General features: G+C 73.5%; 40 protein-coding genes and 1 tRNA gene (2 of these 41 only partly in view). 19 read left to right on the forward strand and 22 right to left on the reverse strand.

Annotated features, from left to right (window positions below):
* Nucleotides 1–784: the 5' portion of a serine/threonine-protein kinase gene (locus tag IAG44_RS05590; protein WP_223006783.1), read on the reverse strand. The gene continues 38 nt to the left of window position 1, outside the view; the window shows 784 of its 822 coding nt (coding positions 1–784); the start codon lies at nucleotides 782–784; its stop codon lies off the left edge, out of view.
* A 448-nt stretch (nucleotides 785–1,232) separates the two neighbouring features.
* Here IAG44_RS05590 and IAG44_RS05595 point away from each other — a divergent pair, with 448 nt between their 5' ends.
* Nucleotides 1,233–1,622, forward strand: a complete 390-nt coding sequence (locus IAG44_RS05595; protein WP_187746012.1) for a cold-shock protein — start codon at nucleotides 1,233–1,235, stop codon at nucleotides 1,620–1,622.
* Between the two features lie 22 nt (nucleotides 1,623–1,644).
* Nucleotides 1,645–2,649: an AraC family transcriptional regulator gene (locus tag IAG44_RS05600; protein WP_187746013.1), complete on the forward strand. Its 1,005-nt coding sequence runs from the start codon at nucleotides 1,645–1,647 to the stop codon at nucleotides 2,647–2,649.
* Nucleotides 2,650–4,077: 1,428 nt separating this feature from the next.
* Here IAG44_RS05600 and IAG44_RS05605 read toward each other — a convergent pair.
* Nucleotides 4,078–5,427 (reverse strand): alpha/beta fold hydrolase, encoded by a 1,350-nt coding sequence (locus IAG44_RS05605; protein ID WP_187746014.1) that lies wholly within the window; start codon nucleotides 5,425–5,427, stop codon nucleotides 4,078–4,080.
* Nucleotides 5,428–5,608: 181 nt separating this feature from the next.
* Here IAG44_RS05605 and IAG44_RS05610 point away from each other — a divergent pair, with 181 nt between their 5' ends.
* Entirely contained in the window at nucleotides 5,609–6,172 is a 564-nt protein-coding gene (locus tag IAG44_RS05610) for an MBL fold metallo-hydrolase (RefSeq protein WP_187746015.1), read from the forward strand.
* Nucleotides 6,173–6,185: 13 nt separating this feature from the next.
* Here IAG44_RS05610 and IAG44_RS05615 read toward each other — a convergent pair whose 3' ends face one another.
* Nucleotides 6,186–8,618 (reverse strand): hypothetical protein, encoded by a 2,433-nt coding sequence (locus tag IAG44_RS05615; protein WP_187746016.1) that lies wholly within the window; start codon nucleotides 8,616–8,618, stop codon nucleotides 6,186–6,188.
* 299 nt (nucleotides 8,619–8,917) lie between these two features.
* Here IAG44_RS05615 and IAG44_RS05620 point away from each other — a divergent pair, with 299 nt between their 5' ends.
* Nucleotides 8,918–9,799, forward strand: a complete 882-nt coding sequence (locus IAG44_RS05620; RefSeq protein WP_187746017.1) for an MBL fold metallo-hydrolase — start codon at nucleotides 8,918–8,920, stop codon at nucleotides 9,797–9,799.
* 20 nt (nucleotides 9,800–9,819) lie between these two features.
* Here IAG44_RS05620 and IAG44_RS05625 read toward each other — a convergent pair whose 3' ends face one another.
* The 3 genes from IAG44_RS05625 to IAG44_RS05635 all read right to left on the reverse strand — a co-directional run bounded on the left by IAG44_RS05625 (nucleotide 9,820) and on the right by IAG44_RS05635 (nucleotide 14,095).
* A complete protein-coding gene (locus IAG44_RS05625) occupies nucleotides 9,820–10,500 on the reverse strand; it encodes a response regulator transcription factor (protein ID WP_187746018.1) in 681 nt (226 codons plus the stop codon).
* A complete protein-coding gene (locus IAG44_RS05630) occupies nucleotides 10,497–11,669 on the reverse strand; it encodes a sensor histidine kinase (RefSeq protein WP_246561518.1) in 1,173 nt (390 codons plus the stop codon). The genes IAG44_RS05625 and IAG44_RS05630 overlap by 4 nt, the downstream gene beginning before the upstream one ends.
* Nucleotides 11,670–11,899: 230 nt before the next feature.
* Complete coding sequence (locus tag IAG44_RS05635; RefSeq protein WP_187746019.1) at nucleotides 11,900–14,095, reverse strand: MMPL family transporter; 2,196 nt, start codon at nucleotides 14,093–14,095, stop codon at nucleotides 11,900–11,902.
* 333 nt (nucleotides 14,096–14,428) lie between these two features.
* Between IAG44_RS05635 and IAG44_RS05640 the strand changes: the two genes are divergently transcribed.
* A complete protein-coding gene (locus IAG44_RS05640; RefSeq protein WP_187746020.1) occupies nucleotides 14,429–14,695 on the forward strand; it encodes a GlsB/YeaQ/YmgE family stress response membrane protein in 267 nt (88 codons plus the stop codon).
* Between the two features lie 21 nt (nucleotides 14,696–14,716).
* Here IAG44_RS05640 and IAG44_RS05645 read toward each other — a convergent pair whose 3' ends face one another.
* The 4 genes from IAG44_RS05645 to IAG44_RS05660 all read right to left on the reverse strand — a co-directional run bounded on the left by IAG44_RS05645 (nucleotide 14,717) and on the right by IAG44_RS05660 (nucleotide 18,080).
* Nucleotides 14,717–15,301 carry a TerD family protein gene (locus tag IAG44_RS05645; RefSeq protein WP_187746021.1) on the reverse strand — a complete coding sequence of 195 codons (585 nt, stop codon included), beginning with the start codon at nucleotides 15,299–15,301 and terminating at the stop codon, nucleotides 14,717–14,719.
* 106 nt (nucleotides 15,302–15,407) lie between these two features.
* Nucleotides 15,408–16,415, reverse strand: a complete 1,008-nt coding sequence (locus IAG44_RS05650; protein ID WP_187746022.1) for a zinc-dependent alcohol dehydrogenase — start codon at nucleotides 16,413–16,415, stop codon at nucleotides 15,408–15,410.
* Nucleotides 16,415–17,275 (reverse strand): fumarylacetoacetate hydrolase family protein, encoded by an 861-nt coding sequence (locus IAG44_RS05655; RefSeq protein ID WP_187746023.1) that lies wholly within the window; start codon nucleotides 17,273–17,275, stop codon nucleotides 16,415–16,417. Before IAG44_RS05655 ends, IAG44_RS05650 begins: the two co-directional genes overlap by 1 nt.
* Before the next feature lie 22 nt (nucleotides 17,276–17,297).
* Nucleotides 17,298–18,080, reverse strand: coding sequence for an IclR family transcriptional regulator (locus IAG44_RS05660; protein ID WP_187746024.1), 783 nt, complete (start codon nucleotides 18,078–18,080; stop codon nucleotides 17,298–17,300).
* 50 nt (nucleotides 18,081–18,130) lie between these two features.
* On the opposite strand from IAG44_RS05660, the gene IAG44_RS05665 reads away from it, so the two are divergent.
* Together IAG44_RS05665 and IAG44_RS05670 are read left to right on the forward strand one after the other, a co-directional pair.
* Nucleotides 18,131–19,843: an IlvD/Edd family dehydratase gene (locus tag IAG44_RS05665; RefSeq protein ID WP_187746025.1), complete on the forward strand. Its 1,713-nt coding sequence runs from the start codon at nucleotides 18,131–18,133 to the stop codon at nucleotides 19,841–19,843.
* A 124-nt stretch (nucleotides 19,844–19,967) separates the two neighbouring features.
* Nucleotides 19,968–20,675, forward strand: coding sequence for a TetR/AcrR family transcriptional regulator (locus tag IAG44_RS05670; protein ID WP_187746026.1), 708 nt, complete (start codon nucleotides 19,968–19,970; stop codon nucleotides 20,673–20,675).
* Between the two features lie 38 nt (nucleotides 20,676–20,713).
* On the opposite strand, the gene IAG44_RS05675 is transcribed toward IAG44_RS05670, so the two are convergent.
* Nucleotides 20,714–21,292 carry a TetR/AcrR family transcriptional regulator gene (locus tag IAG44_RS05675; RefSeq protein ID WP_187746027.1) on the reverse strand — a complete coding sequence of 193 codons (579 nt, stop codon included), beginning with the start codon at nucleotides 21,290–21,292 and terminating at the stop codon, nucleotides 20,714–20,716.
* Between the two features lie 131 nt (nucleotides 21,293–21,423).
* On the opposite strand from IAG44_RS05675, the gene IAG44_RS05680 reads away from it, so the two are divergent.
* On the forward strand, nucleotides 21,424–23,667 hold the full coding sequence (locus IAG44_RS05680; RefSeq protein WP_187746028.1) for an MMPL family transporter: 2,244 nt from the start codon (nucleotides 21,424–21,426) through the stop codon (nucleotides 23,665–23,667).
* Between the two features lie 57 nt (nucleotides 23,668–23,724).
* Here the strand turns inward: IAG44_RS05680 and IAG44_RS05685 are convergent, their stop codons facing one another.
* A complete protein-coding gene (locus IAG44_RS05685) occupies nucleotides 23,725–24,069 on the reverse strand; it encodes a hypothetical protein (protein ID WP_187746029.1) in 345 nt (114 codons plus the stop codon).
* 283 nt (nucleotides 24,070–24,352) lie between these two features.
* Here IAG44_RS05685 and IAG44_RS05690 point away from each other — a divergent pair, with 283 nt between their 5' ends.
* Entirely contained in the window at nucleotides 24,353–25,351 is a 999-nt protein-coding gene (locus IAG44_RS05690; protein WP_187746030.1) for an ArsR/SmtB family transcription factor, read from the forward strand.
* 9 nt (nucleotides 25,352–25,360) lie between these two features.
* Here IAG44_RS05690 and IAG44_RS05695 read toward each other — a convergent pair whose 3' ends face one another.
* Nucleotides 25,361–25,696, reverse strand: coding sequence for a hypothetical protein (locus tag IAG44_RS05695; RefSeq protein WP_187746031.1), 336 nt, complete (start codon nucleotides 25,694–25,696; stop codon nucleotides 25,361–25,363).
* A gap of 216 nt (nucleotides 25,697–25,912) precedes the next feature.
* Between IAG44_RS05695 and IAG44_RS05700 the strand changes: the two genes are divergently transcribed.
* Complete coding sequence (locus IAG44_RS05700; protein ID WP_187746032.1) at nucleotides 25,913–26,845, forward strand: SMI1/KNR4 family protein; 933 nt, start codon at nucleotides 25,913–25,915, stop codon at nucleotides 26,843–26,845.
* 195 nt (nucleotides 26,846–27,040) lie between these two features.
* On the opposite strand, the gene IAG44_RS05705 is transcribed toward IAG44_RS05700, so the two are convergent.
* From IAG44_RS05705 to IAG44_RS43295, 4 genes are all read right to left on the reverse strand, one after another.
* A complete protein-coding gene (locus tag IAG44_RS05705) occupies nucleotides 27,041–27,307 on the reverse strand; it encodes a hypothetical protein (RefSeq protein WP_187746033.1) in 267 nt (88 codons plus the stop codon).
* The gene (locus IAG44_RS05710) at nucleotides 27,274–28,152 is read right to left on the reverse strand and encodes a sugar phosphotransferase (RefSeq protein ID WP_187746034.1); all 879 of its coding nucleotides are present in this window, start codon (nucleotides 28,150–28,152) and stop codon (nucleotides 27,274–27,276) included. The genes IAG44_RS05705 and IAG44_RS05710 overlap by 34 nt, the downstream gene beginning before the upstream one ends.
* A gap of 84 nt (nucleotides 28,153–28,236) precedes the next feature.
* Entirely contained in the window at nucleotides 28,237–29,577 is a 1,341-nt protein-coding gene (locus IAG44_RS05715; RefSeq protein ID WP_187746035.1) for a chymotrypsin family serine protease, read from the reverse strand.
* A gap of 238 nt (nucleotides 29,578–29,815) precedes the next feature.
* Entirely contained in the window at nucleotides 29,816–32,308 is a 2,493-nt protein-coding gene (locus IAG44_RS43295) for a LuxR C-terminal-related transcriptional regulator (RefSeq protein WP_246561521.1), read from the reverse strand.
* A 136-nt stretch (nucleotides 32,309–32,444) separates the two neighbouring features.
* Here IAG44_RS43295 and IAG44_RS44210 point away from each other — a divergent pair, with 136 nt between their 5' ends.
* On the forward strand, nucleotides 32,445–35,726 hold the full coding sequence (locus IAG44_RS44210; protein WP_187746036.1) for a S8 family serine peptidase: 3,282 nt from the start codon (nucleotides 32,445–32,447) through the stop codon (nucleotides 35,724–35,726).
* A 268-nt stretch (nucleotides 35,727–35,994) separates the two neighbouring features.
* Here IAG44_RS44210 and IAG44_RS05730 read toward each other — a convergent pair whose 3' ends face one another.
* The 3 genes from IAG44_RS05730 to IAG44_RS05740 all read right to left on the reverse strand — a co-directional run bounded on the left by IAG44_RS05730 (nucleotide 35,995) and on the right by IAG44_RS05740 (nucleotide 38,538).
* A complete protein-coding gene (locus IAG44_RS05730; protein ID WP_187746037.1) occupies nucleotides 35,995–36,741 on the reverse strand; it encodes a peptidoglycan recognition protein family protein in 747 nt (248 codons plus the stop codon).
* Nucleotides 36,742–36,998: 257 nt separating this feature from the next.
* Nucleotides 36,999–37,072, reverse strand: a tRNA-Pro gene (locus IAG44_RS05735).
* Between the two features lie 44 nt (nucleotides 37,073–37,116).
* Complete coding sequence (locus tag IAG44_RS05740; RefSeq protein ID WP_187746038.1) at nucleotides 37,117–38,538, reverse strand: MFS transporter; 1,422 nt, start codon at nucleotides 38,536–38,538, stop codon at nucleotides 37,117–37,119.
* 114 nt (nucleotides 38,539–38,652) lie between these two features.
* On the opposite strand from IAG44_RS05740, the gene IAG44_RS05745 reads away from it, so the two are divergent.
* The 7 genes from IAG44_RS05745 to IAG44_RS05780 all read left to right on the forward strand — a co-directional run bounded on the left by IAG44_RS05745 (nucleotide 38,653) and on the right by IAG44_RS05780 (nucleotide 54,392).
* Entirely contained in the window at nucleotides 38,653–39,231 is a 579-nt protein-coding gene (locus IAG44_RS05745) for a TetR/AcrR family transcriptional regulator (protein WP_187746039.1), read from the forward strand.
* 473 nt (nucleotides 39,232–39,704) lie between these two features.
* Nucleotides 39,705–46,376, forward strand: a complete 6,672-nt coding sequence (locus IAG44_RS05750) for a type I polyketide synthase (protein ID WP_187746040.1) — start codon at nucleotides 39,705–39,707, stop codon at nucleotides 46,374–46,376.
* A 109-nt stretch (nucleotides 46,377–46,485) separates the two neighbouring features.
* Nucleotides 46,486–50,913, forward strand: a complete 4,428-nt coding sequence (locus IAG44_RS05755) for a beta-ketoacyl synthase N-terminal-like domain-containing protein (RefSeq protein ID WP_246563755.1) — start codon at nucleotides 46,486–46,488, stop codon at nucleotides 50,911–50,913.
* The gene (locus tag IAG44_RS05760; protein ID WP_187746041.1) at nucleotides 50,910–51,203 is read left to right on the forward strand and encodes an acyl carrier protein; all 294 of its coding nucleotides are present in this window, start codon (nucleotides 50,910–50,912) and stop codon (nucleotides 51,201–51,203) included. The genes IAG44_RS05755 and IAG44_RS05760 overlap by 4 nt, the downstream gene beginning before the upstream one ends.
* Nucleotides 51,204–51,206: 3 nt before the next feature.
* Complete coding sequence (locus IAG44_RS05765) at nucleotides 51,207–52,016, forward strand: alpha/beta fold hydrolase (RefSeq protein WP_187746042.1); 810 nt, start codon at nucleotides 51,207–51,209, stop codon at nucleotides 52,014–52,016.
* On the forward strand, nucleotides 52,013–53,329 hold the full coding sequence (locus IAG44_RS05775; protein ID WP_246561523.1) for a glycosyltransferase: 1,317 nt from the start codon (nucleotides 52,013–52,015) through the stop codon (nucleotides 53,327–53,329). The genes IAG44_RS05765 and IAG44_RS05775 overlap by 4 nt, the downstream gene beginning before the upstream one ends.
* The gene (locus IAG44_RS05780) at nucleotides 53,322–54,392 is read left to right on the forward strand and encodes a class I SAM-dependent methyltransferase (RefSeq protein ID WP_187746043.1); all 1,071 of its coding nucleotides are present in this window, start codon (nucleotides 53,322–53,324) and stop codon (nucleotides 54,390–54,392) included. The genes IAG44_RS05775 and IAG44_RS05780 overlap by 8 nt, the downstream gene beginning before the upstream one ends.
* 192 nt (nucleotides 54,393–54,584) lie before the next feature.
* Here IAG44_RS05780 and IAG44_RS05785 read toward each other — a convergent pair whose 3' ends face one another.
* Entirely contained in the window at nucleotides 54,585–55,592 is a 1,008-nt protein-coding gene (locus IAG44_RS05785; protein WP_187746044.1) for a LacI family DNA-binding transcriptional regulator, read from the reverse strand.
* A 175-nt stretch (nucleotides 55,593–55,767) separates the two neighbouring features.
* Between IAG44_RS05785 and IAG44_RS05790 the strand changes: the two genes are divergently transcribed.
* Nucleotides 55,768–56,898: a Gfo/Idh/MocA family protein gene (locus IAG44_RS05790; RefSeq protein ID WP_246563768.1), complete on the forward strand. Its 1,131-nt coding sequence runs from the start codon at nucleotides 55,768–55,770 to the stop codon at nucleotides 56,896–56,898.
* 99 nt (nucleotides 56,899–56,997) lie between these two features.
* Here IAG44_RS05790 and IAG44_RS05795 read toward each other — a convergent pair whose 3' ends face one another.
* Nucleotides 56,998–57,671, reverse strand: the 3' portion of a protein-coding gene (locus tag IAG44_RS05795) for a LacI family DNA-binding transcriptional regulator (RefSeq protein ID WP_187746046.1). The gene runs 352 nt beyond the window's last position; only the last 674 of its 1,026 coding nucleotides appear in the window; the start codon falls outside the window, past its right edge; it ends in the stop codon at nucleotides 56,998–57,000.

Here is a 57,671-nt window from a genome sequence, read left to right on the forward strand (position 1 = left end):
GCACCCGCTCCCCCGTCAGGTCCAGCGTCACCGTCCGCGCCTCCCCCAGGCGCGCGGACACCCGGCGTACGGCGCCGTCGGCGCCGATCCAGTACGTCACCGGGGAGCGTCCTGCGAGGGGGCTCGCGGTGGCGGCGGGGCGGGGGCGGGGGCCCGCGAGGACGTCGTAGGGGCGGCCGTCGATGGTGTCCTCACGCAGGTGCAACGGGCCTGACTGGGCGAGGAGTTGGGCGTTGTCGGGGCGGTCGGCGGCGAGGGCCAGGGAGAGCTGGAGGGCGACGTCGAGGGGGGCGCGGCCGTAGGGGCGGCGGGTCCAGGCGGCGGTGTTCAGGCGGGCCGCCTCGCGCAGGGCGTCGCGCGCGGGCGTGCGTGGGGCGGGCGGTCCGTAGGTGCCGGGGCGGGCGACGGCGAGTCCGTCGGGGCTCCAGGCGAGGAGGCCGGGTGCGCCGCCCGTGCCGTCTGCGCCGTCCACACCATCCGCGTCGTACCAGCCGACCGCGCGGTGTGCGCGGGGGTCGACCACGGCCCGGACGGCGGTCGTTCCGGTGGGGGTCGCGACGCGCAGGTGCATCGTCGACGTGCCGGCCTGGTACGTCCTGAAGCGCGCCAGGGCCAGCCGCTGGGCCTCGTCGGCGGTCAGGGGTCGCGCGGGGTCGGCCGGGGCGGCGCAGGCCGTCAGGAGGGCGCTCAGGGCGAGCGCGGCGGCTGTCGCGAGGTGCGCGGGGCGGAGGGGGCGAGGACGTCGGGGGAGGTGGAGGAGGCGAGGGAGGGGTTTTGTCCGCATGGCAGGTCTCTATACGGGGCCGCCCGTGCGGTCGGGCGTCAGCCGCGCGGTCCGGTCACCCACCCGGGCCCGGTCGGTGTGCCGGACATCACAGGGCGCGGGGGTGCGGACGGGCGGGACGGTGTGCGCAGCGGCGGATCCGCACCTCATACGGGTGAACTCGGCGCGCTCCGGGCACCGTCCGCGAACTCTCCGTGAGGCGGCGCCGGTTGGCGGCGCCTCGGCTCGTCCGGATTCGTCCGCGGTCCGGTGCGTGCGGGCCGGTCGGGGCCGTACGCTTGACGGGTGGCGGGGCGATCCGTTTCCCGCCGCGCAGAGCGTGACCGAGTCACCTGGCGCGTCGTATCGCCGAGGGTGAACGCCCGGGAGTCGCCCTCGGGGCCCCGCCTTGGTTACGATCTGCGACAAGTTCACCGGAGTGGGTGTTTCGAGGCTGTTGGGGGTCGGGATGGTTGCCGGTCGTGTGGTGCGCTTCGACAGCGCGCGGGGTTATGGATTCATTTCTCCCGACGACGGCGGGGAAGATGTCTTCCTGCACGTCAACGACATGTTGATGCCTGAATCGCAGATCCGCCGCGGCGTTGCCGTGGAGTTCGAGATCGAGGACGGCGAACGCGGTCCGAAGGCTTCCGACGTGCGGCTCGCACGCGGTGCCGACGGCAAGCCGCTGACGCCGGACGACGACGTCCTGTGCGACGTCCTGAACACGGAGGAATTCACCCGGGAGGTCACCGAGACGCTGCTGTCCTCGGCTCCCTCCCTCACGGGCGAGCAGATCCTCCAGGTGCGTCAGGGCCTCGCGCAGTTCGCCAAGCACCACGGCTGGGTCGAGGGCTGACCCGGCCGACCGGGGGCGGGCGATGACCTCGCCCGCGCCCGGTCGCATTGCCGAGGGGCGCCGGTTCTCGTTCCGGACGACGGACGCGGACGAAGCGTGTGAGGCGATCGCGGCGACGTACTACGCCAACTTCATCGACGTGCTCGGTGAGGGCCCGATGCTCGACGCCTCCTTCGAGGTGGTGCGGCTGGGTGCGCTCACGCTCGGCGATCTGCGGTGCGGTGCGCCGGTGGCGATCCGCTTCGGGGACCTCGGCGCCCACCATGTCGACCTGCCGCTGACGGGGCGGATCGCGTGGGGGCAGCGCGGTGGGGACGCGAGGCTGGCGACGGCCGCGCGGGCCGCCGTCTTCGATCCCGTCGGGGACACGCGCCTCGACCACTGGGCCGGGGACTGCCGTGTCATCGCCGTCAAGATCGAACCGTCCGCTCTGCGGGACCACTTGGAGCGGTTGCTGGGGCGTCCCGTGCGGTGTGCTCCGCGGCTCGACCCCGAGTTCGACTCCTCCGCCGGGCCCGGACTCACCTGGGCGCGAACGGCCCGTCTGGTCATCGGTGAGATGGACAATCCCGGTGGGCTGCTCGACCAGCCGATGCTGGCCGCGCGGTTCGAGGAGACGCTGCTGTCCGGGCTGCTGCTGGCCGCCGGGCACCCCTACCGCGAGGAGCTGGCCGCCCAGCCCTCCACGCCGGTCTCCTTGCGTCCTGTACGGCTCGTGCTCGACGCCATCCACGCGCGTCCCGAGCATCCCTTCACCACCACCGGCCTCGCCTCCACCGCGGGCGTCGGCACTCGCTGGCTCCAAGCCGCCTTCCGCCGCCATCTCGGGGTGTCCCCCATGGCCTACCTCCGCGAGGTCCGCCTCGACCGCGCCCACCACGAACTCACCACCGCCGACCCCTCCTTCACCACCGTCGCCGAGGTCGCCTACCGCTGGGGCTTCGGCCACCTGGGCCGCTTCGCCGAGAAGTACCGGGGGCGGTTCGGGGAGTTACCGTCGGAGACGTTGAACTCGGGGCGCGGGTAAGGGAGTTGTGGGGCGGGGACTCGGCTGACGTCGCCGCCGGGCACACCTCGACGTTCAGAAGCGGTGTCCCGGGAGACGCAGGCGGGCTTTCCGGCTCACACGGACGGGGGGGAGCCCGGGGGCGGGATGCCGGGGGCCGGATACCAGGGAGCCGGGGGCCGGGGGCCAGGTACCGGGGCCAGGGGGCCGGGATGCCGGGGAGCCGGGATACCGACGGCCGGGGAGGAATCGGCGAGTGTCGCAGCGGGGCTGTAGGCGTGGGCCCGCAGAGCAGCGCCTCTGATACCGGGCGGTATCTCCGGCTCGGGGCTGCGTCTCCGATGCGGGGCGGTACCGGAAGGCGTGCGCGTCGGCGGCCGGGCTCCCGGGGCCGATCCGCGACTGGCGTCGGCAAAAGGCCGCTCCGGAAGTCTCAGCCGAGCCGCCTCCCGGCACTCCCACTCCTCACCTCGGCTGAAGCCGGGAGGGCCTGGAGACCGCCACGGCACACAGCACCGGGGACGAAGCCGTCGACGCCGTCACGGCGTTGCCCAGGGGACACCTCGGGAAGCCGTCGAAGCTCATCCCGCCGCGTTGCCCTGCGGACGCTCCGGCAAGCGGCGTCCCCCACCCGGGTCCCGTGCGCTAATCGGCCACACCCGGTGGATCGTCCCGCCCGAGGCGCAGCCGTAGCGTCAGGGTGCCGTGTCCCGGCCCCCGACGCGGTGTCCGGCTGCGGGGCGTTCACCCCGGGACCCGTGGCCCGGAAGTGAACGGCCCGCGCCGGGGTTCACCCACCCGAAGTGGTCATGTCCGGCTGAGCGGTGTACCGGCAGGCCGGCCCGCCGGCGCGTCACAACAGGGTGCCGACGCCCGTGCACAGCACATGCCGTGGCCGGGCGCGTAGCCCAACAGCCACCGCTCCGACTCCGAGCGAAGGCCAACGGCCCGCACAACCACCCCACCCGGCGGGCCCTCTGAGCCACCGCACCACCGGGCTCCCTCCCCCGCCGATGCCCCCGCGCGCCAAAGCCATCCACGCCGAAGCAACCCCAACGCCAAAGTCACCCGCCGCACAGCAACCCGCACGCCAGGCCACCCGAGCACAGCCCCCCGGCCGGGGCGAGTCCACGCAGCCACCCGCGTGCCAGGGCCACCTGCGCCGAAGTCACCCCCGCACCAGAGCCACCCGCCCCGAAGCCCCCGCCAGGCACGGTGGTGCCCCGCCGGGTGGTGTAACCGTGCGAGGCCGTCGGCCTCCCTCGGAGCCGAGGCGGCTGCCGCAGGCCCGCCGCCCGGCCGCAATATGTGCCGCTCACAGGCGTCATCATGCCGATGCGATCCGTTGGCGACAGTCCGAGCGGGCCGGCGCTACCGGCTCCGCGCCGGTACAACCACTCAGCGGGACATCGCCCCAGGCACACCCACCCCGAACCACCCCCGCCGGAGTCAGCGCCCGACCGTAAGTGGAGCAGGGTGGTAAGGGATGTACGCGGCGCCGTCGAGGCCGAGAGCCGTGGCGGAGGTCTGGAGGGCCGCGGCGGTGGCGGAGGCGCCCCAGTGGCCGGTGTCGAGGCGGTGTTCGAGGGCGTGGAGGGCGGCGACGGTCTCGGCGGTGGTGAAGGTGCAGTGGCCGGGCCGTGCCACGTATGCCTGGCGCAGGAGGGAGCTGTCGCCCGCGGCGCGGATGCGGGCGGCGAAGCGGCTCTGCTGTTCGACGGGGACGAGGTTGTCGGCGATGGTGTGGACGTTGAGGAGCGGGACGGCGAGTCCTTGGCCGGCGGAGGAGGTGCGCGCGGCGGTGCGGACGGCGGCCGGGTCGGCGGTGACGGCCGCGCCCGCGGTGAGGCTCGCGAGGTCGGCGCGCAGGTCGAGCCCGGCGGCCCGGTAGAGCGCGTGGACCTGGGGCGCGTGGACGGACCCGGCGAGCAGCCGCTCGTAGGAGACGCCCTTGTTCCAGGAGTTGTTGCCGCCGACGGACTGCTCGATGGCGTACCGGCCGCCTTCGACGAACGAGAGGATGCCCTGGGCGAACCAGGCGTACTGCTGCTCCTGCTGCGCCGCCCAGTCGGTGGGGGCGGGCCGCTCCTGGCCGGGAGCCCACGCGGGCAGGTTGAGGAAGGCGGCGGCGAGGGCGATACGCGCACGCCCCTGCGGGGTCGCCTGCGCGGCCGTGACCGCGCCGGTGAGGCGCTGGGCGGTGGCTGCGGCCTCGGCGGCGGAGCCGAAGCGGACGAGCTTGGGATCCTCGCCGGGCAGCAGGAGGCGGGCGATCGTGTACTCGGCGTCGAGCTGGTAGTTGTCGAGGTCGGTGGCGCCGGCGACGAGCCCGCACAGGCCGAGCGCGCCGTCGATGCGCCCGGCGCCGTCGCGGGCCATCTGGGCGTTGACGAGGCCGCCCATGGACTGCCCGACGGACAGCACGCGCGCGGGGACGCCGATCTCGGCGGTGACGGCGTCGATCGTCTGGAACTGGTCGCGCTCGGCGCTCTCCAGCGCCCACATCGAGCCGTTCGGGTCGTAGGAGGATCCGGCGAGCGCGTACCCGCGCGCGAGGAGGTCGAGACGGACGGCCTCGGAGGGGGCGTTGGCGGCGACGGTGGGGCCGAAACCGTGGCTGAAGATCACCAGGGTGCCGTTCCAGGCGGCGGGGACGTCGGCTATCCAGGTCGCGCCGTCGGCGAGGGTGCCGGTGAGGCGGGCCGGCGCCTCGGTCGTCGCCTGGGCGGGCGGGCCCGCGAGGACGGCGGACAGGGTCACGGCGATGGCCGTCAGGGCGGTGCGAGAGCGGGTGCGCATGGGTCGCGGCTCCAGTCGGGGGAAGCTCGGGGGAAGGGGGGAGCGTACGGATGCGCACGGAATCTAGGGCTAGTTTCTTACAGCAGTCAATCTTTTGCACAACATCAGTCGTCCCGAAGAGCTGTTTTCAGCCCGCGCACACCCCTGTGCGCCACCGCACCCGGCGGCTAGGGTTCCGGAAATGAGCGCCACCTTCCGCATCCTGACGTCCGGTTACGTCGGACCGCGCACCGCGAGCACCGTGAGCCTCGTGCGCGACGGCGACACCGTGGTCGTCGTGGACCCGGGGATGGTCGCCGACCGGGGGCTGATCCTCGATCCGCTGGCCGCGGAAGGGCTCGGTCCCTGCCAGGTCACGGACGTCGTGTTCAGCCACCACCACCCCGACCACACGCTGAACGCGGCGCTGTTCCCGGTGGCGAGGTTCCACGACCACTGGGCGACCTACCAGAACGACGTCTGGACCGACCGCCCGGCCGACGGCCACTTCCTGTCGCCGTCGGTGCGGCTCGCCGCGACCCCGGGGCACACGGCGGAGGACATCAGCACACTGGTCGAGACCCGTGAGGGCCTGGTCGTCTTCACGCACCTGTGGTGGAGCGCCGAGGGCCCGGTGGAGGACCCGTTCGCGCACGACCCCGGCCTGCTGCACGAGTCGCGTGCGAAGGTGCTGGCGATGGAGCCGGCGCTCATCGTGCCGGGACACGGCGCCGCGTTCGTGCCGGACGCGGGCACGCCCGTGTGACGCGAGGCGTCCTTCACCGCACCGCCCGCGAGAGGGGCAGCGTCCCCGTGAACGCCGGGACGAACGCCCCGAACCCCCCGTCCCCGGCCCGTCCGCGCTCCACGTCCGCGATGAGCCGCAGCAGCGCCGCCGTCCCCTGGGGCGCGTCCACGCGTGTGTCGACCGTGGCGAGGGCGCGGCGGGCGCGGTGCCAGGTGCGCGACGGGTGGGCGGGGTGGTCGGTGACGGCGAGGGCGTAGCGGGACAGCAGCGTCGACCAGGTGTCGGCGGCGGCGCCGGGCCCGGCGAGGGCGCGGTGGGCCGTGCGGCGCGCCTTGCGGGGCGCGGTGGACGACTGGACGATCGCGAGGGCCGCGAGGCTGACGGCGGGGGCGGGTCCGCCGGGCGCGTCCGGCGGGATCAGGTCGGCGGCCTGGGCGAAGCAGGACTCGGCGGCGGCGAGGGAGTGCTCACGCCAGGCCAGCAGGCCCTCGACGTGGGCGATGCGGCCGACCGTCGCGCCGTCGCCCGCGAGGACCGCGCCGGTCCAGGCCCGCCCCAGCAGCTCACGGGCCGTCTCGGGGTCACCGGTGCCGAGCCAGGCCATGAGCCACAGGGCGCGCGGCAGCAGCGGGCTGTCGGGCTCGGTCAGGGGCAGCAGCCCGCGCAGGTGGGCGTGGCCCTGCGCCGCGTGGCCGTGGACGGCCCACCAGAACCACAGGTGGACGACGGCCTCCAGCGCGGCCTCGACCTGTCCGGGGCGGGAACGCGCCCTGCGGACGAGGGCCGTGAGGTCGTCGTACTCGTCGCGCACGAGCTGGACCGCCTGCCGCTGCTGCCCGCTCGACCACAGGTTCTCGGCGACGGCCGCGACGCGCCGGAAGTGCAGGGCGTGCCGTTCGTGCGCGACCGCCGACTCGCCCGCCGCGCGCAGGCGTTCGGCGCCGAAGTCCCGTGCGGCGCGCGTCATCCGGTAGCGGGACGGGCGCGGTCCGCCGTGCTCGCCCAGTGTCTCCAGCACCCCCGACGCCGCCAACCGCGCGAGCAGGCCCGGGACTTGGTACGGCTCGACGCCCGCGCCCGCGCACAGGAAGACGGCCGTGGCCTCGGTGAAGGAGCCCGCGAAGACGCTGGCCCGCGCCCAGACGACCCTCGACTCCCGTTCGCACAGCCGGTATCCGGCGCCGACCGCGTCCCGCAGCGAACGGTGCCGGCGGGGGCCGGGGTGGGGGCCGGTGAGCCAGCACTGGTCGCGCTCCAGCCGTGCGGCGAGGTCGCGGACAGAGTGGCGGGTGAGCTGGCTCGCGGCGAGTTCGATGGCCAGCGGGACGCCCTCCAGGAGCCGGCAGATCCTCCTCGCCTCCGCCAACTCCTCGCCGTCGCAGTCGAGTTCACGGCCCGTCGCGGTGCGGGCCCGGCTCAGGAACAGGTCCACCGCCGGGCCGTCCGCGCTCAACGCGCCCAGCTTCAGGACGTGTTCGTCCCCCAGCCCGAGCGCCGTGCGCGCCGTGACGAGGATCCTCAGCGCCGGGACGGCCATCAGGAGCCGCTGGACGAGGCCGACGCACTCGGCGTGGACCGGGTCGACGCCGTCGAGGACGAGGAGGGGGTGCGGGGCAGGGAGGGCGGGGAGGGCCCGCAGCGCGGTGCCGGGGTCGGCGTACGGACGCGCCGGGGTCGGATGCTCCGGCGTACGCCGGGCGCGGGGGGCCGTCTCGCCGGGGCGGGGGTGTCCGGCGGGGTCGCCGGCTCCCGTGATCACCTCGCCGAGCCGGGGGCATCCGGCGGGGTCGCCGACTCGCACGGTCGCCTCACCGGAGCGGGGGCTTCCAGCCGGATCACCGACTCGTACGGTCGCCTCACCGGAGCTGAGCTGTCCGGCCGGGTCGCCGGCTCCCGTGATCGCCTCGCCGAGCCGGGGGTATCCGGCGGGGTCGCCGACTCGCACGGTCGCCTCACCGGAGCGGGGGCTTCCAGCCGGATCACCGACTCGTACGGTCGCCTCGCCGGAGCTGAGCTGTCCGGCCGGGTCACCGGCTCCCGTGATCGCCTCACCGGAGCGGGGGCGTCCGGCCGGGTCACCGGCTCCCGTGATCGCCTCACCGGAGCGGGGGCGGGAATGTCCGGCCGGGTCGGCGGCCCGTACGACCGCCTCGCCGAACCCCGCCGCGTCCAGCGCCCGCGCCACCCGTTCCGCCAGCCCGCCCGCGCCCGCGCCCCCGGCGCCGTCGCCGTCCTCCCCCACCCACACCGCGGCTCCCGTGCCCACCGCCGCCCCGGCCAGGCGGCTCTTGCCCATGCCTGCGGCGCCCGTGACCGTGACCAGGCGGTGTCCCGCGAGGGCCGCGCGCAGCCGGGTCAGTTCCGTCTCCCGGCCGAGCAGACCTCCGTCGACCGGTCGGCCGCGCCGGGGGGCGGGCAGCGTCCCGGAGATCTCGGCACATGTCCACACGTCGTAACTCTCCATACCGTGACCTGCGTGTTCGCGAGCGTGACGCCAGGGGACCGGGGTCGGGAGCCGTTCGGCGGCCCGGTTGCAGAACCGTCACTGCACTGGCGTCACGGTCCCCAACGCGTCACCCTCGCGCCGGGTGGCGCCGCCTCCCGCCGGATCACCCGCGCCGACGAACGACCGAACGTCCGGCCGATTCGACGGCGCCCGCCACCGGAGCGCTGTCACGGAACGGGGTGGCGTCCGGTTCATAGGGGCGAGGGGACATCGCGCGGTCGGTGTCCCCGGCCGACGCTCTGCAGAGGGAGAACCCGATGAGTCAGATCGACTTGGTTCCGTCGCGGTACGCGCTGAAGGTGGGGGACATCGATGTGATGGTGATCAGCGACGGGGTGCTGCCGATCACCACGTCGACGCTGGCCACCAACGTGCCCGGCCCCGAACTCGCCGCGTGGCTCGACGAGATGTTCCTGCCGCCGGAGGTGTGCGACTGGCCGCTGAACGTGGCGGTGGTGCGCAGCGGCGACCGGACCGTGCTGGTCGACTCGGGGCTGGGGACGGAGTTCCCGGGGTTCCCCCGCGCCGGACAGCTCGCCGCACGGCTGGACGCCGCCGGGATCGATCCGGCGTCCGTGACCGACGTGGTGCTCACGCACCTGCACATGGACCACGTCGGCGGGCTGCTCGTGGAGGGGCTGCGGGGCCGGCTCCGGCCGGACCTGCGGGTTCATCTGGCGGCCGCCGAGGCGGAGTTCTGGGGCTCGCCCGACTTCTCGCGCACCGTCATGCCGACGCCGGTGCCGGAGGTGCTGCGCACGACGGCGGCGCGGTTCCTGGACGTGTACCGGGGGCAGTTGCGGCCGTTCGAGACGGAACGGGAGGTGGCGCCGGGGGTGTTGGTCCAGCGGACCGGCGGTCACACCCCCGGGCACAGCGTCGTGCGTCTGGAGTCCGGCGGCGACCGGCTGACGTTCGCGGGTGACGCCGTGTTCCAGCCCGGTTCCGCCCATCCCGGGTGGCACAACGGGTTCGACCACGACCCCGAGGGCTCGGCCCGGGTCCGCGTCCGCCTCCTGACGGAGCTGGCGGCACGCGGGGAGCAACTGGTGGCCACCCACCTTCCGTTCCCGTCCGTGTGCCATGTGGCGGCCGACGGCGACGCGTTCCGTTTCGTGCCGGCGGTCTGGGACCACTGACACGCCGGCCCGCCCTCCGGTCAGCGCTCCGGAGGGCGGGCCTCCACCAGCCCCGACTGGTAGGCGATGACGACGAGTTGGGCCCGGTCGCGGGCGTGCAGCTTCGTCATCGCGCGCTGGATGTGGCTGCGGACGGTGAGGTGGCTGAGGACCAGTTGCTCGGCGATCTCCGTGTTCGACCTGCCGAGGGCCGCCAGCGCCATGACCTCGCGTTCGCGGTCGGTCAGGGTCTTCAGGAGGGCCGGCGGGGCCAGGGCCTCGGCCGGGTCGGGGGTGGCGAGGAAGCGGGTGATGAGGGTGCGGGTGGCCGTCGGGGACAGCAGGGACTCGCCCGCCGCGACCGTGCGGATGCCCGCGAGGAGGACGTCCGGGCCGACGTCCTTGCCGAGGAACCCGCCGGCGCCCGCGCGCAGGGCACGGGCCACGTTCTCGTCGTCCTCGAAGGTCGTCAGGATCAGGACGTGGGTCGCGGACAGGGAGTCGTCCGCGCAGATCTCGGCCGTGGCGGCGAGGCCGTCCGTGCCGGGCATGCGGATGTCCATGACGACGACGTCGGGGGCGTGCGCGCGGGTCAGGTCGACGGCTTCGCGGCCGTCGGCGGCCTCGGCGACGACCGTCATGCCGGGGTCGGAGTCGACGAGGATGCGGAAGGTGGCGCGCAGGAGGGCCTGGTCGTCGGCGAGGAGGACGCGCGTGGTCATGGGGCCTTGCCTTCGTCGGGGTCGCGGTGGTGCAGGGGGAGCGTGCAGGCTACTTCGAAGACGCCGCCGGGGCGTCGTCCGGCGTGGAAGGTGCCGCCGACGGCGAGGGCGCGTTCGCGCATGCCGGTGAGGCCGTAGCCGCGTCCGGCGGCGACGGCGGCCGGGCCGAGGGCGTTGCGGACGGTCAGGGTCAGGTACCGGTCGGTGTAGGCGAGGCGTACCTCGGCCTCGGGGCGGGCGGCGTGCTTGGTGACGTTGGTCAGGGCCTCCTGGACGATGCGGTAGGCGGTGACGTCGACGGCGGGCGACAGGTCCCGTGCGTCGCCGTCGGTCTCGACGCCCACCTTCAGGCCGGCCGCGGCGCAGGCGGCGGTGAGGTCGGGGAGGCGGGCCAGGCCGGGTGCGGGGGCCAGGTTCCGCTCGTCGGACTCCTGGCGCAGGACGCTCACGGTCGCCTTCAGCTCGCGCAGCGCCGACGCCGTCGTGCCGGAGAGCTGGTCCAGGATCGCGAACGCCTGCTCGGGGTCGGTGCGCTTGAGGTGGGCGGCGGTGCCGGCCTGGGCGTTGGCGAGGGCGAGGTGGTGGGCGACGACGTCGTGCAGTTCGCGGGCGATGCGCATGCGCTCCTCGATGACGCGCCGGTGCGCCTCCTCCTCCTTGGCGCGTTCGGCCTGTTCGGCGCGGGAGGCGGCCAGGGCGCGGCGCACCTGGACGTAGCTGCCGAAGGCGATCGGCAGCATGGCCCAGGAGACGGGGTTGACGATGCTGAGGAAGAACTCTTTCCGGCTCAGGGTCAGCACGGTGCCGGTGATCAGCATGCCGGTCCCGGCGATCAGGGCGCCGGCCCTGCGGGTCCTGATGTCCTCGCGGACGCCGACGGAGTAGAGGGCGATGGTCATCGGGGCCGTCAGGATCGGGGTGACCAGCATCCCGAGGAGGCCCTGGCCCATGCCGCACGCCGTGGTGAGCGCGACGACGGCCAGGGGGCGCTGGTGGCGCCAGGGCAGGGCGACGCCGGCGACGGTCGCGAGGATCCCGGCGGGCAGCAGCCGCCCCACGCCGAAACTCCACCCGGCGCTCAGCGCGGTGCCGCCGACGCTCGCGGCGATGGCCAGCGCCATCAGCCAGACCTCGGCCGTGGGGGCGTGCAGACGCCGTTGGAGGTTCACGGAAGGGGCTCCGGGGGAGGGATCGTCGGGCGGGGGATCATGGTGTCAGACCTGAGGGGTAGGGGGCCTGTCCTGAGGGGGTAGGGGCCGTCCCGTACGACTTCGGAGGGACGGCCCGGCGGGGGTACGGGCGGCTGAGACCCGTAGTACTTCCGGGGGACGGCCCCGTACGCCGCGCACGGCGGCCGAGCCCCGTACGACTCGCGAGGGACCGCCCTACCCCCTCGGCCTCACACCCGCACAGTCTCCGTCTCCCGCGCCCCCTCGGCCTCCCCGGTCCGCAGGCCCGTTCCCTCGACGTCCACGCGGGGCAGCACGCGGGCCAGCCACCCGGGCAGCCACCACGCGCGGTCGCCGAGGAGCGCGAGCACGGCCGGAACGAGCGCCATGCGGACCACGAACGCGTCGAAGAGGACGGCGATGGCGAGGCCGAAGCCGATCGTCTTGATCATCGACTCGCCGGCCCCGATGAAGCCGGAGAACACGGCGATCATGATGACGGCGGCGGCCACCACGACGCGCGCGCTGTGCCGGAACCCGCTGGTCACGGCGGACATGGCGGGTTCACCGTGCGCGTACGCCTCCCGCATGCGGGCGACGAGGAACACCTCGTAGTCCATCGCGAGCCCGAACACGATGCCGACGAGGAAGATCGGCATGAGGCTCATGATCGGCCCGGTCTGCTCGACGCCGATGAGGGAGGCGCCCCAGCCCCACTGGAAGACGGCGACGACCGCGCCGAGCGAGGCGAGCACCGACAGCAGGAACCCGAACGCGGCCTTGACGGGCACGAGCACCGAACGGAACACCAGCAGCAACAGGACCAGCGCGAGGCCGATGATGACCGCGAGGTAGGGCAGCAGTGCGTTCTGGAGGGCCTGGGCGATGTCGATGTTCATGGCCGTCGACCCGGTCACCTCGAAGGTCGCGCCGGTCTCCTTCTCCAGCGCCGGCCGCTCGCCGCGGATGTGCTGGACGAGGCTCTTGGTCGATTCGTCGTTGGGCCCGGTGGACGGCACGGCGGAGAACAGGGCGGTGTCACCGGCCTGGTTGAAGCGGGGTTCGGAGACGGAGACGACGCCCTTCGTGTCCTTGAGCCGCGCGGCGATCTCACCGGCCGCGCTCTTCGGGTCGGCCACGCCCTTCGCGTCGACGACGACGGTCAGCGGCCCGTTGAAGCCGGGCCCGAACCCCTGCGCGAGGTCGTCGTACGCGCGCCGCTCGGTCGTCGAGGTCGGCTTCGCCTCGTCGCCCGGCATGCCGAGTTCGAGGTGCGCGGCCGGGATCGCGATCACACCGAGCCCGGCGACGCAGGCGAGCAGCACCGGCACCGGCCGCCGCAGCACGAACCGCGCCCACCGCGAACCGCCGTTCTCACCGCCGCCGCGCGGGACCTTGCCGCGGCGCACCGCGCGGGACAGCGTCGCGTTCGGCCACATGCCGAGCAGCGCGGGCACGAGCGTGAGGGCGACGAGGACGCCGACGACGACGGCACCGGCCGCGCACAGCCCCATCTTGGTCAGCATCGGCACGCCGACGACGGACAGCCCGGCCAGCGCGATGATCACCGTGAGCCCGGCGAACACGACCGCGCTGCCGGCGGTGCCGACGGCGACCCCGGCGGCCTCGGCGGGCTGCTTGCCTGCCGCGCGCTCCTCGCGGTAGCGGGAGACGACGAACAGGGCGTAGTCGATGCCGACGGCGAGGCCGAGCATCGTCGCGAGGGTGCCGGTGGTGGCCGTCAGCCCGAAGAGGCTGCCGACGGCCATGATCGCGGCCATGCTGACGCCGACGCCGATCATCGCGGTGAGCAGCGGCAGTCCGGCGGCGGCGAGGGAGCCGAAGGTGATGAGCAGGACGACGGCGGCGATCGCGACGCCGACGATCTCCGAGGCGCCCCCGGCCGCGGGGGTCGAGGAGAGGGCGGTGCCGCCGACCTCGACGGTCAGCCCCGTGTCCCGGGCCTGGCCGATGGCCTTCTCCAGGGCGCTCTTGTCGGCGGCGGTCAGGTCGTCGGCCTTCACCTTGTAGGTGACCTGCGCGTACGCCGTCGTCGCGTCCTCGCTGACGGCTCCCGCCGCGAAGGGGCTGACGGCCGACTCGACCTTCGAGCCGTCGCCCGCCTCGTCGACGAGCTTGTCGATCGCCGCGCGGTGGCCGTCCTGGGTCAGCTTCTCGCCCTTGGGGGCGACGAACACGACGCGGGCGTAGGCCCCGTCGGAGTCGCGGCCCGGGAAGCGGTCGCCGATCAGGTCGTTCGCCTTCTGCGCCTCGATGCCGGGCATGAACGAGGTGCCGCTGTCGTCGGCCGCGGGCGCCGTCGCGGCTCCCGCGCCGAGGCCGCCGAGCAGTACGGCCCACAACAGCACGACGAGCCAGCGCCGCCGGAAGGCCGTACGGCCCAGGCGATAGAGAAAGGTAGCCACGGAAAAAGCGCTCTCCAGGTCAGGGTGCGGGAACCTGACCAGACTCGCTCCTGGCACCCCCTGTGGGCATCGTGCCCCTACGGGCAATCGGCCCTGGTGCGACGGCACCAGTCGCGGGGCCGCGCCTCCTCCTCAGGTATGACGGGGTACGGATTACGGCGGTACTACGGGTGTCGCAATGTCCCGGGCGTGTGACAGGGGCTCGACGGGGCTGCATCAAGGGGCCTGCGGGCCTGGCCGGGTCGGCAAGAATGATCATAGGATTGCGCAAGTACGCAATTCTCGACGCCGGTGGCGCGACGCCGTCCGCCGGCCCCGACGGAGGTCAACAACGTGGGCATTCTCGGCTGGATCATCCTGGGCCTGTTCGCCGGAGCGATCGCCAAGATCCTGCTGCCCGGCCGTGACCCGGGCGGCTTCATCGGCACCACGCTGATCGGCATAGCGGGCGCCTTCATCGGCGGCTGGCTGTCCGCGAGGTTCCTCGACCGCCCGGTGGTGAAGGACTTCTTCGACCTCTACACCTGGGGCGCGGCGATCGCCGGTTCACTGGTCCTGCTCATCGGCTACCGCATCCTGTTCGGCAACTCCCGGGACTGAGAGCCGACACAGGCCCTGGCCTCACAGATGGGCGGAGACGGCGGGCAGCAGGTCCTGGAAGGTGCGGCCGGTCGCGGCCTCGCCGATCGCCTGGACCTGCCAACCGCCGCCCGCCCGGTGGAGTTTGGCCATGATCTGCGCGGTGTAGGGGCCACCCCCGCTGAGCGTGTACCGCGCCAGCTCCCGCCCGGTCGACTCGTCGACGACCCGGCAGAACGCGTTCTCCACCTCCGCGAAGGTCTGCCCGGTGAACGAGTTGACGGTGAACACGATCTGGTCGACCCGGCCGGGCACCCGCCCGAGGTCCACGAGGACGACCTCGTCGTCCCCGCCCGCCCCGCTCCCCCCGGTGAGGTTGTCACCGAGGTGCCGCACGGAACCGTCGTCACTGGTGAGGTGCTGGAAGAAGACGACGTCCGCGAGCTGACCGTCCGCGAACAGCAGCGCCGACGCGTCGAGGTCGATCTCCCGGGGCCCGGCGAGCTTCGCCAGGAACCCCTTGCGCTGCGCGGCCTGCCAGCCGAGCCCCATCCGGACAGACGTCAGCGCACCCCCGTCCGCCTTGTTCAGGCTGATCCGCTGCCCCTTCGTCATGTCGACGGACATGAGTCGCCTCGCTCTCTGTCGCCGGCCACCGGGCCTGCCCCGGTCAACCTGGAGCAAAATCTACAGCACTGTAGAAACAAAGAGGCCGAGCACCCACGCCGTGGGCTCAACTCGCCGGATCCACCAGCACCTTGGGCCCCGGACCGCAGCCGGCGGGCCGCTTCCCGGCGAGGACGTTCCCCGTCTCCCCGAGCCCCACGGTCGCCGCGACCAGCGGGCGTGGGTCCACAACTCCCTCCGCGTAGAGGCGGATCGCCTCGCCGAGACCCGGTGACGCGGAGAGGATCCCCGTCACCGTGACGTCCTTCAGGACGAGCGTCCGTGTGTCGATGCGGCTGGGTTCACGGGACAGCCCGATGTAGACCAGCCGCCCGGCCGGTTCCACCACTTCCAGTGCCCGCTCGGGGAGTTGGGCGGCGGTGGAGGCGTCGACGACGGCGTCGTACGGCAGGTCCGGGACGGACTGCCACACGTGGGTGAAGCCCAGGGCGCGGGCGAAGGCGAGGGATTCGGGGGTGACGCCGAGGAGGTGGACCTCGGCGCCCTCGGCCCGCAGGAACAGCGCGGTGAGGAGGCCGATCGTGCCGGGCCCGAAGACCAGGACCCGGTCGCCGGGCCCGGCCCCGGTCGCGCGGGCGGTGCGCAGGGCGTTGCCGCCGGGCTCGACGAGGGCACCGAGTTCGGCGTCCACGGAGTCCGGCAGGGCGTGCAACGAGCTTGCGGGCACGGCGAGTTGTTCGGCGAGCGCGCCGGGCCTGCCGCCGCGCACCCCGACCTCCTGGCGCCGCTCACACACGTGCTGGTGGCCGCGCCGGCAGCGGCGGCAGTCGCCGCAGCCGAGCATCGTGTCGCCCATGACGCGGCGGCCGAGCCAGGCCCTCTCGACGCCGGGCCCGACCCGCGCGACCCGTCCGCACCACTCGTGGCCGGGGCGCAGCGGGTAGGCGGCGTGGCCCTGGTGGAGGTAGGCCATGTGGCCGGTGTAGAACTCCACGTCGGTGCCGCAGACGCCGGCCCGTTCGACGTCGACGACGACCTCGCCGGGCGCGGCCTCGGGCGCGGGGAGGTCGGCGACCTCGTAGGCGCCCGGTGCGGTGAGGACGAACGCGCGCATCAGCGGGGCGCGATGACGTGCTGGCGCTGGCTGCCGAGGCCGGTGATGCCGAGTTCCACGGTGTCGCCGGGCTTGAGGTAGGTGGGCGGGGTGAGACCCATGCCGACGCCGGGCGGGGTGCCGGTGTTGATGAGGTCGCCGGGTTCGAGGGTGAGGAACTGGCTGAGGTAGTGGACGATGAAATAGGGGTCGAAGATCATCGTCTTGGTGTTGCCGGTCTGGCGGCGGGTGCCGTTGACGTCGAGCCACATGTCGAGCGCGAGGACGTCGTCGATCTCGTCGGTGGTGGCGAGCCAGGGGCCGGCCGGGTTGAACGTCTCGGCGGACTTGCCCTTGGCCCACTGCCCGCCGCGCTCCAGCTGGAAGGCGCGCTCGCTGACGTCGTTGACGACGACGTAGCCGGCGATCGCGTCGCGGGCGTCGTCGACGGAGTCGAGGTAGCCGGCGCGCCTGCCGATGACGATGCCGAGTTCCACCTCCCAGTCGGTCTTGGTGGAGCCGCGCGGGATACGGACGTCGTCGTTCGGGCCGATCAGGGTGTTGGGGGACTTGGTGAACAGGATCGGCTCGTCGGGGACGGCCATGCCCGACTCGGCCGCGTGGTCACGGTAGTTGAGGCCGATGCACAGGATCTGGTGCGGGCGCGCGATGGGGGCGCCGATCCGCTCGCCGGCGAACCGGGAGACCTGTCCGGCGGCGATCCGTTCGGCAACCACCGGGCGGACGCGGTCGATTCCGCCGGAGCCGAAGAAGGCTTCGTCGAAGTCGGTGACGACGTCGGAGAGTTCGACGTAGGTGTCGTCGTCGACGCGGGCTACGGGCTTCTCGGCGCCGGGGGCTCCGATGCGCATGAGGTGCATGGGGGTTCGTCTCCAGAGGGGGTCAACTCGGCAGCAGGGCACGGATGTCGTCGAGGGCGTCGACCAGCGCCGCCAGCGGGGAGCGGTAGGCGAGCGCGCTGACGCTCACCGCGCCGGAGGGGGTGGACGGCGAGGTCAGGTACACGGGCAGGGCGAGGCAGTGGATGCCGGTCTCGTTCTCCTGGTCGTCGACGCCGTAGCCGCGTTCGCGGGTGAGCGTCAGTTCGGCGTGCAACTCGGCGGCCGTGCAACGGCTGTTGGGGGTGAGGCGGATCAGCGGGTCGGCGCCGATCCACGCCTCGACGTCCGCGAGGGTCGTCAACTCCCGTGCCAGCAGCAGCTTTCCGACGGCGGTGGTGTGGGCGGGGTTGCGGCCGCCGACCGTGGAGGTGAGCCGGACCGCGCCAGACGGCGGGTCGACCTTGGCGCGGTAGACGACCTCACGCCCGTCGAGGACGGCGTAGTGCGCGGTCTCCCCGAACCGCGCGGCGAGCGCTTCGAGGAACGGGCGGACGCGGACGTGGTCGGGGCGGGCCTCGTGGTGGGCGAACGCGATGCGCAGGAACTCGTCCCCCAGCAGGTAGCGGCCGGGTCCGTCCTGGTCGGCGAGGCCCGCGCGGCGCAGGGCGCCCAGTGCCCGGTGCACGGTCGGCTTCGGGCTGCCGATGGCGCGCGTCAGCTCTTCGAGGCCGACGCCCTCGGGGTAGCGGGCCAGTTCCTTGAGGACCGCGAGCACCCGGTCCGAGCCCACGAGCCGGTCGGCTCCGGGGTCTGTCGGTCCGTCGTACGTCTGCGTATGCTCCATGGCGTTCCAAAGATTAGACCTGCGTGTCGATTATTGGAAGGCGTTTCATCGTGACGCTCCGCAGCGCTCAGTGGTACGACGGACAGGACCGCAACGCCTACATCCACCGGGCGTGGATGCGCCGGGGTGCCCCGGACGACGCGTTCACCGGCCGCCCGCAGATCGCGATCGCCAACACGGCGTCCGACCTGACGCCGTGCAACGCGCACCTCGACGAGGTCGCCGCCTCGGTCCGTAACGGGGTCTACGAGGCGGGCGGCATCCCGCTCGACCTGCCCGTCGTGTCGCTCGGCGAGACGCAGGTGCGTCCGACGGCGATGCTGTGGCGGAACATGGCGGCGATGGCGACGGAGGAGATGCTGCGCGCCAACCCGATCGACGGCGTCGTCCTGCTGGGCGGCTGCGACAAGACGATCCCCTCGCTGCTGATGGCCGCCGCGTCGGTCGACCTGCCGGCGGTCGTCGTCCCCGGCGGGCCCATGCTGACCGGCACGTTCCGGGGCCGTCCCCTCGGCTGCGGCACCGACGTGTGGCGCCTGTCGGAGGAGGTGCGCGCCGGGACGCTGTCCCAGGCGGACTTCACGCGCTCGGAGTCGGCGATGATCCGCAGCAAGGGGCACTGCAACACGATGGGGACGGCGTCGACGATGGCGCTGGTCGCCGAAGCGCTCGGGACGGTCGTGCCGGGGCTCGCGGGGACGCCCGCGCCGGACAGCCGGCTCCTCCAAGCCGCCCACGGGACGGGGAAGTTGGCGGTGGAGATGGTCGCGGGCGACCGGCGGCCGGGGACCTTCCTGACGAAGGGGAGCTTCCACAACGCGATCGTCGCGCTCGCGGCGATCGGCGGTTCCACCAACGCCGTTGTCCATCTCCTCGCGATCGCGGGGCGGTTGGGGATCGAGTTGACGCTCGACGACTTCGACCGGATCGGGTCGCGGGTGCCGGTGCTGGTCGACCTCCAGCCCGCCGGGCGGTACTTGATGGAGGACTTCCACCGGGCCGGGGGTCTGCTCGCGGTGTTGCGCGAGGTGCGGGACCTGCTGGATCCACAGGCACTGACGGTCACCGGTGAACCGCTGGTCGACTACCTTGACGACGCGGCGATCTGGGACGCCGAGGTGATCCGCTCCCGGGCCGAACCGCTCGTCGCCGAGGGCGGGATCGCCGTCCTGCGCGGCAATCTCGCCCCGGACGGCGCCCTGTTGAAGCCCGCCGCCGCGTCCCCGCACCTCCTGCGGCACCGGGGGCGGGCGCTGGTCTTCGACTCCATCGAGGACTTCCACGCCCGGGTCGACGACCCCGACCTCGACGTCGACGCCGACTCCGTTCTGGTCCTGCGGGGTTGCGGACCCAAGGGGTACCCCGGGATGCCGGAGGTCTCCAACATGCCGCTGCCCAAGAAGCTCCTGGAGCAGGGCGTCCGCGACATGGTCCGCGTCTGCGACGGGCGGATGAGCGGGACGGCGTACGGGACCGTCGTCCTGCACGTCGCGCCGGAAGCGGCGGCGGGCGGACCGCTCGCCCTCGTCCGCACCGGGGACTACATCTCGCTGGACGTCGAGGCGCGGCGCATCGACGTCGACGTCCCCGACGACGAACTCGCCCGCCGCGCACCGGCCAAGGCGACCGTCGCCGGGTTCGCGAATCCCCGGCGCGGCTGGGAACGGCTGTACGTGGACCACGTGTTGCAGGCCGACACCGGGGCGGACCTGGACTTTCTGGTGGGGTCCAGCGGGAGCGAGGTGAGCCGGGAGTCGCACTGAGGGGGCGGGCGCCGGGGTGAAGGCCGGGGCGCTCGGGAGGTGACCCCGCCAGGGGCGAGGCGGCACCCTCGTCCCGCCGTCGCAGGTCGGGCGGCCTCCAGGTGCCGCTGCTACCGTTCACCTCATGTCCACCTCACGGCGCCTGCGGGCCGACGCCGTACGCAACTCCGAGCGGATCCTGCGCGCCGCCCGGGAGGTGTACGCGGAGAGCGGGCCCGATGCGATGCTGGATGAGATCGCGCGCCGGGCCGGGGTGGGCATCGCGACGCTCTACCGGCGGTTCCCCAACAAGGAGGCGCTGGTCAGGGCGGTGCTCGAACAGGGCGTCGAGGAGAACCTGGCGCCCCTGATCGAGCGGGCCCTCGTCCACGACGATCCCCTGCGGGGGCTGGCCGACCTCTTCGACGCGTCCCTCGCCCTCGCCGCGCGCGACCGCAACACCCTCGCCGCCGCCGACAACGCCGGCGCGCTGGTCACCGAACTGAGCGCGCCGTTCCTCGACGCGCTGGCCCAGCTCTTCCGGCGCTGCCAGGACGCGGGCGCGATCCGGCCCGACCTCGTCGCCGAGGACGTCCAGCGGTTGTTCGGCATGCTGATGAGCGTGCTGTGGACGATGGATCCGGACGGGGCGGGGTGGCGGCGCTACACGACGCTGCTGCTCGACGCGCTCACCCGGCCGGACCCGACGCCGTTGCCGCCGGCGGCGCCGGTGGTGTCGTGCGATCCGGTGGAGCCGTTGTCGTCCCTCCGAGGTGCTACGGGGTGTACGGGGATCGCGGGGAGCCACGAGGGGGTGGCGGGGCCGGCGTCACCCCGTACCTCTCAGGACTGACGGACCCGTAGAAACCAGGGCCTCGTAGGCGCCCCCCCTCACCCCTCCCCCGGCTCCGGCAGTGTCGCGAGCCCGGCGCGCAGGAACCGCATCGCCGTGTCGATGTCGGCCGCCTCCGGCCGGTGGCACAGCTCGCTGATGACGGCGGCGGCAGCGGCGGCGGCCATGCGCGGGCCGAAGTCCCCGGGATCGGCGCCGCGTTCCTGCGCGAGGAGACGGGCGCCCTCCTCCACGACGTCCGCGAGGCGGGCGTTCGCGACGGCCTTGAGCTGCGGGTTCAGGTCGAACATGCGGTCGGAGAGGTCGTCCAGCTCGTCGGGGTCGGCGAGTTTGTCGCGCACCCAGTCCTCCAGCGCGTCCACGGCGAGCCGGCCGGGACGGCGTTCGCGCAGCACCTGGGCCAGCCGGTCGGCCATGGACGTGAAGCGGTCCAGCGCGAGGTCGAGCTTGGACGGGAAGTACAGCGTGACGGTGCGGGCCGAGACCTCGGCGCGTTCCGCGACCTCCGCGATCGTCGTCACCTCGAAGCCCTGTTCCGCGAACAGTTGGTACGCCGCCCGCAGGATCGCCTCCCTGCGCCGGGCCTTGCTCCGCTCCCGCAGACCTTCGTTCGCCATACGCGGACTTTACCACCGACAGCTAAATTACAGTCTGCTGCAAAAATACCTTAGGCTGCACTGGAGAGCGGCGCCGACGGGATGTTCCGGCGCCTTCTTCCCGCATGGACACACAGAGGACGGAGACGGACATGGCGTCACGCCTGTACGACTGGGCGCGCTGGGCCGCCCGCCACCGGGGCCGGGTCGTGGCGGCCTGGCTGCTGCTGCTCGCCGTGGTCGGCACCCTCGGGATCACCCTGCACGGCAAGCCGTCCAACGAGTTCTCGGTGCCCGGCATCGAGTCGCAGCGGGCCCAGGACCTGCTGGAGAAGAAGTTCCCGCAGGCGGCGGGCGGTACGGCACGCGTCGTGTTCGCGGCGCCGCGGGGCACGAAGCTCACCGACCCGGCGCCGGGCGCGGCGCTCGGCGCGAGCCTGAAGAAGGCCGCCGCGATACCCGGCGTGCTCCAGGTCGGCAAGCAGACGGTCTCACCGGGCGGGCGGATCGGCTACGCGGACGTCCAGTTCCGGGTCGCCGCCGACCAGGTGCCGCAGAGCGCCAAGGACGCGCTCTCCGCGTCGATGTCCGAGGCCCGCAGGGCAGGCATGGACGTCGAGTTCGGCGGCAGCGCGATGCAGCCGAAGGTGGAGGTCGGCGGGCCCGCCGAGGTCGTCGGTGTCGTCGTCGCGTTCGCCGTGCTCGCGCTGGCGCTCGGGTCGCTCGTCGCGGCCGGGCTGCCGCTGATCACCGCGCTCGTCGGAGTGGCGATCGGGGTGCTCGGCGTCCAGTTCGCCTCCGGGTTCATGGAGATGACGAACACCGCGACGGTCCTGGCCCTGATGATCGGCCTCGCCGTCGGCATCGACTACGCCCTCTTCATCATCTCCCGCCACCGCGAACAGCTCGCCGACCCCGACCAGGACGTCCCCGACTCCATCGCCCGCGCGGTCGCCACCGCCGGCGGCGCGGTCGTCTTCGCGGGCGCGACCGTCATCGTCGCGCTGGCCGCCCTCGCCGTGACGGGCATCCCGTTCCTGACGGTGATGGGGCTGGCCGCCGCCGGGACCGTGCTGCTGGCGGTGCTGGTGGCGGTGAGCCTGGTGCCGGCGGTGCTGGGGATGCTCGGGGAGCGGCTGCGGCCGAAGCGGGCGCGTACGGGAGTCGCCGAGGGTTCGACGTCACCCGGCGAGCGCACCTCCCGCCGGCCCCGCCGCACGGCCGAACGCGCCCCCGGTGCCTGGGGGTTGGCGTGGGCCAAGGCCGTCACCCGCAAGCCGCTGCTCGTGCTGATCGCCGGGACCATCGGGCTGTTGGCGCTGGCCCTGCCCGCCCGTGACCTGCGCCTCGGCCTGCCGAGCTTCGCGTCGCAGCCCGCCGACAGCACCCAGCACAAGAGCTACGGCCTGCTCACCGAGGGCTTCGGCGCCGGGTTCAACGCGACGCTGACGGCGGTCGTCGACACCTCCCGCGTTCCGGTCGCCGACCGCGCGGCCACCGTGAGCGACCTGCGCGCCTCCCTCGCCGCCGACCGTGGCGTCGCCGCCGTCGCCCCGGCCGTCCCGAACGCGGACAACACCCTCTCCGTCGTCTCCGTCGTCCCGAAGACCGGTCCGGACGCCCGCGCCACGACCGACCTGGTCCACCGGCTGCGCGCGCACGAGCCCGACGTCTCGAAGGCGGGCGGCACTCTCTACATCGCGGGCGCGACGGCGGCCGGGATCGACGTCTCCGCGAAGCTCTCCGACGTGCTGCCCCTGTTCATCGCCGTGATCGTGATCCTCGCGCTGATCCTGCTGACCGTCGCGTTCCGGTCGGTGCTGGTCCCGCTGAAGGCGGCGCTCGGGTTCCTGCTGTCGATCGCCGCGTCGCTCGGCGTGACGGTGTGGGTCTTCCAACAGGGCCATCTCAACGGGCTGTTGGACATTCCGTCGGCCGGTCCGGTGACCGCGTTCCTCCCGGTCCTGCTCATCGGCGTCCTCTTCGGACTCGCCATGGACTACGAGGTGTTCCTCGTCAGCCGCATGCGCGAACACCACGAACACACCGGTGACGCCGCCGAGTCCGTCACCCACGGCATGGCGAGCAGCGGGCGGGTGGTCAGCGCCGCCGCCCTCATCATGGCCGCGGTCTTCGGCGGGTTCATCTTCAACCACGACCCCATCATCAAGTCGATCGGCTTCGCCCTGTCCATCGGCGTCCTCATCGACGCCTTCCTCGTCCGCATGACCCTCGTCCCCGCGACGATGGCCCTCCTCGACCGCCACGCCTGGCGCCTGCCCGCCTGGCTCGACCGCATCACCCCGAACGTCGACATCGAGGGCACCACCCTCCCGCCCCGGGCGACGCCCGCCGCCGTCCCGCAGCGCACCGAAGTGCCCGAAACCGTGCGGTGATCGAGGAAGTGCCGTGCCGTGGGCTCCCGATGGGGAGGAGCCCACGGCACGAGCCGTTCACCGGACGAGGACCACGGAGTTGATCGGCGTCATGTTGTAGGGCAGGAACTCACCCGTCTGACGGACGACGGCGCTGCAGTTGACGCCGTCGTAGCCGTAGCAGAGCTGGAAGCCCGCGCCGCCGGTCTGGTTGTGGACCAGGACCCGGTCGCCGGTGACGTTGACGAGGTTGTGGGCGCCGTAGCTGTAGAAGATGTTGCGGCTCAGGATGGTGCCGTTCGTCTCGCGGATGCACAGTGCCCCGCTCGGACAGGGCGTCGCCGCACTGGCGGCGGGTGCCGTGGCGAGGCCGGCTCCCATGGCGAGAGCGAGTCCCGCGACGGTCGTCATGATCTTGCGCATTGCTTTCTCCCCTGTTGTGTGGTGCCTGGTGCGTCGTGGTTTGCCGGGTCGTGCCCGCTCGCGAGTCGGGCGGGCGGCGGTGCGAGGGCGGCTCGGGAGCGGTGGGTGGCCCCGGGTCGGCGCCGGGGCCACGGTCCGCGCGATGTCCTCGTGCTCCAGCCTGTCGGGCGGGCGGAGTTTGGCGCCACCATGTTCAGCGGTGGCCTAAAAGGGCTGGTCGGCGGCGTGGCAGGGGTGAAGACTGGGCCCAGAGCTGCGGCCGACGGGGGATAGGGGCGCGCGCGTGACGCTTCGGGTTCACTTCACGGCCGACGACCTGTCCCGGATCCGACTCGTGCGGGAACCCGACCCGCTGTGGGAGACGGTGCTCAGCGTCGCCGTGCTGACGACGGCCCAGGGCCGGGCGGTGTTCGACCCGTGGCGCGCGCAGGTGCGGGCGGGGCTGCGCCGGCTGCCGTGCGCGGTGGTGCGGACGCTGCGCACGCTGGCGCCGCCGGTGGGCGCCTTCCCCGACTTCCTGACGCCCGCCGAGGCGTCCGACGGCCTGGAGGCGGGGCTGGACGCGGTGCTGTCCACGCCGCGCCGCCGGCTCCACCGCGAGGTGGCCGCGTTGCCGGGCGCGCCGCCCTGGACGCGTCCGCTGGCCGAGGGCGATCCGCAGGCCCTGAAGGAGCTGGGCGAGGCGCTGCGCACCTACCACCGCGCGGCGCTCGCCCCGTACTGGCCCCGGCTGCGGGCCCTCGTCGACGCCGAACGCGCCCTGCGGTCCCGGGACATGCTGGACGGTGGCAGCGAGGCGCTGCTCGCGGGGCTGGCGCCGACCGTGCGCTGGCGGCCACCGGTGCTGGAGGTCGACTATCCGGTGGACCGGGATCTGCGGCTGGCCGGGCGGGGCCTCGTCCTCGTCCCCTCGGTGTTCTGCTGGCGGCTGCCGATCTCCCTCGTCGACCCGGCGCTCCCGCCAGTGCTGGTCTATCCGATCGCCCGCCCGCCGGGCTGGTGGGCCGCCCCCGACCACACCGCCGGCCGGCGCGGCCTCGCGAACCTCCTCGGGCCGACCCGGGCCGCCTGCCTGCGCCTCATCGAGGACGGCTGCTCCACCGGCGAACTCGCCCGCCGGCTCGGCATGACCGCGCCCACCGCCAGCCAGCACGCCACCGTCCTCCGCGAGGCGGGCCTCACGGCTGCGACCCGCCACGGCAACAAGGTCTTCCACACCCTCACCCCTCTGGGCACGGCCCTCCTGCGCACCGGGCCGGGAGAGGACGCCCGGCGGTCCTGAACACCAGCCTCACTCCCCCTCGCCCCGTTCTCTTCCGCCCCCACCCCGACGACGCGCCCGCTCGGCGATCCCGCTGGAGATCCTGCCCCTGACCGAAGCGGCCCGATCGAGCGTGCCGTCGCCGAGGCTTCTGGCGGCACCGACCACCGCCGGGGACTTGGCCAGGTGCAACAGCACTTCGGCGTCGGCCAGTTCGGCAGCCGCGGTCATCCGCGCCACCAGACGCTCCGTGCCGCGCGCGATGAGATCCAGCCGGTTCTGCCGGGCGCTCCTGACCCCGAGGCGGTGCCGGTCCAGTTCGAGCACGGCCGGCGCGTCCTGGAGCCGGAAGCGACGGGCCGGCACAGCAAGCCACTCCTGAGCCTCGACCTCGACCGCCCTCGCCGCCCCGGCAAGTTCACCGATCCCGGCCTTCCGCTCCGCCTTCCCCGCGAGCGTCCCCGAAGCCCTCGGACGGCAGCCCCTCCGAGACGAGGAAGCGTTCGGCCTCCGCCCGACTCCCCGGTGAGCGCGGGGTCTACTCTGTGAGGCCCCCGTCCGACCCGTGAGGAGTGTCGCGTCGTGAAGGTCGAGATCCAGCCGGACGTGCACGAGACCGCGGCGCGGCTGGGGGCGGATGTGCCTTATGCGCTGAGGGCGTTGGTGGGGCAGTTGGTGGATGATCCTGATAGGGGGAGGCCGTCGGGGTTGCCGGGGATCCTGGATGTGGCGGTGGACGGCAGTATGTTCGACGACTGTCCTGATCTCAGCGTCGGGTACATCCGTGAGCCGGACCGGATCGAGATCCGGTTCCTGAGGGCGGCCGTCGGCGCTACAACCGGCCCGCCGCAGGAGCAGCGGGAGGAGGAGCGGCCCCGGCCGGCGGACCCTGTCGCCGACGCGCTCACCGTGCGGGAGGTCGCCGACGCGTGGGGACGTGTCACCGCGTGGCTGCGCCGTCACGCCCCCGACTCCTACGCGGCCCTCCGCCCCGGCGCGAGCGCCGCTGCCCTCGCCGCGTTGGAGGACACCCTCGCCGTCCCGATCCCCCTCGCGCTGCGCACCCTCTGGACACTGACGGCGGGTGACGACGGTGCCGGCGGCCGGGGCTGCCTGCCGGGCAACGCGGCGCTGATGGACCTGGACGCCGTGGCCGCCTGCCACCGTCGGAAATCGGACGCCCAGGCCCACCAGGACGCCCGCGCCGAGGACGAGCGCGTCACGATTTGGGAGCCGACCCGGATCCCGGTGGTCTCCCTGGGCCCGGCCGACACCACCTCGGGCCTCTACCTGGACACCACGACCGGCTTCCTGGGCCACTGGTCCCGTTACCGCGAAGTCCCCGGCGAAGAAGAACTCGACACCCTGGTCACCTACTTGGAGGAGATGGCCGACATGCTGGAATCCCCCGCCCTGGCAGGCCGCGACCAGCCCGGCCTGATCGGCGGAACGCTGGTGTGGCTCAGCAGCATCGACCCGGCCAGGGAAACCGGATGGCGTCCGGCGACCGGCTGACGCCACCGAAGAGCGAGCCGATCCGGCGGTCGGCGTCTTCCCGTACCGGCGTGACGGCGAACGCGTCGCGCCCGGCATGGAGCACACCCGCTCCGAACCGTCCGGCCCCTGTAAGGCCGTACGCCGGCGAGGCGAGGGGGAACAGGCCCATGCCCCGCGTGGAGACGGTCGTCGCGCCCCGCCGGCATCGTCACCTCAAGCCGCCAGGACCTTCTCCCCGACCGCGGCCGGAGCAGTGAGCCGCAGGCTCTTGAGGGCTACGGTCAACAGAACGGTGATCACGACCCCGCCGGCGATCGCGAGCAGGAAGAGCAGGGGCTTACCGGTGTCGCCGAGGGCGAAGGCGCCGCCGTACGGTGCCTTGCTGGTCGGCCCGAGGATCATGACGAGGGCCCCGGTCACGGCGCCGCCCGCCATGGACGCCGGGATCACGCGCAGCGGATCGGCGAGGGCGAACGGCACCGCCCCCTCGGGCAGGAAGGCCGCCCCGAGCAGCCAGCCCCCTTCGCGTAGTCGCGCTCCTCCTGGCTGAACAGAGAACGCCGCACCAGCGCGGCCAGCGGCAGGGCGAGCGCCGGGACCATGCCGGCCGCGACGACGGCGGCCATCATCGTCATGTTGAGGGTGCTGAACCGCGTCGGATCGCCGCCGCTCAGCTCCACCGCGCCGTAGGCGATGGCCGTCCGGGTGATCACCCCGCCGAGGTCGGCGCAGGCCATCGCGCCGAGGACGAGGCCGGTGGCGACGGTGTTCTCGAACTGGAGGGAGGCCAGTTCGTTGTGCAGCCAGCCACTCAAGGAGTTGAGCAGTTCCCCGATGACCCCGAGGACCAGGAACGCGGTGACCACGGTCGTCACCAGGGGGAACAGCCAGGCCGACGCGACACCGCGCCACCGGGCGGGAACCGTGACGCGTCCGAGCCCGAGGGTGACGAACCCGGCGCACGCCCCGGCGGCCAGCCCCGAGAGGACCCCGCCCTGGACCCCGGCGGCGGCCAGTCCGCCCACGGCCGCCGGCACCACCGCGGCCCGTCCGGCCAGGCTGTGGGCGACGAGTCCGGCGACCGCCACGGGGAGGAAGGCCAGCGCGGTGAGGCCGGTCTTGAGCAGCAGCGCCGCCCACGTGCGCAGTTGGGTCCAGTCGCCGGTGAACAGGAGCTGGGAGGCGCTGTCCGAGAGGTGCGAGCCACCGACGGCGAGCGCGAGGACGACCATGACGCCGGGTATCGCGACGAGCGGTCCGAGCTGGGGGGCGTAGCCGGTCAGCCGGGCGGCGAGCCGAGGGCCGGGCGGGGTGCGACGGGGCATGGGAAGACTCCTGGGGAAAGGGTGGGGACGTGCGGGGCGGCGGCACCTGCGGGCCACGGCGACGGCCGTGGCCCGCGCGAGGTGTCAGCTCGTCGTGATGAGTTCGGAGCCGAACTTCTGGAGGATGTCGTCCAGCTTCACCCCGACCATGTGGATCGTCTTCCGGCCGCAGCAGTTGTCCCAGAAGGCGCCCGCGTTCAGGCCCACGATGTAGGCCGCGATGCCGCTGCGGTCGGTGATGTAGATGGGGGCTCCGGAGTCTCCGGGCTTGGTCTCCAGCCCGTTGTTGTAGCTCGGGAAGTTGGTGCCGCCCTTCTCGAAGACGAAGCCGGAGTTGTTCTTGATGCAGACGTCCGTGCCCGGCCAGCAGATGTTGATCTGGCCGTTGGAGATCGGGTGGCCGCAGTGGTTGAAGCTGACCGCGCCGCTCACGCACACCTGAAGGCCGAAGTAGACCGGCTGCTTGCCGAAGACCCTGATGTGGCTGCCGCTGATCTGGCTGCCCCCGGTGTAGATGATCGGGGCGTAGTCGGTGCCGCTCAGCTCCTCGGCGTCGACGTCCGTGTCCCGCTTGTAGACCTTGCCCACATAGTTGCTGGTCGCGCCCCCGCTGTAGTTGCGGTTGTAGACGTTGACCCACCAGCCGTAGCAGTGCGCGGAGGTCAGCAGCTTGTCGCCGCCGGGCCAGTCCTTGACCGCGACCCCGCCGGTGCAGGTGTTTCCGCCGGTCGCGCCGATCAGCGCGTTCCCGCCCCAGAAGGGCGACCAGTCGGAGAAGCGGGTGTTCTGGGGCTCCATCCGGGACTGGGACGTCGCCAGCTGCCCCGGGTGCGCGTCGCTGAGCTGCTGGAGGGCCGAGTCGGGGGCGTCGCTGCGGACCTGGAGCTTGTCGCTCTGGGCGTCGTACTGCGCGGAGACGCCGTAGGTGGCCGCCTCGGGCGCCCACTGGCGGTCCGTGACCGTCTTGTCGAGGCTGTCCAGGGTGGCCTGGGTGAACTGGCTGGTCTTGACGGTGGCGTGCGCGTCGGCCGGGATCTGGGCGGTGACCTGGGCCTGCTCGTCGGCGGAGGTGCCGGCCGGCAGGACCAGGACGGGGGCGGAGGCGTCGCCGAAGACGCCCAGGGCCGCGTGGTCCTTGGCGACCTTGTCGAGCTGCTGCGCGGCCTGCTCCTCGGAGGTCGGCGCGGACGGGGCGGCGGAGCCGGCCGTGGACTCGGGGACGGTCTCCTTGGGCGCGTCGCTCGCGTCACCCGCGCCACTCGTGCCACCCGCGTCGGCCGACGGCGGCGCGGAGGCGGCCGGTGCCGCGGGCGGATCGCCCGCGTCGGCGTGGGCGGCGGTGGCGGGCGCCGCGAACAGGGCCGCGGCGACGGCGGCCATCGCGACGGCCTTCCGCACGCGCGCCGCTTCCGTTCTGATTCTCACGTCTTGCTCTCATTCTCGAAGCGGGCGGCGCGGGGCGCACGGGCGCCGTGGTCCGCCCGGGGAGCCGAAGCTGTCCGGGCCGGCGCTGCGCGGGCCGGTCCGGTCGGCGCGGGGAGCCGGCCGACGGCGGCGGTGTGAGGCACCGCCCGCCCGGGACGGACCCCTCGCGCAGGGCACGATGATGGCCGCGGGGTTCCGCGAGGGGATCCGTGCTTCTACCCATTTCCGCGCGGAGAGGTCACACGGCGGGTTCCCGGCGCTCGGCCCACCAGGCCGCGAGCTGGGCGCGGCGGCGCAGGCCGAGCTTGGTCAGGATGTTCTCGACGTGCCGGTCGACCGTCCTCGGCGAGAGGCTGAGCCGCGTCGCGATCCGCCGGTTGGTCAGGCCCTGGGCGACCAGCGCGGCCACGTCCCGCTCCCGCCGGGTCAGCGGTTTGACGGCGGTGTCGTCGTCCTCGTCCAGGGCCAGGGCGATGGCCTGGGCCGGCGTGTCGTACCGGCTGCCCTCCGCGAGGGCCTTGTCGCGGGCCTGCGGGCCCAGGGCCGAGGCGACGGCCTGCGCGCAGCGCGCGTGGTGGGCGCCGGACTCGGCGCCGGGGGCGATGCTGACGCCGCGGGCCAGCGCGCTCACGGCACCCAGCAGCAGCCCGGCGCGCGCGTGGGCGCCGCGCGCGGCGGCGATCCAGGCGAGCAGGTCCAGGGCGCGCGCGGTCGCCACGAAGTCGTCGAAGTCGCGCAGGATCTCCAGGGCCGCCCGGATGTGTGCCAGGGCCTGGTCGTGGTCGCCTCGGGCCCGCAGCTCGTAGCCCAGCGCCAGCAGGGCGTAGGAGCGGCAGTGCCGTTCGCCGTGGGCCTCGGCGAGGGCCACCGCGCGCCGGCCGGTGTCGAGGGCGCGCGGGTCGGCCAGCCGGCTCTGGGCGAGGGTCATCTGGAAGAGCCAGAACAGCGGCTGGGCGCTCTCGCCGGCGTCCTGGTGGGCGGCCAGCGCCTCCTCGAAGTGGGTGAGGGCCCGCGCGGACTCGTTCCGCAGGAGTGCCGAGGTGCCGCGCAGCCCCTGGACGGAGGCCAGGACGGACGGGCTCGCCAGCCGGTGGCCCAGGCGTTCGGCCTCGTCCAGCCGGCGCCGGGCCGCTTCCGGGTCGCCCTGGAGAAGGGCCAGCCAGGCGGCGGCGGACAGGGCACGCGCGCGGGGCAGGGTGGGCGCGGGTGCGGCGTCGAGCGCCCGGTCGAGGCGCCGGCGTCCCTCGGCGAGCAGGCCGCAGGCGCTCCAGTGGAAGCGCAGGGCGGCGGCCAGGGCGAGTTCGGCCTGCGCGTCGGCGTCAGTACCGGCGAGATCGTGCGCGTCAGCGTCAGTACCGGCAAGGCCGCGCGCGTCGGCATCGGTACCGGCAAGGCCGCGCGCGTCAACGTCAGTACCGGCAAGGCCGCGCGCGTCAACGTCGGCGCCAGCAAGGCCGCGCGCGTCAACGTCAGTACCGGCGAGATCGCGCGCGTCAGCGTCAGTACCGGCAAGGCCGCGCGCGTCGGCATCGGTACCGGCGAGGCCGCGCGCGTCGGCGTCGGCGCCGGCGAGGCCGTCGCGGTGGTCCAGGGCCAGGCGCAGGTTGGCGTGTTCGGCGCGCAGCCGGGCCAGGGCCTGCGGCTGGCCGGGGCCGTACCAGCGCTGCGCGAGGCGTTCGGCGAGGGCGAGATAAAAGTCGCGGTGGCGGCGCGCCAGGCGCTGCCGGTCGGGTTCGGTGAGCCGGGCGTGTCCGTACTCGCGCAGGATCTCCGGGAGGTGGTGGCGGGGCGGTCCGTCGCCGTCGCGGACGACCACGACGGACTGGGCGACCAGGCGGTCGAGGAGTGCGGGCACCTCGGCGGCGGTGATGCCGTCGCCCGAGCAGACGTCGGCGGCGGCGTCCGCGCCGAAGCCGTCGCGGAAGACGGACAGCCGGTTCCACAGCAGCCGTTCGGCGGGGGCGCACAGTTCGTAGCTCCACTCGACCATGCCCCGCAGGCTGTGCTGGCGCGGCGGCGCGGTGCGGCAGCCGCCGGTCAGCAGCGCGAACCGGTCGGTGAGCCGTTCCACGGCCACGTCGAGGGTGAGGCTGCGCAGCCGGGCCGCCGCCAGTTCGATGGCCAGCGGGAGCCCGTCCAGCTCCGCGCACAGCCGGACGGCCCGGTCCCGGTTCGCGTCGGTGACGCGGAAGTCCGGGCGGACGGCGGCGGCCCGGTCCTGGAGCAGTTCGACGGCCTCGCCGTCGGCCGGCAGCGGCGCGAGGGCGTGCACGTGTTCGCCGGGGACGGCCAGGGCCCGGCGGCCGGTCGCCAGGACGCCGAGCCCGGGGCAGGCCGCGAGCAGTGCCGTGACCAGGTCCGCGCTCGCGTCGGGGAGGTGTTCGCAGTTGTCGAGGACGACGAGCGCCCGGTGCCGGGCCAGCTGACCGATGAGGGCGTCCAGCGCGGGCCGGGTGCCGAGGTCGGGGAGGCGGAGCGCGCCCAGAGCGGTCGCGGCCACCGTCGAGGGGTCGCGCACCGGGGCCAGGTCGACCAGCCACACGCCGTCCGGGTAGGCGGCGGCGCAGAGGCCGGCCACGTGCAGCGCCAGGCGGGTCTTGCCCACGCCGCCCGTGCCGGTCAGCGTCACCAGGCGCGCGGTGCGCAGCAGACGGCGGACCTCGGCCACGTCACGCCGCCGGCCCACGAAACTCGTCAGGGGGGCCGGGAGGTTGCCTGCGATGGGGGTCACGCCTCACCTCGTGCGTCACGGACGTCCCACGAGCCTATCCGCTCACGCCTCTTACGCCTCGTGGAGAACCGAACACGCGTGCCGTGCGTGATAGCGGTGAACGCAGGGGCACACAGACACGAGCGGGGGGACGCGAGTGGGATCGACAGCACGCGCGAGAACGGCGGCACTGGCCGCCCTGGTGGCCGGGGTCCTGGTCACGGGTGAGGCGACGGCCGGCGGTGAACCGGCGCGGGCCGCGGGCGTCGGGGCGCGCCCCGCGACGACCGTCACCCTGATCACCGGGGACCGGGTGGCCGTCGGCGAGGACGGCCGGGTCGCCTCGCTCGTCCGGGGCGAGGGCCGCGAGAAGGTCGGCTTCTCGGTGCGGCGCGCGGGCGGCCACACCCACGTGATCCCGCAGGACGCCCTGCGCCTGATCGCCGACGGGGTGCTCGACCGGCGCCTGTTCGACGTCACGCGCCTGGCCGCCGACGGCTACGGCGACGCGCTGCCGCTGATCGTCTCCTACCGGGGGCCCGCCATGAAGACGGCGGCCCGCGACCCGTTCGCGGGGCTGGCCGTCCGGGAGCGGCGCGCGCTGCCCGCCGTCGACGGCGAGGCGTTCGCCGTGTCCGGGGCCGCGACCCCGGCCCTGTGGAAGGCCGTCACCGGCCGCGCCTCGGCCCGGACGGCGGACGGCGCGAGCGCGCCCGTGCGGCCCATCACCCGGGTCTGGCTGGACGCGAAGGTCCGGGCCTCCCTCGCCGAGAGCGTGCCGCGCATCGGCGCACCCGCCCTGTGGAAGTCCGGTCAGACCGGCAAGGGCGTCACGGTGGCGGTCCTGGACTCGGGCGTGGACGAGACCCACCCGGACCTCAAGGGCGTCGAGGTCACGCAGAAGAACTTCAGCGGCGCCCCCGACGTCAAGGACCGCTACGGGCACGGCACCCACGTGGCGTCCATCCTCGCCGGCAGCGGCGCGCGGTCCGGCGGCCGGTACAAGGGCGTGGCGCCCGGGGTGCGGCTGCTGGACGGCAAGGTGCTGGCCGACGACGGCTTCGGGGACACCTCGGGCATCGTGGCCGGCATGCAGTGGGCCGTCGACCAGGGCGCGCGGGTGGTCAACATGAGCCTGGGCTCCCTCGACTCCCCCGGTACCGACCCGATGGAGGCGGCCGTCGCCCGGCTGTCCGGCAAGGCCCTGTTCGTGGTGTCCGCCGGCAACGACGGCGCGAAGCCCGGCACGATCGGCACGCCCGGCAGCGCCCCGGCCGCGCTGACCGTGGGGTCCGTGGACAAGCAGGACCGGATCGCGGACGACTCCAGCCGCGGCCCGAACCTCGACGGCACGCCCAAGCCGGACATCACCGGCCCCGGCGTCGACATCACCGCCGCCCAGACCACGCAGGGCTCCGAGCCCGCGGGGGACGGCTACGCCGTGCACAGCGGGACGTCGATGGCGGCCCCGCACGTCGCGGGCGCCGCCGCCCTGCTGCTCCAGCGGCGCCCGGAGCTGAGCGGGGCCCGGCTGAAGTCGCTGCTGACCGGCTCGGCCGAGCCGAATCCACGGCTGAGCGCGCACGAGCAGGGCGCGGGCCGGGTGGACGTGGCGCGCGCGGCGGGCGCCCAGGTCGTCGCCGAGCCCGGCTCGCTCGGTTTCGGCATGCAGGCGTGGCCGCACAGCGACGACAAGCCGCTCTCCCGGACGCTCACCTACCGCAACCTGGGCACGCGGCCGGTCACCCTCCGGCTGAGCACGTCCGGGACCGCCCCGGCGGGCATGTTCACCGTCAAGGACGCGCAGCTCACCGTCCCGGCCGGCGGCACCGCGACGACCTCCGTCGTCGCCGACACCCGCAAGGGCACCCTCGACGGCGTCTTCGGCGGCACCGTCCTCGCGGCGGGCGACGGACAGCAGGTGCGCACGGGGCTCGTGGTGGAGCGCGAGGTGGAGTCGTACGACGTGACGGTGCGGCACATCGACGCCGACGGGGCGAACCCGGCCGCGTACACCACGACGATCACCTCCCGGGGTGAGGGCGGCGGGTACGTGGAGCTGCCGTACCGGGCGGACGGCACGGTGGTGCAGCGGCTGCGCAAGGGGAGCTACCACCTGGACAGCCTCGTCTTCGCGGCGGACAACACGCCGGGCTTCTTCGTCCAGCCGGTGCTGGAGGTGAACCGGACGCTCACGGTCACGCTCGACTCCCGCAAGGCGAAGCCGTTCACGGTGAAGGCGCCGGATCCGGCCGCGAAACCCGTCACCTCGAACGTCGGCTACTTCGACCCGAGTTCCGGCGTGGGCAACTCCTGGTCGTCCGGCGGGGCGCCGCCGGTGCGCACGCTGGCCCTCGGCCCGGTGTCCCCCAGGCTCAAGGCCCAGTTCAACGGCGTGTGGAAGGCGCCCGGCGCGGCCGGACAGAACGTCGACCACCGGTTCGCCTTCCACCGCACGGGCAGCTTCTTCACCGGCCTGAACCGCACCGTCACCCGGGCCGAGGTCGCCGAGGTGAAGCTCGGCTTCGGCGCCTCCGCCGCCGGCGTCAGGGGCCGCGTCCACATCACGCCGCTGGACCCGGACGGGGACACGGCCGGCATCGCGGAACCGCAGGAGCAGAAGCTGCCCCGGTCCACCACGCACTACCTGAGCGCGGACGGGGTGCGCTGGTCGTGGACGGCGGCGCAGGTCGACGCGCGCGGCGAGGCGCGGGTGGAGTACACGAAGGAGCGGGTGACGTACAAGGCGGGCTCCAGCCAGGTGCTGCGGTTCAACACCGGTGTCGTCGGCCCCGACCTCGCGGCGAAGGGCCCGCAGGGTGCCGACCGGACCGGTGACCTCATCAGCGCGCGGATCTCGCTGTTCAACGACGGCAGCGGCAATCCGGGGACCTCGGTCGTCGCCAAGGGCTTCGCGCGGCTGGAGTCCGGCGGGCGGGTCCTCGGCGAGGGGCCGGCCACGGAGTGGCTGAGCACGGAGGTGCCGGCCGCGTCCGCCGCGTACCGGCTGACCGTCGAGGGGAGCCGGGCCGCCGTCGACACCGCCACCAGCACCAAGGTGTCGGGCGTGTGGACGTTCACCTCCGCCCGGCCCGCCTCGGGCGCCACGGCCCGGCTGCCCCTGTCGACGGTGCGGCTCGCCCCGCAGCTCAGCCTGCGCGGCACGGCTCCGGCGGGCGGCACCCTCACCGTTCCGCTCCGGATCGGCGGACCCGCCGCCGGGGCCGGACAGGTCGCCGCCCTGGCCGTGCACGTCTCCTACGACGCCGGGCGCACCTGGAAGCCGCTCACGGTCACCACCGACACCAAGGGCGCCCGCTCGGTGACCGTCAAGCATCCCGCCACCGCCAAGGCGGCCACCTTCCGCGTCGACCTCAAGGACAAGGCGGGCAACACGGTCCGCGAGACCATCACCAACGCGTACCTGCTCGCGCCCTGAGACCGCCCGTGCTCTGATCCGGCTGGCCGGCCGGTTGGTTGGCCGGTCGGCCGGCCGGCTGCGGGCAGGGGCCGGTGCGAAAACGCCGTCACGGCACGGCCGGCCGTATCAGTCGGGTGCCGGAGCACGCCGACGGACGTACCGGCTGCCGGGCCGGCGTCAGAGCCCACGCCGTCGCGGGCTCTCTCACGGCCGGCTGCGGGACCAGGCCCTCGGCCGGCTCGCGCACCCCGCCGACGGCACCCTCGGCCGTGGACGGTCCTCGCTGTCAGCCGACGGTCAACTGGTCGACGTCCCTGCGGAGTTGCGGAAGGTCGGCGTGGAGCGTGCCCGGGCACTGGGTCGCCGCCCAGTCCCGGTGCCCGCTGATGGCCGCGACGGTCCGGGTGACCCCGCTGACCGGGTTGCGGTAGACGACGGTGGCGAGCGGGTCGACCGAGTGCCGCGCGGCGAGTTCGGCCAGGAGCTGGACGAGGGAGGCGCGGGCCGCGGCCGACACGGGCGTGTCGGTGAACGTGCCGAGCAGCGCGATCCCGAGGTTGCCGGAGTTGTAGCTCCCGATGTGCGCGGCGGTGACGAGACGTCCGGCGGCGTCGTGCGCGGGGGTGCCGTCGGTGCCGGACCAACGTCCCTCGTAGACACGGCCGTTCGCGTCTATCAGGTAGTGGTAGCCGAGGTCGCCGTACCCCTTGCCGACGGCGTCGTTCCGGTAGATCGCGCGGACCCTCGCCGCCGGGTCGGGGTTGCTGCTGCCGTCGGCGGTGTGGTGCAGGGACAGGGTCTGGAGCGGGTAGTACTCCGGCGGCCAGATCTCGGTCCCGCCGGCGGTGAACCGCAGCGATTCGTCGGCCCCCCAGGCGGCTCGGGTCACGAGGGGGTAGGCGGCTCGGGCGAGGGGGCCTGCCGACGCCGGGCGGCCGAGGGCCAGGGTCGCGGCGGTGCCGAGCGCTCCGAGGAGCACAACTCTGCGGGGCGACACTGCTGAGCGGGAGACTGACTGTTCCGAACGTCCCATGGTGTGGCCGGTCCTCTCCTGGCGTGGTGCGCTGTCGTGGAACGAGCCGGGCTGACTCCGCTCAACAGCCTGTCGGCTGCGCGGAGTTGGCGCCAGACTTCGGCAACGACCCTTGAGTTCTGGTCACCGAACCAGCGGAGGCACGACTCCGGCCGCCCGAGGAAGCAGTCCCCCTGGTCCCCAAGAGGTCCCCAGAAATGACCAAGAGGCCCCATCGGATCTCTCCGACGGAGCCTCTGACCTACCGACTTCTTCAGTCGGGACGACAGGATTTGAACCTGCGACCCCTTGACCCCCAGTCAAGTGCGCTACCAAGCTGCGCCACGTCCCGTGGTGTTCGCGTGGTCGGTGACCGCGTGAACACGCAGGTAAACCTTACCGCACGGGAGCGGGTGTCTTCGCCGGGGCGGGGTTCGTCCCGGTGCGGGCGGGGCGGGTGGTGGGGACGAGGAGGGCCGCGAGGGCGGCGGCGAGGCAGAGGAGGGCGAGCAGGGTGAAGCCGTGGGTGTAGCCGGCGGCGCGGGGGAAGCCGGAGGGCTGGAGGCCGCCGGTGACCAGGACGCTGGTCACGGCCGCGCCGATGGAGCCGCCGATGGTGCGGATGTTGGCGTTCATGCCGGTCGCTGCGCCGGTCTGGGCGGGCGGGACGCTGGCGACGATCAGGTTGGCCATGGAGGCGAAGGCGAGCCCGATGCCGAGGCCGAACACGCCCGCGACGAGGGCCACGTGCCACTGCGCGTCGTGCCACAGCGCGAGGAACCCGAGGGCGAGCGCGCCGAGCCCGGAGCCGGTGACGAGCAGCGCCTTGGAACCGACGCGCGGGGCGAGCCGTCCACTGAGCACGCCGGAGACGAACATCGCGACCAGCATCGGCAGCATGAGCAGGCCGGACGCGGTGACGCTCGCGCCGAAGCCGTACCCGGCGCTGCGGGGCGTCTGCACGAAGCCCGGCAGGAACGACCAGATCGCGTACATGCCCGCGCCGAACAGCAGCGCGGCGAGGTTGGTCGTCCACACGGCGGGCAGTCGCATGATCCGCAGGTCGATCAGCGGGCTCGCGGAGCGGGACTCGGCGTACAGCCAGGCGGCGGCGAGGACGGCGGCGAGCCCGAACAGCCCGAGGACCCGGCCCGACCCCCAGCCCCAGGTGCCCGCCTGACTGAGCGGCAGAAGCAGCGCGACGAGCCACCCGGACAGCAGCACCGCACCGAGCCAGCTCACCGTGCCCGAGGCCCGGTCCGGCGACTCGGGCACGTACCGCACGGCGATCGCGGCGGCCCCGGCGACGATCACGACCGGTATCCAGAACAGCCACCGGTAGTCGAGCGCGGAGACGATCGGCCCGGCGGCGACCATGCCGACCCCGCCACCCGCGGCGATGACGGCGGACAGGGCGCTGATGCGGCCGGGCACGTCCTGTGCGGCGAACTCGTCGCGGATGATGCCGAAGGAGAGCGGGACGAGGGCGCCGCCGACGCCCTGGATCACGCGGGCGACGATGAGGACGCCGATGGTCGGGGCGAGCGCGGCGAGCAGACAGCCCGCGAGGACGGCCAGCAGGACGGCGACGAGGGTGCGCTTGCGGCCGATCAGGTCGCCGACGCGGCCGAGGACCGGGGTGAACACGGACGCCGAGAGCAGGTAGGCGGTCATCACCCAGGTCGCCGTCGACTGCGAGGCGTGCAGGGCGTGCTGGACCGTCGGCAGGGCGGGCGCGATGAGCGACTGGAGCATGGCGAACACACCCGCGCCTGTCGCGAGGACCGCGAAGGTGAGGCGGGAGGACGAGCGAGGCATGAGGAACCTCTCGAATGGTAAAGTGGAGGTACCCCTCCACCATAACGGAGGCAAACCTCCGCTTCAAGGCTTTCCGGAGGTGAACCTCCACTTTTTTCGGCCCGGGAGGCCACCGTGACCGCCCAGTCGTTCCCCATCACGGCGATCGTCGCCGCCCAGCGCCCGCACCGGAAGGACGCGGCCCGCAACTACGACGCGCTGCTCGCCGCCGCGCGCGAGGCGTTCGCGGAGCACGGCGCCGAGGCGTCCCTGGAGGACATCGCGCGGCGCGCGGGCGTCGGCATCGCGACGCTGTACCGCAACTTCCCCACCCGCCGGGCCCTGTTCGAGAGCGTCTACGCGGACGAGGTCAACGCCCTGTGCGAGGCGGCCGACGACGTCGCCGACCTCCCGCCCTGGCAGGCCGTCACCACCTGGCTGGAACGCTTCACCGCCTACATGGTCACCAAGCGCGCGGTGCGCGAGGCGCTGGAGGAGCAGTCCGAGATCTTCGACGCCTGCCGCACGTCGCTGTACGCGGCCGGCGGCCCGCTCTTCACGCGCGCGCAGGAGGCCGGCGAGGCCCGCCCCGACATGGAGTTCTCGGACCTGCTGCGACTGGTCGCGGGCGTCACCGCGACCCACTTCCCGGACGACGCGCAGCGCGAACGCGTCCTCGGGATCGCCCTGGACGGAGTGCGCAAGACCCCCTGACCCTTTCCTGGTCACCCCAAGATCGAAACAAGGAATTTCCCGGGCCGCCGCACAGCACCCCGATTCAGCGGTCCGTTTCGGACATGCGCGGCCATCGGCACGCATTTCCCGCGCGCGGTCGTGTTTCCGCGAGGTGAGCCCGGGATGAACGGCGCCCGCCCGTACCGCGATTGGCCCGATTTCCGCCGCGCTGCCCCCTGACCTGCGTCTGACCGAATCGATGCGGGGCACCGCACGCTTATTGACCCGCGAGTAATAACCGCACTACCTTTCCAGGCGTTTCACACACGCGCGTCGAAAGACAGACCCGTGTTTCCCCGGTGAGCCCTGCCCGAACGGCGTGTCCTGGGAAACCGTTGTCCGGCCCTGCCGTTTTTCGCTGTTCTGCTCGTGCTTTTCGTACTGTCCCGCTCGCGCTGTCCCCGCATCCCCCACCGTGCAGTTCCTCCTTGATTCGTTGATTCTGGAGAGACATGACGTCCGCTGTGCGCCCCGAGGACATGGTCATCGGCATCACCCCGTTCGGTGAGCCCGACGCCTTACTCGCCCTGGCCCTCTCCCGCTGCGGCGCCCTCGGCGTGCTCGACCTCGGCGACGGCGGCCGGACGGCGCGCGAGGCGCTGGAGCGGGTGTGGCGGACGCCCGTCGGGGTCCGGGTGGGGCCCGACTGCCGGCTGACGCCGGCGGACCTCCCCGACCGCGAACTGACCGTCGTCCTCGCCGAAGGCGCCAACTGGCCTGCCGCAGAAGGCACTCGGATCCTCGCCGAGGTGACCGGCCTCGCGGGGGCACGCGCGGCGATCCGCGCAGGAGCGCACGGCCTGATCGCGCGCGGCTCCGAATCCGGCGGCCGGGTGGGCGAGTTGAGCACCTTCGTCCTGCTCCAGCAGCTCCTGGCCGAGGTCGACGTCCCCGTCTGGGCCTGCGGCGGCATCGGCCCCCGGACGGCCGCGGCGGCGGTCGCGGGCGGCGCGGCCGGGGTCGTCGTGGACTCCCAACTCGCCCTGCTGGCCGAGTCGTCGCTGCCCGACCACCTCGCCGCGGTCGTCCGCACTCTCGACGGCACCGAGTCGGCGGTCATGGACGGCCGGCGCGTCGTCGAGCGCCGGGGCATACGGATCGACGCGGGCCAGGACGTCTTCCTGGCCGCCCGGTTCGCCGACCGGTGGGGCGATGCACGGCGCACCGTACGGGAGTTGGACGACGCGGCGCGCTCCGCCCTGCGCGACGACAGCGCCGTGCGGACGCTGGGCCCCGGCTCGACGATGAGCCGGGCGCTCGGCACCCGACTCCCGGTGGCGCAGGGGCCGATGACTCGGGTGAGCGACCGGGCGGCGTTCGCGGCGGCCGTGGCCGAGGACGGGGCGCTGCCGTTCATCGCGCTGGCCCTGGCGAACGGCGAGCGGTCACGGGCGATGCTGGCGCAGGCCCGCGAGGCGGTGGGCGACAGACCCTGGGGCGTGGGCGTACTGGGCTTCGCGCCGGAGGAGTTGCGCACCGCGCAGTTGGAGGCGGTCCGGCTGTCCCGGCCGACCCACGCGATCATCGCGGGCGGACGGCCGTCCCAGGCACGGGCGTTGGAGGACGCGGGCATCCGGACGTTCCTGCACGTCCCGTCGCCGCAGTTGCTGCGCCAGTTCCTCGAAGCGGGCGCCCGGCGGTTCGTGTTCGAGGGCGCGGAGTGCGGCGGCCACGTCGGTCCGCGCGCCGCGTTCCCGCTGTGGGAAGCCCAGTTGGCGGTGCTGGAGGACTTCGGGGACGTCGACGGCGTCGAGGTGTTCTTCGCGGGCGGCGTCCACGACGAGCGTTCGGCGGCGATGGTCGCGGCGCTCGCCGGGCCGCTGACCGCGCGAGGCGCGGCGGTCGGGGTGCTGATGGGCACGGCGTACCTCTTCACGGAGGAGGCCGTGGACCAGGGCGCGATCCAACCCCTGTTCCAGGAGCGGGTGTTGACCGCCGGGTCGACGACGCTGCTGGAGTCGGCGCCGGGCCACGCGACCCGGTGCGTGCCGAGTCCGTTCGCGGACGGGTACCGCGAGGAGGCGGCCCGGCTGCGTGCACGGGGCCTGCCCGAGCGGCAGGTGTGGGAGGAGTTGGAACGGCTCAACGTGGGGCGGCTGCGCATCGCGAGCAAGGGAGTGGAGCGGGACGCGGACGGCGCGCTCGCCTCCGTCGACGAGCAACGCCAGCTCGCCGAGGGGATGTTCATGGCCGGCGAGGTCGCCGTCCTGCGCGACCGTACGACGACGATCGCCGCGCTGCACGAGTCGGTGACGACCGGCGCGGCGGCCTTCCTCGCCCAACGCGTCCTTCCGGACACGGTAGTCGACCACCCCGTACCCGAGCCGCTGGACGTGGCGATCGTCGGCATGGCCTGCATGTTCGCCGGCTCTCCCGACCTCCCGTCCTTCTGGGCGAACGTTGTCGCGGGCGTCGACGCGGTCACCGAAGTCCCCCCGCAGCGCTGGGATCCCGCCGTCCACCACGGCACGTCCACCGAGTCCAAGTGGGGCGGCTTCCTCCCGCGGATCCCCTTCGACCCGCTGCGCTACGGCATCCCGCCCGCGTCGCTCGGCAGCGTCGAGCCGGTCCAACTGCTGTCCCTGGAGGCCGCCCGGCGCGCCCTCGACGACGCCGGATACGGCGACGGGGGACGGGAGTTCGACCGCTCGCGCACCTCGGTCGTGTTCGGCGCGGAGGCGGGCAGCGACCTGTCCAACGCGGCGACGCTGCGCGCCGTCCTGCCCTCCTACTACGGCGAGGTGCCCGAGGGCCTGGAGGGCCAACTCCCACTGCTCACCGAGGACTCGTTCCCCGGCATGCTCGCCAACGTCATCTCGGGCCGCATCGCCAACCGGCTCGACCTCGGCGGCGCCAACTACACCGTGGACGCGGCCTGCGCCTCCTCGCTCGCGGCGGTGGACGTCGCCTGCAAGGAGCTGCTGTCCGGGACGAGCGACGTCGTGCTGTGCGGCGGCGCCGACCTGCACAACGGCATCAACGACTACGCCCTGTTCTCCTCCGTCCACGCCCTCTCCCCCACCGGCCGCTCCCGCGCCTTCGACTCGTCCGCCGACGGCATCGCGCTCGGGGAGGGCGTCGCCTGCGTCGTCCTCAAGCGCCTCGCGGACGCCGAGCGCGACGGCGACCGCGTCTACGGCGTGATCAAGGGCCTCGGCTCCTCCAGCGACGGCCGCTCGCTGGGCCTCACCGCACCCCGGCCGGAGGGCCAGCGGGCCGCGCTGGAACGGGCGTACCGCAACGCCGGGGTGTCCCCGGCGGAGGTCGGCATCGTGGAGGCGCACGGCACGGGGACGGTCGTCGGCGACCGGACCGAACTGGCCATCCTCAGCGAGGTGTTCACCAACGCGGGCGCCGCAGCGGGGAGTTGCGTCCTCGGGTCGGTCAAGTCGCAGATCGGGCACACCAAGTGCGCGGCGGGGCTCGCGGGGCTGATCAAGACGACGCTGGCGCTCCACACGGGCGTACGGCCGCCGACGCTGCACGTCGAGTCCCCCAACTCGGCCTGGACGGACGGCGAAAGCCCCTTCGCCTTCCACACCGAGGCCCGGCCGTGGGAGGTCCCGGCCGCGCAACGGGTCGGCGGGGTCAGCGCGTTCGGGTTCGGCGGGACCAACTTCCACGTCGTGCTCGCCGCCCACGACGAAGGGGTGCGGGGCGTCCAGGAGTGGCCCGCCGAACTGTTCCTGTTCCGGGGGCGGGACGCGAGCGCCGCGCGGCGCGGCGCCGAGGAACTTCTCAAGGCCGCCGAGGCGCCGGGGCGTCCGTGGCGGCTGCGGGACCTCGCGCTGAGCGCGGCCCGGCGGGCGGACGCGAGCGACGAGCCGGTGCGGTACGCGGTCGTCGCCGCCGATGTGGACGAGCTGGTACGGGAGTTGCGCACGCTGCGCGAGCCCGGCGCGTCCGGTCCGGCGGACGGCAAGGTCGCCTTCCTCTTCCCCGGCCAGGGCAGCCAGCGCCCCGGCATGCTCGCCGACCTGTTCATCGCGTTCCCCGAACTGCGGCACCTCCTGGAGCTGGGCCGCGACCACGCTCCGACGATGTATCCGCCGGCCGCCTTCGACGAGGCCGGGCGCGAGCGGCAGAAGGCCGCGCTCACCGACACGCGCGTCGCCCAACCTGCCCTGGGCATCGCCGGGTTGGCGGCGTACTCGGTCCTCACCGCCGCCGGGGTCCGGCCCGACATGGCGGCCGGGCACAGCTACGGCGAGCTGGTCGCCCTCTGCGCCGCCGGCGTCATCTCCCCCTCGGCGCTGCTGGAGTTGAGCGGTGAGCGGGCGGCGGCGATCCTGGCGGCGGCCGGGGAGGATCCGGGGACGATGGCGGCGGTGTCGGCCGGCGCGGACGCCGTGCGGCGGGCCCTGGCGGACGGATCCGGTGGACACACCACCGCCGGCGACGGTGTGGTCGTCGCCAACCTCAACTCGCCCGAGCAGACCGTCATCTCGGGCCCGACGGACGCCGTCGCCGAAGCCGTAGGGCTCCTGCGCGCGGCCGGGCTCACCGCGCGGCGCATCCCGGTCGCCTGCGCCTTCCACAGCCCGCTCGTCGCCGACGCCGGACCCCGGTTCGCCGCGTCCCTGGCCCAACACGCCTTCCACGCCCCCGAGTTCCCGGTCTGGGCCAACCGCACGGCCGCGCCCTACGACCCCGCGCCGGATGCCGCGCGCGCCGAACTCGCCGCGCAGATCGGCTCCCCTGTCCGTTTCGCCGAGCAGATCGAGGCGATGTACGAGGCCGGTGCGCGCGTCTTCGTCGAGGCCGGGCCCGGGGCGGTGCTGACGCGACTGGCCGGGAAGGTCCTCGGCGACCGCCCGCACCGTACGGTCGCCTGCGAACCCCGGGCCGGGAGCGGACTGCGCGGCTGGCTCGACGCGCTCGCCCAACTGGCCCTCGCCGGAGTGCCGGTGCGCGCCGGGTGGCTGCTGCGCGGGCGGGGCGCGGTGGACGCGGTACGGACGCCGGCGCCGAAGCGGCCCGGCTGGACGGTGGACGGGCAGCTCGTGCGCACCGCCGACGGGGAGTTCCTGCCGGGCGGTCTGACGCCGGCGCGGAGGGTGACGCAGATTCCGGTGTCCGCCGCCTCCTCGGCCCTCTCGGTCTCCCCCGCATTCCCGGCTTCCTTGGAGGCGAACGTGACGAACGGCCAGGACGCGCTCATCGCCGAGTTCCTGCGCACGAGCCGGGAGATGATCGCGGCCCAACGGGACGTGCTTCTCACGTATTTGGGGGAGGGAAGCGGTACGCCTCAGGTGCACAGGCCGGCTCCCGCGCCGATTCTTGAGGCAACTCTCGTCGGGACAACTCCCGTTCAGCCGACGACCTTTGAGGCAACAGCCGTACAGCAGCCGCCTGTTGAGGTGGCCCCGGTCGAGCCGGCCCCTGAAGCGGTGGACGTCCGGCAGGTCGTCCTCGACATCATCAGCGAACGCACCGGCTACCCCGTCGACATGATCGAGCCGGACCTCGACCTGGAGGCCGACCTCAGCATCGACTCCATCAAACGGGCCGAGATCGCGGGCGAGTTGGCCCGGCGCCTCGGCGGTTCGACCGACCTCGCCGCCCTGGAGGACGACGAGCTGGAGGAGCTGACGAAGGCACGCACGGCCGCCGCGGTGACGGACTGGCTGACCTCGCGGCTGTCGGGACCGCCCGTCGAGGAACCCGCGCCCGTGGAGGAGCCGGTTTCGGGGAGAGCCCCCAGACGCCTCCTCCTCCAGCCGGTACTCCTCGACGCCGGAAACCACGCACCGTCCCACCTCGCGGGCACTCGCTGGGTGTTGCTCGGTGACGGCGGGTTCGGACCGGAGGTCGCCGGGCGTCTGGCGTCACATGGCGCCGAGGTCGCCGAGCAGGACATGGAGCACCTTCTGTCCGAGGCGGACGGGCCGGTGGACGGGGTGGTGTACCTGGGGGCGGCCGACGGGGTGCCCGTACTGCCGGACGCCTTTCCCGTGCTGAAGGCGGCGCTCGCACGGGAGTTGAGATGGCTGATCGCGGTACGGCCGGTGGACGGCGACGCGGTGGGGCTGCGCGGGCTGTTCCGGAGCGTGGCGCGGGAGTTCCCGGAGACCGTCGCGCGTGTGGTGGACGTCGACGAGGACGTGGCGGACGCGGTCATCGGCGAAATCCTCGCTGACGACACGTCACCCGCCGTTCTGTACCGGGCTGCCGGCCGTCACGGCTTCGAGTTGACGGAGATGCCGCTCGGGGCACTGGGCAGCACCGGGGCGGGTCCCGCCGGGGACGGGGTCGCGGAGGCCGCCGCGCTGGGGCTCGACCGGGACGCGGTCGTGGTGCTGGCGGGCGGAGCGCGCGGGATCGCCGCGCAATGTGCCGTCGCGCTGGCACGGGCCTCGCGGTGCCGGCTCGAACTGCTGGGCCGCACCCCCGCGCCGGAGGAGCCCGAGGAGGAGGCGACGGCTGCCGCGCACACCCCGGCCGAGCTGCGTGCCGTCCTCGCCGCGCGTGGCGGCATGACACTTGCTGAGATCAACCAGGAGGCCGAACTGCTGCTGGCCCAGCGGGAGATAAGGGCGACGTTGGCCGAACTGGCCGGGCTGGGCAGTTCCGTTCGGTATCGCAGCGTCGACTTCCGGGAGTCCGACGCGGTGTTGCAGGCGGTGAAGGAGATCCACGCCGAGCACGGGCGGCTCGACGGGGTGGTGTACGCGGCCGGGGTGATCGAGGACCGGCTGATCGCCGAGAAGAGCGCCGAGTCGTTCCGGCGGGTGTACGCGACGAAGGCGTCCGGCGCGCACGCGCTGCTCACGGCGCTGGAGGAGTTGCCCAACGGGCCTTCGTTCACTGTGCTGTTCGGCAGCATCTCGGCGGTGCTGGGGAACCGGGGGCAGGTCGACTACGCCGCCGCGAACGACGCGCTGGAGACACTGGGGGCGGCCTGGGCGGCGCGCACCGGGCTGCGGGCGTTGACCGTGCACTGGGGGCCGTGGGCGCCCGCCGGGTCCCACGCGGGCATGGTGGGGCCGGAGTTGGCGCGGCAGTACGCGCGGCGGGGTGTCGAGCTGATCGATCCGGAGGAGGGAACGGCGGCGCTGCTGCGGGAGTTGGCGTGGGGGGATCCGTCGCTGACCGCGGTCGTGCACACGGCGTCGGGGTGGTGACGGGGTGGGGCTGAGAACACTGGAGGATCCCCAGGGGCCGAGAGCCCTGGGGGTGCCACCGAGACCCGCCGAGGTGACGGGTCGTCAAGTCCCGGTCGCCATCGTGGGGATGTCCGTCCTGTTCCCCGGCGCACCCGACCTCGACACCTACTGGCGCAACCTCCGTGACGGCGTCGACGCGATCGGCGATGTGCCGGCGGGCCGCTGGGACGCCGACTACTACCGTCCCGGCTCCGCCGCCGAACCGGCCGCCGCGGACCGGGTGTACTGCCGTCGGGGCGGGTTCGTGGACGGGCTCGCCGAGGTGGAGGTGACGCGGTTCGGGATCATGCCCGCGTCGGTGAGCGGCACCGAGCCGGACCAGTTGATCGCGCTGCACGTGGCCGCCGCCGCGCTGGACGACGCGGGCGGCGCCGGGCGGCTGCCCGACCGGCAGCGGGCCGGTGTCGTCCTCGGCCGGGGCGGATACCTCACGCCCGGTCTGGTCCGGCTCGATCAGCGGGTCCGAACGGCGGGTCAACTCGTGCGGACGCTGGGCGAGTTGCTGCCCGAGCTGTCCGCCGGCCAACTCGACCGGGTACGCGAGGCGTTCACCGAACGGCTCGGGCCCGACAGCCCGGAGGCGGCGATCGGACTGGTGCCCAACCTCGCCGCGTCGCGGGTCGCGAGCCGGCTGGACCTGCGCGGGCCCGCGTACACCGTCGACGCGGCCTGCGCGTCCTCACTGGTCGCGGTCGATCAGGCGGTGGGTGAACTGGCCTCCGGGCGCTGCGACTTGATGCTCGCCGGGGGCGTCCACCACTGCCACGACATCACCTTGTGGAGCGTCTTCTCCCAACTGCGCGCCCTCTCCCCCACCGAGCGCATCCGCCCGTTCCACCGTGACGCGGACGGCATCCTCATCGGCGAGGGCACCGGGGTCGTCGTCCTCAAGCGGCTGGCCGACGCCGAGCGGGACGGCGACCGGATCTACGCGGTGATCCGGGGCACCGGGATCTCCAGCGACGGGCGGGCGTCGGGGCTCGTCAACCCCGATCCCGGTGGGCAGGCACGCGCGGTCCGGCAGGCGTGGCGGGCCGCCAGTCTCAATCCGGCGCTGCCCGGTTCGCTGGGGCTGCTCGAAGCCCACGGCACGGCGACACCCGCCGGTGACGGCGCCGAACTCGCCACGCTGGCCTCGGTGTTCGGCGGGCCTTCGGACGACGGCGCGGTCATCGGGTCGGTCAAGTCGATGATCGGTCACGCGATGCCGGCGGCGGGGGTCGCCGGGCTGGTCAAGGCGGCGCTGGCCGTCCATCACGGGGTGCTGCTGCCGACGCTGCACTGCGACGATCCGCATCCGGCGCTGGGGCGGACCCGGTTCAGGCCGTTGGAGAAGGCGGAGCCGTGGGAGGCGGAGGTCCGTCGGGCGGCGGTGAACGCGTTCGGGTTCGGGGGGATCAATGGGCATGTGGTGTTGGAGCAAGGGCCGATGGGAGTGTCTTCAACTCTGAGGCAGGGTAGGGGAATTGGTTCTTCCGGTGCTTCCGAGAGCGGGCGTCCCACACCACGCGTGACCGCCCACGCCGGACCCGTCAAGGTCGTCGAGCCCGAACGCATCCTCCTCCTCGCCGCCCCGACCCCCGCCGCCCTCACGGCACTTCTGGACGCGGACGACACCACCCTCCTCACCGCCGGCCTCGACCCCACCCATCCTCACCCCACCGCGGGTCCGGCTCGCCTGGCCGTCGTCGACCCCACCGCGAAACGCCTGGCCCTGGCCCGCCGCACCGCCGCGAAGGGCCGCCCCTGGAACGGCCGCAACGACGTGTGGCTGCGCCCAACCCCCTTGCTGGACAAGGGAAAGCTGGCATTCCTGTTCCCTGGCCTGGAGGGCGACTTCGCCCCCCGCGTCGACGACGTGGCCGACCACTTCGGCCTCCCCGCCCTCCGCCCGCCCGGCCGACAGGTGGGCGACGTGGGCCAGTACGGCTTCGACGTCGTGTCCGTCGGCCGTCTCCTCGACGCGGCGTTGCGCCGCAGCGGCATCGTCCCCGACGCCGTCGCAGGACACAGCGTCGGCGAGTGGACGGCGATGGTCGCGTCGGGGGTGTACGACGGGGCCGAAGTCGACGCGTTCATGGCCGAGTTCGACCCCGCGTCGCTGACGGTTCCGGGGCTGGCGTTCGGGGCGATCGGGACGTCCGCCGACCACGTCATGGCCGCGCTGGAGACGTCGGGCCGGGGGGAGATCGTGCTCTCGCACGACAACTCGCCCAGCCAGTCGATGGTGTGCGGACCGGACACGGCGGTCGAGGAGTTCGTCCGTGCCTTCCGGTCCCGGGGTGTCATCTGCCAGGTACTGCCGTTCCGTTCGGGCTTCCACACTCCGATGCTCCGCCCCCATCTGGGCCCGATCGAGGAGGGGGCGAACCGCTTCCGGCTCCACCCGCCGACGGTCCCGCTGTGGTCGGGGACCACAGCCGCTCCCTTCCCCGACGATCCCGCCGAGATACGGGAGTTGTTCGTCAGACACCTGCTGGAGCCCGTCCGTTTCCGCCAGTTGGCGCAGGCCCTGTACGACGCGGGTCACCGTGTCTTCGTCCAGGTCGGCCCCGGCCACCTCGGCTCCCTCGTCGGTGACACCCTCGGCGCCCAGGACCATCTGACGGTGGCGGCCAACTCCCCGCACCGCGACGGTCTTCCTCAACTCCGCAGGGTGGCGGCGGCGTTGTGGGCGGCGGGCGCGAAGGTGGCCCCCGCGCTGCCGTCCGCACGGCGTCCGGCCGACGACACGCCGGATCGCATGCGGCCCCGACTCGCCCCGGTGCGCCTGGACTTGAGCGGCGCCCTCGTGTCCCTCCCTCCGGAGGCCCGCCCCGTCCTGCGTCCGGTCGCCTCATCCTCCCCGCTGGACGCGCTGGCCGCCCGGCTGCCGGTCGCCGCCGAACTCAGCGCGCTCCTCCAGGAGACGGCCGACACGGCGACCGCGCTGCTCACGGCGCGCGCCACCCCCTGGCACTCCACGGTCCGCGTCTCACCCGAGACCATGCCCTACCTGCTGGACCACTGCTTCTTCCCGCAACGCCCCAACTGGCCCGAGGTGTCGGACCGTTGGCCGGTGGTCCCGGCGACCACGATCGTGTGGCACATCATGGACGCGGCGAGCCGGGCCCGCCCCGGCCTCGTCCCCGTGGCCGTCCATGACGCCAGGTTCGAGGAGTGGCTGACCGTGACGCCCGCCGTGGACGTCCCGGTGACCGTCACCCCGCAGGGCCAGGACCGCCTCGCGGTCTCCTTCGGCCCCCGCGCCCGCGCGACGGTCGAACTGGCCGCCGCCCACCCGCGCCCGCCGCTGTGGCGCACACCCCCCGCCGCCGAACGCGTCCCGGACCACACGGCGGCCCAACTCTACGAAGAACGCTGGATGTTCCACGGCCCGGCGTTCCAGGGCGTCACCGAGATCACGGCGATCGGCGACCACCACGTCCGGGGCATCCTCACCACCCCGACGGCACCCGGCGCCCTGCTGGACAACGTCGGCCAGCTCCTCGGCTACTGGATCATGGCGACCCGCACCGAGCGCACGGTCGTCTTCCCGGTCGGCATGCGGGAGATCCGCTTCCACGGCCCCCACCCCGCCCCCGGCACTCAAGTCGCCTGCCAGGTAAGGATCGTGTCGCTCACCGACACGATCCTGGAGGCGGACGTCCAACTGGCGGTCGGCGGCGAGGTGTGGGCCGAGATACGCGGCTGGCAGGACCGCCGCTTCGACAACGACCCGCGGACCCGCCCCGTCGAACGCTTCCCCGAGCGCAACACGCTCTCCGAACTGCGGCCCGGGGGCTGGGCGTTGGTCCACGAACGATGGCCCGACCTCGCCTCGCGCGACCTCATCATGCGCAACTCCCTCGGCGGAGTGGAGCGTTCACGGTACGCGGACCACGCGCCGCGCGGGCGGCGGCAGTGGCTGCTGGGCCGGATCGCCGTGAAGGACGCGGTACGGCGGTGGTTGTGGGCGCACGGCGAGGGGCCGGTGTTCCCGGCGGAGCTGCGTGTCGAGAACGACTCGCTGGGGCGGCCGTTCGTCGTCGGTGTCCACGGTCGTCAACTCCCGCCGCTCGACGTGTCGTTGGCGCACTGCGCGGAGGCCGGGGTCGCGATCGTCCGACCGCACCGGCCCGGCCCGGGGCCCGGGATCGACATCGAGGAGGTCACCGAACGCGCCCCGGAGACGCAGGCCGTCGCCCTCGGTCCGGACGAACTGCGCCTGCTGCGCGGCCTCGACGGCCCGCTCGCCCTGTGGTTCACCCGGTTCTGGGCCGCGAAGGAAGCCGTCGCGAAGGCCGAGGGAACCGGACTCCGGGGCAGACCGAGGGAGTTCACCGTCCTCGACGCCACCCCGGACGGCACCCTCCTGACCGTCTCCGGCCGCCTGGAACGCGCCTACCCGGTGCACTGCGCACCGGTCACCAACCCGCCGAGCCTGCCGGCGCGGGAGTACGTCGTCGCCTGGACGACGGGACACGCGAACGAAGAGGAGTACGACGCCACATGAACGAGGAAACCGTCCTCGCCGACGTTTCCGCCATGCTCGTCCGCCTCCTTGAGGACGAGTACGGCGTCGACGACGCCGAGATAGGCATGGAGACGTCCTTCAACCGCGACCTGGAGCTGGAGAGCATCGACCTCGTGACGCTGGCCGGGATGCTCCAGGAACGGTACGGCGAGCGCGTCAACTTCGCCGAGTTCCTTGCCGGGATGGAGTTCGAGGAGATCATCGAGCTGACCGTCGGGCGGCTCGTCGAGTACGTCGTGACCGGGCTGAAGGCGGCGGAGGCGAGCTGAGCCATGTCGATGGTCGACACCGGCGCGCTCCGGTTGCACGTCCAGCGCATCGGGCCGCGCGGCAGCAGGACCTCCCGGGCCACCGTCGTCCTGGTGCACGGGCTGCTCACCGACAGCCTGGCCAGCTACTACTTCACGGTGGCGCCCGCGTTCGCCGCGGCCGGGTTCGACGTGATCATGTACGACCTGCGCGGTCATGGCCGCAGCGACCGGCCGCCCGTCGGCTACACCCTGGACCACAACATCACTGACCTGGAAGCCCTGTTGGACCATCTGCGGGTGACCGGACCGGTCCACCTGGTCGGCAACTCCTACGGCGGGACGGTCGCCTTCGGGTACGCCGTCCGTCATCCGGAGCGGACCGCGAGCCTCACCCTCATCGAGTCCGAACCGGCCACGCCCGCCTGGGCGTTGAAGCTCGGCCGCATCCTCGACCGGGTCGTCCACGAACTCGCTCACAACGAGGCCGACACCATCACCTGGATCGCCGCCCACCGCGGCCACAACATGGCCCGCCTCGCGAAGGGCGCCGCCCGCCTCGCGCGCGAGACGTCCCTGGGCCAGGACATCCCGGCCAGCCGGGTTCTGACGGACGTTCAGATCGCGTCCGTCTCCTGCCCGGTCCTCGCCCTCTACGGCGGCGACTCCGACGTGGCCGAACTCGCGCCCCGCCTCGCGGAGTTGCTGCCCGACTGCCGGACCGTGATCCTCCCCGGACACGAGCACTCCATCCTCGTCGAAGCCCCCGCGACCATCGGCGCCCACGTCCAGTCCCTCGTCACCGAGACCTGCGCGGCGGTGACGGCCCGGTGAGCGGCTTCCTGTTCGTCGTCCCCCCGCTGACCGGCCACATCAACCCGACGGTGGGCGTGGCGGCACGACTCGCGGCGCGGGGGCACCGGGTGGCATGGGTGTGCGCGGACCGGGGGTTGGTGCGGGAGCTGGCGGGGGTGGACACGGTGGTGTTCGGGGGCGGGGAGGGGGGTGGTACATCACACACCACTGGTGAGGCCCGTGATGCATCACGCACTACCGGCGGCGCAAGCGGTGCATCACACATCGCCACCGACGACGGCAATGCATCACACACCACACCCACCCTCAGTGGCACATCACACACCACGCATCACACACCACCCACCCCTCACCGCCCGCCCGACCTCCGAGGCCCCGAAGCCCTCAAGTTCCTGTGGGAACGTTTCCTCATCCCGCTGGCCGAGGCCATGGCCCCCGCCGTACGCGAGGCCGTCGAGGTGTTCCACCCCGATGTGGTGGTCGCCGACCAGCAGGCTTTCGCCGGGGCGCTGGTCGCGGAGGCGGCCGGGGTGCCCTGGGCGACGTCGGCGACCACCTCCGCCGAGTTCACCGACCCTCTCGCGGGCCTGCCGAAGGTGCGGGAGTGGATCGAGGCACGCCTGACCGACCTGCGCCGGACCGTCGGTGCCCCGTCCGGTACGGCGGACCCGCGTTTCTCTCCGCACCTGGTCCTCGGCTTCAGCGTCCCCGAGCTGGCCGGGGAGAGCGGCGCGGTGACCTGGGTCGGGCCGTCGATCACCGGGCGGCCGGCCGGTGACGGGTTCCCCTGGGACTGGCTCGACCCCGGCCGCGCGACCGTCCTCGTCAGCCTGGGCACCGCCAACGCCGACGTGGGCGAACGTTTTCTCACCGCTTGCCAGGACGCGGTGCGGGAGAGGGCCGGCCGGCTCCAGGCCGTGCTGGTCGACCCCGGCGGGACACTCGGTGCCGGGAGCGACGAGGACGTGCTCGTCGTCCCGTCGGTACCGCAGCTCGCGCTCCTGTCCAAGGGGCTCGACGCGGTGGTGTGTCATGCAGGACACAACACCGTGTGCGAAGCGCTCTGGCACGGCGTCCCGCTGGTCGTCGCGCCGATCCGGGACGACCAGCCGGTGGTCGCGGGCCAGGTCGTGGCCGCCGGCGCCGGAGTGCGGGTGCGGTTCGGAAGGGCCGGCGCGCAGAAGCTGGGCGCGGCTCTGGACGCCGTGCTCGACGACCCGGCGTACCGGGAGGAGGCCGCGCGGATCGGCGCGGCGTTCCGGGCGGCCGGGGGCGCGGACGCAGCCGCAACACACCTCGAACAGCTCGCTGAGGAGAGTCGCCATGGGTGAGTCGAGAGCCGACCGGGAACGGCAGATCGCCGCGCTACGGCCGCAGTACCAAAGGGACTTGGCGGAAGGAGTCGAGCGGTTCTTCGAACCACGCCGTGACGACTGCCCTTGGTGCGGTGGGGAGTTGCTGACCACCCGGTTGCGGACCACCGACCTCTTGCAGCACAAGCCGGGCCGGTTCGTGCTGGACCGGTGCGAGACGTGCGGTCACATCTTCCAGAACCCCCGACTCAACGACGTGGGGCTGGAGTTCTACTACCGGGACTTCTACGACGGGCTCGGCGAGAAGCAACTCGGCGAACTCTTCGACGGGCGCGGCGAGTCCTACCGGAAGCGGGCACGGTCGATCATCGCGCACGACCCGGCGCCCAAACGGTGGCTGGACGTCGGCACCGGGCAGGGGCACTTCTGCGCGGGAGCGCGTGATGTACTGCCGGACACCTCCTTCGACGGGCTCGACTTCACCGAAGGCGTGGAGATCGCCGCCCGCGAGAAGCGCGTGGAACGCGCCTACCGGGGCATGTTCCCCGAACTCGCGCCCGAACTCGCGGGCCAGTACGACGTGGTGAGCATGTTCCACTACCTGGAACACAGCACCGACCCCGACCGTGAACTGCGGGCCGCCCGGCAGGTGGTGCGCGAGGGCGGACACCTGTTCATCGACGTGCCCGACCCGGAGAGCCGGTTCGGCCGGCTGCTCGGGCGCTGGTGGCTGCCCTGGCTCCAGCCGCAGCACCTGCACTTCATACCGGTCGCCAACCTGCGCGCACGGCTCGAAGAACTCGGGTTCACGGTCGTCGCCGAGGAGCACGCCGAGCCGCACGACGCGGTCGACCTGCTGGCCGCCTTCTGGCTGATGCTGTGTCATGTACCACCGGCCGAGGACGCGCCGTGGCTGGCCCGACCGCCGGGCGCGGTGCGCCGGGCGATCCGGACGACGGTACTGCTGGCCGGAGTCCCGGCACTGATCGCGGGGACACTGATCGACCGGTTCGCCATACGCCCGTTGGCACGTCGCTCAGGAATGGCCAACGCGTACCGCCTCATCGCCCGCCGGAACTGACCCGACGAGCAGGCCCTGGGGGCAGCTAGCTCTGGGGGCAACTGGCCGGGGGGCAGCCAGCCCAGGGGGCGTCGGGCCCGGCGAGGCAGCCGGTTCCGGCGCCCCGGCCCGACCCCGAACCCCCGTTCAGGTGAGGCGTGATGTGTCATATACCACCCCTCCCCACTACACCCCCCGCTCCCCCGCCCCTCCCTACGCCCCCACCCCCGCCGTACTCCCCCTCCGCTCCAACACCGGCACAGCCAACCGCACCCGCCCCGCCCCACCCTCCCCCGCCAGCCTCGACAGCAGGAACCGGGCCGCCTCCCGCCCCACCTCACGCCCCGCCGGATCCACCGTCGTGAGCCACAGATGCCGCAGCCGCGAGATGCTCGTGTTGTCGTACCCCACCACCGACAGCTCCCCCGGCACCCGCACCCCCATCTCCTCGGCCGCCGACAACGCGCCCACGCACGCGATGTCGTTGACGGCGAACACGGCGGTGGGCCGCGGACCCCGGCTCAGCAGCCGCACGGCCGCCCGGTATCCGCCCTCCTCGGTCATGTCGCTGGCCTCCACCAGCCCGTCCCCCGCCGGATCCACCCCGTGCGCGCGCATGGCCGCCTCGTACCCGCCCCGCCGCAGCTCGCCGACGGCCCCGTACCCGGCGATGTGGGCGATGCGCCGGTGCCCGAGCCCGATCAGGTGCTCGGTGGCGAGCCGGCCCCCGAGTTCGTCGTCGGCGGCGACGACGTCCACCCCGTCCGGCACCGGCTCGCGCGCGCCCGCCACGACGACCGGCATACGGGCCGCCACGGCGTCGAGGGAGGCGCCCTCGGGAAAGGTGCCGACGACGACCAGCCCGTCCGTCTGGAGGGCGAGGAAGGGGTCCGCGAGGTCCTGCCCGGCGCGCCGGTTGAGCCGGGCGTCGGCGAGGAGCATGCGCAGCCCGCTCGCGTGGAGCAGCGGGTTGAGGCCGTCCAGGAGGTCGACGTACCAGGGGTTGCGCAGGTCGTTGAGGAGGACGCCGACGGTCCGGGTGCGCTGTTCGCTGAGGCTGCGCGCGGCGGCGTTGGGCCGGTAGCCGAGTTCGTCCATCGCCCGCAGCACCGCCTCCCGCTTCTCGGGGCGGACCTGGGCCGCGCCGCGCAGCACGAGGGAGACCAGCGACTTGGACACCCCGGCCCGGTCGGCGACGTCACGGATGGTGGGCGGTCTCATGCCGTGGACCGTTCCATCCGGCTGCCTGCTTGTCAAAGGAGCGTCCCGCCCCGGGCCGGCCTCTTGACAGTCCCGCGCTCCCGCCCCCAGGGTGACCGGGACAAGGTGTGGACCGGTCCAAAGAGGGGCTGCTGCCGTGAACGAACTGGGTGTCGCCGTCGTCGGTTTCGGCTGGATGGGGCGCGTGCACACGCAGGCGTACGCGCGCGTGCCGCATCACTTCCCCGGGCTGTCCGTCCGGCCGCGGCTGGTCGCGGTCGCGGAGGAGGTGCCGGGGCGCGCGGAGGAGGCCGCCGCGCGGTACGGGTTCGAGTCGGCCGTCCGGGACTGGCGGGAGATCGTGGCCGACGCGCGCGTGGGCGCCGTCAGCATCACCGCGCCGAACTTCCTGCACCGGGAGATCGGTGTGGCGATGGCGGAGGCCGGCAAGCACATCTGGATCGAGAAGCCGGTGGGGCTGACGTCCGAGGACGCGCGCGCGGTCGCCGGCGCCGTCGCGAAGGCGGGCGTCCAGGGGGCCGTCGGGTTCAACTACCGCAACGCCCCGGCCGTCGAGAAGGCGCGGCACCTGATCGCCTCCGGGGGGATCGGGAACGTCACCCACGCGCGTGTGCGCCTGTTCAGCGACTACGCGGCCCATCCGGACGGCGCCCTCACCTGGCGGTACGAGCGCGAGCGCGGCGGCAGCGGGGTCCTGGGCGATCTCGCCTCGCACGGCGCCGACCTGGCCCGCTTCCTGCTGGGCGACATCGCCTCGCTGACCGCCGACACGGCCGTCTTCGTCCCCGAGCGGGCCCGGCCGAGCGGTGCCACGGCGGGCCACACGCTGGCCTCAGGGGGCGTTCTGGGGCCCGTGGAGAACGAGGACTACGTCAGCTGCCTCCTGCGCTTCGTGTCGGGCGCACGCGGCGTTCTGGAGGCATGCCGGGTCTCGGTCGGCGAGCAGAACAACTACGGCTTCGAGGTGCACGGCACCAAGGGGGCCGTCCTGTGGGACTTCCGCCGCATGAACGAGCTGCGCGTGAGCGCCGGTACGTCGTACCAGGACCAGCCCGTCAGCACGGTGTACGTCGGCCCCGGGGACGGCGAGTTCGCGGCGTTCCAGCCGGGCGCGGCCAACGCCATGGGGTACGACGACCTGAAGGTGATCGAGGCGTACCGTTTCCTCCGCTCCGTCGAGGAGGGCACGCCACACGGGACGACCCTGACGGACGCGGTGCGCAGCGCGACCGTCCTGGACGCGATGGCGAGGTCGGCGAAGAGCCGGGGCTGGGTGGACGTGGAGCCGGACGACCGCCCGATCTGATAATCGGGCGATAGCCAATCAACTCCCCCTCCAGAACAGCTCCCTCCAGAACAGCTCCATCAGAACGCCCCCCTCCGAGGCACCTCCTCCAGACCCCCCTCACCTCCCCACCGGCATGTTGTACGGCGTCACCACCTGAATCGCCGACGGCACCACCACCCCCGCCGGCGGCAACGCCCCCTGCGCGCGCATGACGGTGTGGCACGCCTCCCGCATGTCCTGCCGCAGGTCGTGGTGGAGCACGGCGGAGATCCGCTGCTCCCGCAGCAGCCGCGTGTTGTCCTGGTCGAGGTCGTGCGCCACGAACACCGCGCACTCGCGCCCGAGATCCGCGAACGCCTGGACGGTCGCGATGTTGCCGCCGCCGATGGAGTACACCGCGCGGATCTCGGGATCGCGTTCCAGGGCGGCCCGCACCAGCTCGTACTGGGTCGCGTCGAGCCCCTGTCCCTCGGTGATCTCGACGAGTACGCGCGCGGGATGACGCGCGCGCATGACGCTGCGGAACCCCATCTCGCGCTCCTCCTCGTTGCGGAAGGAGCCGCTGCTGATGCTGGTGAGGACGTTCCCGGGCCGTTCGCCGAGCCACTGGCCCATCAGGTAGGCGGCCGTGGCGCCCGCCGCGCGGTTGTCGATGCCGACGTACGCCAGGCGCGCGCTCGCGGGGAGGTCGGTGACGAGGGTGACGACGGGGATGCCCGCGTCGACGAGGCGTCCGACGGCGTCGGTGACCTCGGGGGCGTCGGGCGCCTTGAGGATGACGCCCTGGGAGC

It is taken from the genome of Streptomyces roseirectus (genome assembly GCF_014489635.1).
GTDB lineage: Bacteria > Actinomycetota > Actinomycetes > Streptomycetales > Streptomycetaceae > Streptomyces > Streptomyces roseirectus.

What these genes read in the sequence shown, in the direction of transcription:
- IAG44_RS05670 (WP_187746026.1), top strand. Translation starts at nt 19,968, where the DNA reads ATGTCCACCTCACGGCGCCTGCGGGCCGACGCCGTACGCAACTCCGAG.
- IAG44_RS05750 (WP_187746040.1), top strand. Translation starts at nt 39,705, where the DNA reads ATGACGTCCGCTGTGCGCCCCGAGGACATGGTCATCGGCATCACCCCG.
- IAG44_RS05615 (WP_187746016.1), bottom strand. Translation starts at nt 8,618, where the DNA reads ATGGAGAGTTACGACGTGTGGACATGTGCCGAGATCTCCGGGACGCTG.
- IAG44_RS05620 (WP_187746017.1), top strand. Translation starts at nt 8,918, where the DNA reads ATGAGTCAGATCGACTTGGTTCCGTCGCGGTACGCGCTGAAGGTGGGG.
- IAG44_RS05610 (WP_187746015.1), top strand. Translation starts at nt 5,609, where the DNA reads ATGAGCGCCACCTTCCGCATCCTGACGTCCGGTTACGTCGGACCGCGC.
- IAG44_RS05680 (WP_187746028.1), top strand. Translation starts at nt 21,424, where the DNA reads ATGGCGTCACGCCTGTACGACTGGGCGCGCTGGGCCGCCCGCCACCGG.
- IAG44_RS05655 (WP_187746023.1), bottom strand. Translation starts at nt 17,275, where the DNA reads ATGCACCTCATGCGCATCGGAGCCCCCGGCGCCGAGAAGCCCGTAGCC.
- IAG44_RS05765 (WP_187746042.1), top strand. Translation starts at nt 51,207, where the DNA reads ATGTCGATGGTCGACACCGGCGCGCTCCGGTTGCACGTCCAGCGCATC.
- IAG44_RS05605 (WP_187746014.1), bottom strand. Translation starts at nt 5,427, where the DNA reads ATGCGCACCCGCTCTCGCACCGCCCTGACGGCCATCGCCGTGACCCTG.
- IAG44_RS05755 (WP_246563755.1), top strand. Translation starts at nt 46,486, where the DNA reads ATGTCCGTCCTGTTCCCCGGCGCACCCGACCTCGACACCTACTGGCGC.
- IAG44_RS05785 (WP_187746044.1), bottom strand. Translation starts at nt 55,592, where the DNA reads ATGAGACCGCCCACCATCCGTGACGTCGCCGACCGGGCCGGGGTGTCC.
- IAG44_RS05595 (WP_187746012.1), top strand. Translation starts at nt 1,233, where the DNA reads ATGGTTGCCGGTCGTGTGGTGCGCTTCGACAGCGCGCGGGGTTATGGA.
- IAG44_RS05710 (WP_187746034.1), bottom strand. Translation starts at nt 28,152, where the DNA reads ATGCCCCGTCGCACCCCGCCCGGCCCTCGGCTCGCCGCCCGGCTGACC.
- IAG44_RS05790 (WP_246563768.1), top strand. Translation starts at nt 55,768, where the DNA reads ATGGGGCGCGTGCACACGCAGGCGTACGCGCGCGTGCCGCATCACTTC.
- IAG44_RS05625 (WP_187746018.1), bottom strand. Translation starts at nt 10,500, where the DNA reads ATGACCACGCGCGTCCTCCTCGCCGACGACCAGGCCCTCCTGCGCGCC.
- IAG44_RS05730 (WP_187746037.1), bottom strand. Translation starts at nt 36,741, where the DNA reads ATGGGACGTTCGGAACAGTCAGTCTCCCGCTCAGCAGTGTCGCCCCGC.
- IAG44_RS05675 (WP_187746027.1), bottom strand. Translation starts at nt 21,292, where the DNA reads ATGGCGAACGAAGGTCTGCGGGAGCGGAGCAAGGCCCGGCGCAGGGAG.
- IAG44_RS05740 (WP_187746038.1), bottom strand. Translation starts at nt 38,538, where the DNA reads ATGCCTCGCTCGTCCTCCCGCCTCACCTTCGCGGTCCTCGCGACAGGC.
- IAG44_RS05760 (WP_187746041.1), top strand. Translation starts at nt 50,910, where the DNA reads ATGAACGAGGAAACCGTCCTCGCCGACGTTTCCGCCATGCTCGTCCGC.
- IAG44_RS05645 (WP_187746021.1), bottom strand. Translation starts at nt 15,301, where the DNA reads ATGTCCGTCGACATGACGAAGGGGCAGCGGATCAGCCTGAACAAGGCG.
- IAG44_RS05660 (WP_187746024.1), bottom strand. Translation starts at nt 18,080, where the DNA reads ATGGAGCATACGCAGACGTACGACGGACCGACAGACCCCGGAGCCGAC.
- IAG44_RS05600 (WP_187746013.1), top strand. Translation starts at nt 1,645, where the DNA reads ATGACCTCGCCCGCGCCCGGTCGCATTGCCGAGGGGCGCCGGTTCTCG.
- IAG44_RS05650 (WP_187746022.1), bottom strand. Translation starts at nt 16,415, where the DNA reads ATGCGCGCGTTCGTCCTCACCGCACCGGGCGCCTACGAGGTCGCCGAC.
- IAG44_RS05780 (WP_187746043.1), top strand. Translation starts at nt 53,322, where the DNA reads ATGGGTGAGTCGAGAGCCGACCGGGAACGGCAGATCGCCGCGCTACGG.
- IAG44_RS05685 (WP_187746029.1), bottom strand. Translation starts at nt 24,069, where the DNA reads ATGCGCAAGATCATGACGACCGTCGCGGGACTCGCTCTCGCCATGGGA.